Annotated in this window: 48 protein-coding genes, 1 rRNA gene and 1 pseudogene (1 of these 50 running past the window's edge); 42 read left to right on the top strand and 8 right to left on the bottom strand. The window is 29.2% G+C overall.

Annotated features, from left to right (window positions below; genetic code table 11):
- Positions 1-126 precede the first annotated feature (126 nt).
- Positions 127-242: ribosomal RNA gene (rrf, locus tag VJI95_RS05535) — 5S ribosomal RNA — on the top strand.
- A 147-nt stretch (positions 243-389) separates the two neighbouring features.
- Here rrf and VJI95_RS05540 read toward each other — a convergent pair.
- On the bottom strand, positions 390-1,592 hold the full coding sequence (locus tag VJI95_RS05540) for an MFS transporter (protein WP_324010550.1): 1,203 nt from the start codon (positions 1,590-1,592) through the stop codon (positions 390-392).
- 322 nt (positions 1,593-1,914) lie between these two features.
- Here VJI95_RS05540 and VJI95_RS05545 point away from each other — a divergent pair, with 322 nt between their 5' ends.
- A complete protein-coding gene (locus VJI95_RS05545; protein WP_324010551.1) occupies positions 1,915-2,286 on the top strand; it encodes a nuclear transport factor 2 family protein in 372 nt (123 codons plus the stop codon).
- Complete coding sequence (locus tag VJI95_RS05550; protein WP_324010552.1) at positions 2,286-3,173, top strand: GNAT family N-acetyltransferase; 888 nt, start codon at positions 2,286-2,288, stop codon at positions 3,171-3,173. Before VJI95_RS05545 ends, VJI95_RS05550 begins: the two co-directional genes overlap by 1 nt.
- 54 nt (positions 3,174-3,227) lie before the next feature.
- Here the strand turns inward: VJI95_RS05550 and pcp are convergent, their stop codons facing one another.
- The 3 genes from pcp to VJI95_RS05565 are packed head-to-tail and all read right to left on the bottom strand — an operon-like array spanning position 3,228 to position 5,552.
- Positions 3,228-3,869: a pyroglutamyl-peptidase I gene (pcp, locus tag VJI95_RS05555; protein ID WP_324000072.1), complete on the bottom strand. Its 642-nt coding sequence runs from the start codon at positions 3,867-3,869 to the stop codon at positions 3,228-3,230.
- Positions 3,870-3,880: 11 nt separating this feature from the next.
- Positions 3,881-4,882 carry a DUF979 domain-containing protein gene (locus VJI95_RS05560; protein WP_324000073.1) on the bottom strand — a complete coding sequence of 334 codons (1,002 nt, stop codon included), beginning with the start codon at positions 4,880-4,882 and terminating at the stop codon, positions 3,881-3,883.
- Positions 4,863-5,552 (bottom strand): DUF969 domain-containing protein, encoded by a 690-nt coding sequence (locus tag VJI95_RS05565; protein ID WP_324010553.1) that lies wholly within the window; start codon positions 5,550-5,552, stop codon positions 4,863-4,865. The genes VJI95_RS05560 and VJI95_RS05565 overlap by 20 nt, the downstream gene beginning before the upstream one ends.
- 530 nt (positions 5,553-6,082) lie before the next feature.
- On the opposite strand from VJI95_RS05565, the gene VJI95_RS05570 reads away from it, so the two are divergent.
- The 13 genes from VJI95_RS05570 (at position 6,083) to VJI95_RS05630 (ending at position 18,270) form a co-directional block, all read left to right on the top strand.
- Complete coding sequence (locus VJI95_RS05570) at positions 6,083-7,225, top strand: aminotransferase class V-fold PLP-dependent enzyme (RefSeq protein ID WP_324010554.1); 1,143 nt, start codon at positions 6,083-6,085, stop codon at positions 7,223-7,225.
- Between the two features lie 4 nt (positions 7,226-7,229).
- Positions 7,230-8,333: a YedE family putative selenium transporter gene (yedE, locus tag VJI95_RS05575; RefSeq protein ID WP_324010555.1), complete on the top strand. Its 1,104-nt coding sequence runs from the start codon at positions 7,230-7,232 to the stop codon at positions 8,331-8,333.
- 17 nt (positions 8,334-8,350) lie between these two features.
- Positions 8,351-8,557, top strand: a complete 207-nt coding sequence (locus tag VJI95_RS05580; RefSeq protein ID WP_324010556.1) for a sulfurtransferase TusA family protein — start codon at positions 8,351-8,353, stop codon at positions 8,555-8,557.
- Complete coding sequence (locus VJI95_RS05585; protein ID WP_269754137.1) at positions 8,557-8,781, top strand: DUF3343 domain-containing protein; 225 nt, start codon at positions 8,557-8,559, stop codon at positions 8,779-8,781. The genes VJI95_RS05580 and VJI95_RS05585 overlap by 1 nt, the downstream gene beginning before the upstream one ends.
- Positions 8,782-8,955: 174 nt before the next feature.
- Positions 8,956-10,029 (top strand): acyltransferase family protein, encoded by a 1,074-nt coding sequence (locus VJI95_RS05590; protein WP_324010557.1) that lies wholly within the window; start codon positions 8,956-8,958, stop codon positions 10,027-10,029.
- 83 nt (positions 10,030-10,112) lie between these two features.
- A complete protein-coding gene (locus VJI95_RS05595; protein WP_324010558.1) occupies positions 10,113-10,901 on the top strand; it encodes an MBL fold metallo-hydrolase in 789 nt (262 codons plus the stop codon).
- Position 10,902: 1 nt separating this feature from the next.
- A complete protein-coding gene (gene rlmH / locus VJI95_RS05600; RefSeq protein ID WP_150263820.1) occupies positions 10,903-11,385 on the top strand; it encodes a 23S rRNA (pseudouridine(1915)-N(3))-methyltransferase RlmH in 483 nt (160 codons plus the stop codon).
- 7 nt (positions 11,386-11,392) lie between these two features.
- Positions 11,393-12,310, top strand: a complete 918-nt coding sequence (locus VJI95_RS05605; RefSeq protein ID WP_004831958.1) for a tRNA 2-thiocytidine biosynthesis TtcA family protein — start codon at positions 11,393-11,395, stop codon at positions 12,308-12,310.
- A 28-nt stretch (positions 12,311-12,338) separates the two neighbouring features.
- The gene (locus VJI95_RS05610) at positions 12,339-13,166 is read left to right on the top strand and encodes a polysaccharide biosynthesis protein (protein WP_324010559.1); all 828 of its coding nucleotides are present in this window, start codon (positions 12,339-12,341) and stop codon (positions 13,164-13,166) included.
- Between the two features lie 1,293 nt (positions 13,167-14,459).
- The gene (locus VJI95_RS05615; RefSeq protein WP_313961579.1) at positions 14,460-14,771 is read left to right on the top strand and encodes a PadR family transcriptional regulator; all 312 of its coding nucleotides are present in this window, start codon (positions 14,460-14,462) and stop codon (positions 14,769-14,771) included.
- Positions 14,764-16,026 (top strand): DUF4097 family beta strand repeat-containing protein, encoded by a 1,263-nt coding sequence (locus VJI95_RS05620; RefSeq protein ID WP_324010560.1) that lies wholly within the window; start codon positions 14,764-14,766, stop codon positions 16,024-16,026. The genes VJI95_RS05615 and VJI95_RS05620 overlap by 8 nt, the downstream gene beginning before the upstream one ends.
- 71 nt (positions 16,027-16,097) lie before the next feature.
- Complete coding sequence (locus VJI95_RS05625) at positions 16,098-17,471, top strand: aminopeptidase (RefSeq protein WP_324010561.1); 1,374 nt, start codon at positions 16,098-16,100, stop codon at positions 17,469-17,471.
- Between the two features lie 259 nt (positions 17,472-17,730).
- Positions 17,731-18,270: a DUF1307 domain-containing protein gene (locus VJI95_RS05630; protein WP_324010562.1), complete on the top strand. Its 540-nt coding sequence runs from the start codon at positions 17,731-17,733 to the stop codon at positions 18,268-18,270.
- A 138-nt stretch (positions 18,271-18,408) separates the two neighbouring features.
- On the opposite strand, the gene VJI95_RS05635 is transcribed toward VJI95_RS05630, so the two are convergent.
- Positions 18,409-19,281, bottom strand: coding sequence for a 5'-nucleotidase, lipoprotein e(P4) family (locus tag VJI95_RS05635; RefSeq protein ID WP_324000085.1), 873 nt, complete (start codon positions 19,279-19,281; stop codon positions 18,409-18,411).
- Between the two features lie 631 nt (positions 19,282-19,912).
- Between VJI95_RS05635 and adhP the strand changes: the two genes are divergently transcribed.
- From adhP to VJI95_RS05665, 6 genes are all read left to right on the top strand, one after another.
- On the top strand, positions 19,913-20,926 hold the full coding sequence (gene adhP, locus VJI95_RS05640; protein WP_324000087.1) for an alcohol dehydrogenase AdhP: 1,014 nt from the start codon (positions 19,913-19,915) through the stop codon (positions 20,924-20,926).
- A 399-nt stretch (positions 20,927-21,325) separates the two neighbouring features.
- A complete protein-coding gene (gene pflB, locus VJI95_RS05645; RefSeq protein WP_324000089.1) occupies positions 21,326-23,572 on the top strand; it encodes a formate C-acetyltransferase in 2,247 nt (748 codons plus the stop codon).
- An 88-nt stretch (positions 23,573-23,660) separates the two neighbouring features.
- Complete coding sequence (gene pflA / locus VJI95_RS05650; RefSeq protein WP_324000090.1) at positions 23,661-24,389, top strand: pyruvate formate-lyase-activating protein; 729 nt, start codon at positions 23,661-23,663, stop codon at positions 24,387-24,389.
- A gap of 135 nt (positions 24,390-24,524) precedes the next feature.
- Entirely contained in the window at positions 24,525-25,205 is a 681-nt protein-coding gene (locus VJI95_RS05655; RefSeq protein ID WP_324010563.1) for a response regulator transcription factor, read from the top strand.
- Positions 25,195-26,409, top strand: a complete 1,215-nt coding sequence (locus tag VJI95_RS05660) for a sensor histidine kinase (protein WP_324010564.1) — start codon at positions 25,195-25,197, stop codon at positions 26,407-26,409. The genes VJI95_RS05655 and VJI95_RS05660 overlap by 11 nt, the downstream gene beginning before the upstream one ends.
- Positions 26,410-26,891: 482 nt before the next feature.
- Positions 26,892-28,319, top strand: coding sequence for a carbohydrate-binding domain-containing protein (locus VJI95_RS05665; RefSeq protein WP_324010565.1), 1,428 nt, complete (start codon positions 26,892-26,894; stop codon positions 28,317-28,319).
- A gap of 79 nt (positions 28,320-28,398) precedes the next feature.
- Here the strand turns inward: VJI95_RS05665 and VJI95_RS05670 are convergent, their stop codons facing one another.
- Complete coding sequence (locus VJI95_RS05670; protein WP_324010566.1) at positions 28,399-28,803, bottom strand: GNAT family N-acetyltransferase; 405 nt, start codon at positions 28,801-28,803, stop codon at positions 28,399-28,401.
- Positions 28,804-28,811: 8 nt separating this feature from the next.
- Positions 28,812-30,134, bottom strand: coding sequence for a MocR-like pyridoxine biosynthesis transcription factor PdxR (gene pdxR / locus VJI95_RS05675; RefSeq protein WP_324010567.1), 1,323 nt, complete (start codon positions 30,132-30,134; stop codon positions 28,812-28,814).
- Between the two features lie 95 nt (positions 30,135-30,229).
- Between pdxR and VJI95_RS05680 the strand changes: the two genes are divergently transcribed.
- The 7 genes and pseudogenes from VJI95_RS05680 to VJI95_RS05710 all read left to right on the top strand — a co-directional run bounded on the left by VJI95_RS05680 (position 30,230) and on the right by VJI95_RS05710 (position 40,895).
- Complete coding sequence (locus tag VJI95_RS05680) at positions 30,230-30,781, top strand: ECF transporter S component (protein ID WP_324010568.1); 552 nt, start codon at positions 30,230-30,232, stop codon at positions 30,779-30,781.
- A complete protein-coding gene (locus VJI95_RS05685; RefSeq protein WP_324010569.1) occupies positions 30,782-31,567 on the top strand; it encodes a bifunctional hydroxymethylpyrimidine kinase/phosphomethylpyrimidine kinase in 786 nt (261 codons plus the stop codon). It begins immediately after the preceding gene.
- A 461-nt stretch (positions 31,568-32,028) separates the two neighbouring features.
- Complete coding sequence (locus VJI95_RS05690; RefSeq protein WP_324010570.1) at positions 32,029-32,304, top strand: hypothetical protein; 276 nt, start codon at positions 32,029-32,031, stop codon at positions 32,302-32,304.
- 18 nt (positions 32,305-32,322) lie between these two features.
- A pseudogene (locus VJI95_RS05695) lies at positions 32,323-32,622 on the top strand (thioredoxin family protein); the annotation flags it as partial.
- The gene (locus VJI95_RS05700) at positions 32,612-33,304 is read left to right on the top strand and encodes a cytochrome c biogenesis CcdA family protein (RefSeq protein WP_324000106.1); all 693 of its coding nucleotides are present in this window, start codon (positions 32,612-32,614) and stop codon (positions 33,302-33,304) included. The pseudogene VJI95_RS05695 and the gene VJI95_RS05700, both read left to right, overlap by 11 nt.
- A gap of 284 nt (positions 33,305-33,588) precedes the next feature.
- Positions 33,589-40,245 carry a GbpC/Spa domain-containing protein gene (locus tag VJI95_RS05705; RefSeq protein ID WP_324010571.1) on the top strand — a complete coding sequence of 2,219 codons (6,657 nt, stop codon included), beginning with the start codon at positions 33,589-33,591 and terminating at the stop codon, positions 40,243-40,245.
- A 359-nt stretch (positions 40,246-40,604) separates the two neighbouring features.
- Positions 40,605-40,895 carry a CD1845 family protein gene (locus tag VJI95_RS05710; protein ID WP_442953987.1) on the top strand — a complete coding sequence of 97 codons (291 nt, stop codon included), beginning with the start codon at positions 40,605-40,607 and terminating at the stop codon, positions 40,893-40,895.
- 240 nt (positions 40,896-41,135) lie between these two features.
- Here the strand turns inward: VJI95_RS05710 and VJI95_RS05715 are convergent, their stop codons facing one another.
- Positions 41,136-45,854, bottom strand: a complete 4,719-nt coding sequence (locus VJI95_RS05715; RefSeq protein WP_324010572.1) for a Cna B-type domain-containing protein — start codon at positions 45,852-45,854, stop codon at positions 41,136-41,138.
- Between the two features lie 406 nt (positions 45,855-46,260).
- Here VJI95_RS05715 and VJI95_RS05720 point away from each other — a divergent pair, with 406 nt between their 5' ends.
- The 13 genes from VJI95_RS05720 to VJI95_RS05780 form a co-directional block, all read left to right on the top strand.
- Complete coding sequence (locus tag VJI95_RS05720) at positions 46,261-48,621, top strand: Sgo0707 family adhesin (RefSeq protein WP_324010573.1); 2,361 nt, start codon at positions 46,261-46,263, stop codon at positions 48,619-48,621.
- 303 nt (positions 48,622-48,924) lie between these two features.
- Positions 48,925-49,794, top strand: a complete 870-nt coding sequence (locus tag VJI95_RS05725) for a CPBP family intramembrane glutamic endopeptidase (RefSeq protein WP_324010574.1) — start codon at positions 48,925-48,927, stop codon at positions 49,792-49,794.
- A 221-nt stretch (positions 49,795-50,015) separates the two neighbouring features.
- The gene (locus VJI95_RS05730; protein ID WP_324010575.1) at positions 50,016-50,822 is read left to right on the top strand and encodes a class I SAM-dependent methyltransferase; all 807 of its coding nucleotides are present in this window, start codon (positions 50,016-50,018) and stop codon (positions 50,820-50,822) included.
- A 51-nt stretch (positions 50,823-50,873) separates the two neighbouring features.
- Positions 50,874-51,473 (top strand): hypothetical protein, encoded by a 600-nt coding sequence (locus VJI95_RS05735; protein ID WP_324010576.1) that lies wholly within the window; start codon positions 50,874-50,876, stop codon positions 51,471-51,473.
- 13 nt (positions 51,474-51,486) lie between these two features.
- Positions 51,487-51,954, top strand: coding sequence for a hypothetical protein (locus VJI95_RS05740; RefSeq protein WP_324010577.1), 468 nt, complete (start codon positions 51,487-51,489; stop codon positions 51,952-51,954).
- Positions 51,955-52,063: 109 nt separating this feature from the next.
- On the top strand, positions 52,064-52,297 hold the full coding sequence (locus VJI95_RS05745; protein ID WP_324010578.1) for a helix-turn-helix transcriptional regulator: 234 nt from the start codon (positions 52,064-52,066) through the stop codon (positions 52,295-52,297).
- 69 nt (positions 52,298-52,366) lie between these two features.
- Positions 52,367-52,960: a WYL domain-containing protein gene (locus VJI95_RS05750; protein ID WP_324010579.1), complete on the top strand. Its 594-nt coding sequence runs from the start codon at positions 52,367-52,369 to the stop codon at positions 52,958-52,960.
- A gap of 59 nt (positions 52,961-53,019) precedes the next feature.
- Entirely contained in the window at positions 53,020-53,628 is a 609-nt protein-coding gene (locus VJI95_RS05755) for a GyrI-like domain-containing protein (RefSeq protein ID WP_324010580.1), read from the top strand.
- 11 nt (positions 53,629-53,639) lie between these two features.
- Positions 53,640-54,188 (top strand): ClbS/DfsB family four-helix bundle protein, encoded by a 549-nt coding sequence (locus VJI95_RS05760; RefSeq protein WP_324010581.1) that lies wholly within the window; start codon positions 53,640-53,642, stop codon positions 54,186-54,188.
- Between the two features lie 13 nt (positions 54,189-54,201).
- A complete protein-coding gene (locus VJI95_RS05765) occupies positions 54,202-55,077 on the top strand; it encodes an SPL family radical SAM protein (RefSeq protein WP_324010582.1) in 876 nt (291 codons plus the stop codon).
- Between the two features lie 352 nt (positions 55,078-55,429).
- Positions 55,430-56,227 carry a protein-ADP-ribose hydrolase gene (locus VJI95_RS05770; protein WP_324010583.1) on the top strand — a complete coding sequence of 266 codons (798 nt, stop codon included), beginning with the start codon at positions 55,430-55,432 and terminating at the stop codon, positions 56,225-56,227.
- A gap of 30 nt (positions 56,228-56,257) precedes the next feature.
- Positions 56,258-57,043, top strand: coding sequence for a hypothetical protein (locus VJI95_RS05775; protein WP_324010584.1), 786 nt, complete (start codon positions 56,258-56,260; stop codon positions 57,041-57,043).
- 7 nt (positions 57,044-57,050) lie between these two features.
- A protein-coding gene (locus VJI95_RS05780; protein ID WP_324010585.1) for an SIR2 family NAD-dependent protein deacylase crosses the window boundary here: on the top strand, positions 57,051-57,671 show its 5' portion. It continues 369 nt past the right edge of the window; the window shows 621 of its 990 coding nt (coding positions 1-621); it begins with the start codon at positions 57,051-57,053; its stop codon lies off the right edge, out of view.

Genomic DNA, 57,671 nt, shown 5'->3' on the forward strand with positions numbered 1-57,671 from the left:
AAGGTGGCAACATCAAAGCTAACTGATACTAATAAATCGAAAGCTTGACCAGAAATATATACTCTTTAGTTGTAGGGTTTTAAACAGAAATATATGAAAAGAAAAGAAAAAAAGCAAAGAAACAAGTATGGCTGTGATAGCTAGGAGGATACACCTGTTCCCATATCGAACACAGAAGTTAAGCTCTTAAACGTCGAAGGTACTAGTACATCTCGTACTGGGAGAATAGAAAACAGCCAAACAAAAAAATCATCCCAATGAATGGATGATTTTTTTGTTTTAACAACTAAAATTGAAGAGTAAAAACTCTTCGACTTTTTTTATAAAAGTCGAAATATAAAACTGATGGAAACAGTTTTTAAATTTTTTTATTCTCAGTTGTCAAATATTTAAGCAGGTTTCTTTTCAAAAAGTGTTTCTTTCGGATTGCCTGTTTTATAAAATAATACAATCAAAAATATTACTGTTATAGAAATGAAAGCAAAACAATAACTTCTGCTAATTCCGAATTCCTTTATTATAAATGTAACTAACGGATCACTTAGTATAAATGCAATTTGTACAATTACATTTTTTATTGATAATATTGTAGATTTGTAGTGTAAATCAGTTTTTGAATTTATATACATTGAAAACAGTAAGTAAAAGTAGCCTGTTATAAATCTATATATTGCATAAAAAAACATGGAAACAAAAAAATTTTTCGAAATCCACATCACAAATGTAGAAATCATTAAAAATAAAAAACAGTATTTAAGTTTTACCATGGGATTATATTTTTTTAAATAAATTTGATGAAATTTTGTTCCGAACATACTAATTATATTTGCAATCATATACATAATTCCGATATATTTTGAATTTATTTTGAAAAAGTCCAGATACTCGGGAAAATAAATTGCAACTTGCGGTATGGAAATATATGAAAGTAATAATATTAGAAATATGAAAATTTGTTTTTTAAAAATAAAAAAAGCAGTTTTAAAATTTACATTTTCTATTTGAACTTTTTCTTTTTCAGTATTTATATGTTTCTCAGATATCGATAGATACAAAAATAAATTCAATATTGATAAAACCATCGAAATTAAAAATGGAAGTCGTATATTGATATTGTATATAAAGCCTATTATGAGTCCACCGAGAATGTTTGAAATTCCACTTGATATTGATGAAATTTCAAACACTTCTTCTTCTCTTTCAAGTAAGTTCATTAACAAAACACTATTTGCTCCAGACATTCCGGCATCTCCAACAGCCATAAAAATTGCACATATTAAAAATTGGAAAAAACTCGTACTGAAAAATAATCCGACTAGAGAGAGAGTTATCATAACAGAACCGATGCATACACTTAATTTCGGAGATTTTTTATCTGCAAACAGTCCAAAAGGAATTTCAAAAATTATATTACTTATACTGGTTACTGAAAAAATAATACCTATTTTGAATATGTCTATTCCAAAATTTTTATAAAATAAAAAAATTATTGGAGAATAGAATAAAATAAAATTAGAAATGAAAGTAATTAAATAAACTTTAAATTTATTAGTATTATTTATTTTAAGAAATTTATATTCTAAAACTGACATCTATCATCTCTCCTGTTTTCTATATTCAACGTTTTTTGCTGTTTTATTCTTTCAGCAGGACATCCTCCATTACAAATCTATAAGATATGTTTTATAATACTAGCATTGTATTTTAAGTATATAGTATCATAATTCGAATAAAAAATCAAAATTATTTATAATATATTTCAAATAATTTTTTGTACAAAATATTAAACTAAAATATAAATTTAATTTATAAAAAGAACTATATTCAAACTAATTTGAATTTTCATTTTATTTTAAGTATAATATACATTATATATAAATTTAATAAAATTATTATAGAAAAAAAGGAGTAAATATGTTCGATGTTTATAAATTTTTTGATATGGTTTTAAGTCAAAATGCTTTGGAGATTAAAAAATTTTTTAATGAAGATGCTTATATTGATTGGCATAATACTAATGAAAGATTTACTGTTGATGAGTTTATTGAAGTTAATTGCACTTATCCTGATAAATGGGGTGGAGAAGTTGAAAGGGTTGAACAAATCGGAAATTTAATTATTGCAGTTGCAAAAGTAATAAATGTTTTTGATAAATCTTCATTTTATGCTAATTCCTTTATACTACTAGAAAATGGGAAAATTTCAAAACTTGATGAATATTGGGGAGATAATGGGAAAATTCCTCAATGGAGAATTATAAAAAATATAGGAGTTAAAATAAAGTAATGAATTCATTTTACAAAAATAAGAGTATAACAGATTATGTTAAATTAATTCTTTTAGTCATTATGTTTTTATTTGGGTTTGTGTTTAAAGCCTCTACTGGAGATTATATTTTACTTATTGTTTTAGTATTAGTTGAATTTGCTTTTAAGATAGGATTTAATTATATTAATTCTATAAGTTATACAATTTCAAATAAATTTCACAAAAATATTTTAAAAATGTTGAATATTATAAATCTTGAATTTGATTTCTTATATGGATATATGTTTTTTGATTCGATTTTTGAGTTTAATATTAAATTCTTTATTGGAATTATATTTTGTATTTTAGTTATTAGTATTCTTGTTTTTTCTTTTTTTATTTCTTTAAATTTAAAGTACGAAGTTTTGATATTTAGAATGGCTAATGAGTCAGATAGAGAAAGTATTTTAGAAATATATCTTGAGGGGTCAAATTCCTTAAAAAATGACGGAGTAGATCAATGGCAGGGTCAATATGTTCCAAGTTTTAAAGATATTGATGAACATTTGGGAATAGACCTTTATGTTTTGGAGTATCATAAAAGAGTTGTATCTACTGCTTGTTTGGTAGAAGGAATTGATGAAGATTATGAAAATATAGATGGCAAATGGAATACTTCTATTCCTTATATTAGTATTCATAAGGTAGCAACTTCAAATGAATACAAAAAGCAAAGTTTTGCAAAAAAGATGATGTATTATGTTGAAAATTTTGCAAAAAGAAAGAGAATGGATTTAAGAATTGATACTCATAAAGACAATAAAAAGATGAGAAATTTTATTTTATCCTGTGGTTATAAATATACTGGAGAAGTAGTATTGCAAGGAGAACTTGAAAGACTTGGTTACGATAAAAAGGTTATTTAAATAAAATATGAAAAAAGGTTAGAGTTTTCAGTTCTCTAACCTTTTTGTTATATACTAATGTGTTGCTCCGCCTTCTACTTTAATGTCTTCTTTGTTTTCAACGATAGCTTCGATTGCATATTCCAATCCTTTAGCAATCATTTCTAAAGGCATTGATGGCATATTTCTCTTATCTACAACTTGTTCTGGTAAAAATGGAATATGAATAAATCCTGTTCTCATATTCGGATATTTTGTATTTGCAAGATGTGCCATTCCATAGCAAACATGGTTACAAACAAATGTTCCAGCTGTGTTTGAAACAGATGCAGGAATTTTGTTTTCAATCATTTTTTGAACCATTGCTTTTATAGGAATAGTTACAAGATAAGCATCTGGACCATCTTCAGCAATTTTTTCATCAATTGGTTGATTTCCTTCATTATCTTTTATTCTAAAATCATCCATATTTATTCCAACTCTTTCAACTGATATATCAGTTCTGCCGCCTGCTTGTCCGATATTTATTACTACATCAGGTTTTTCAGCTTCAATAACTTCTTCAAGTTTTTTAAGACTTTTTCTTGCTACTGTTGGAATTTCTACTTTAATTATTTTTGCCCCTTTAATTTCGTCTGGTAATAATTTTACAGACTCAATTGCAGGATTAATTTTTTCTCCACCAAATGGGTCAAATCCACTAACTAAAATTTTCATTATATTACCTCCTAAAATGCTAATAATAACATAAGCACGATATTAACTAAAATCATAGCAAAAGCCATAGGTGCCTGTGTTTTTATAATCGTATATTTATCTTTGGTTTCTAAAATTGCACCTGGAACGATATTGAAGTTTGCAGCCATAGGAGTTAATAGTGTTCCACAGTAACCTGAAGTCATACCTAGAGCTCCTACTACAGCAGGATTTCCACCTTGAGCGATTACAAAAGGGATACCAACACCGATTGTGATTACAGTAAATGCAGCAAAAGCATTACCCATAATCATAGTAAAGATTAGCATACCTAAACAGTAAGCTACAACTCCGGCGACTCTTCCACCACCACCAACAACACTTCCTGCGACATCGCCAATTATGTTACCTACACCTGCTGCTGTAAACACGATTCCAAGTGCTCCTAAAAGTTGAGGTAATAAACTTGATGCTCCTACTTGCATTAAGAGTCTAGAAGTATCTTCTTTCATATCTTCAACTTTAGGTTTAGCAATTATAATAGCTAGAATTAAAGCAATTATTGCCGAAATTCCTAAAACTTGTGCAGTTGAAAAGCCGAAAATTAAATCTTTACCTTTAGCATCCGTTCCAATTACAATTTTAAAAGATTTAAATTGTGACATGAAAAATCCGAGTCCTGCCATAATCAATGCGGGAATAAAAATTTTCCAACCAATTTTATTTGCATTTTTTCTTCTTTCTTCTTCTGATGGTGGATTAAATTCTCCGATTTTAACTTGTTTTGTAAGAGTAAGCAATCCACAAGTTACAAGCATAGCACCAACAATAACTCCACCTTGTTTAGGAAGGTATTTAACTAAAAATCCTCCACATGCAAATATAATTCCAACTAAAAACCAAAATAAAAACGTACCAATTCTTGCTTCTTTATTCTTCAAAGCTCTAAAAGCTGTTAAGATTGAAATTAACCCACAAAGAATATAAATGAATTCATCGATAAAAAATGTATTACTACTTATCCACTTTAACATTTTTTTCACCTTCCTTTCTAAGTTTCATTTCAAATAAGAAACATTGAATAACTGATAAAATAATCATTGCAATACCTGCAAATAAAGAATAGTAAGCTATATCGGAGCCCTCTACAGCATATCCCTTATCTTTAAGTGTAGAAGCTATAAGTAAAACACCTGAAGCAACAGGAAACACATTTTGTCCAAAGAAGTTACCATAGTTTTCAACAGCACCAGCTAAACCCTTTAGATCTTCTAGTTTAGTTTCAGTAAGGTCAACTGTCTTAGTTGCAGCACCTTCTGCCATTGGTAAAATTAGAGGTCTTACAAATTGAACATGACCACCTAGACGCAAAGAGAATATTGCAGCAATCCAGCGAATAAATAAATATAACCAGATAACTAAACCTGCACTTGCACCTTTAATTTTTCGTATTCCGTCTGCAGCCTTTTCTTTAAGACCATTTCTTTCCATAATACCTATTACAATAAGTGTTGTAAAGAATAAACTCATATACCTATTTTCGACAAATCCTTTACCTATAATGTCTAAAATTTCAATAATACTTTTACCACCGGCAAGACCTGTTGCGAAACCTGCAATTAAAACTACAGAAATTACATCAAGTTTTAATACAAAACCCACAACAATGATTACAATACCAATTAAAACTAAATAGTTTTGCATAGTTCCCTCCTATAGAATTTATTATTACTTATTCTTAGAAAAACCATTTGCTTCAGCACTGCAATCAAACAGTTTTTTCTAATATATAAGTAACTAAGTATTAGTATATCATAATTTTTAATATTTTGAAATAGGATTTTAGCTATATTTAGACTATATTTTATGTTTTAATTGATAAATATTTTTAATAAAAAAGTTGAAATGCCTATATTTATTTTTTAATAAATATGTTATTTAAGATAAATTAATCACTTATATAATTTAAACGATAAAACTTATTAAAAAATATAATTAATTTAGATATTTTTGTTGAAATTTGAGCAAAATTTGACAATATCGCCATATTGATATATAATAGTAATAGATTTATGCCCTATGATAAAGCTATTACTATTTCATCAAAATAACAATATCAAAATCAAATTGAAGTTTTGATATAATTATAATATATTTACGCCTTGTGGTAAATATATCAGAAGATTGTTTCCATTATGATAAACCAAATAAAATTTTTCACGAAGGAGGATAATATGATTTATTTTGATAATGCAGCTACAACAAAAAATAAACCTGTAGAAGTTATTGATGCAGTTATAAATGCAATGAAAAACTTTGGGAACTCCTCTCGTGGAGTTTATGAGGAGAGTTTAAGTGCTGATAGAATAGTTTTTGAAACTAGAAGAAAAATAGCAAAGATGTTTAATGTTGGGAATTCTCGTCAGGTTGTTTTTACAAAAAATGCGACTGAAAGTTTAAATATTGCAATTAATGGTTTGTTTTCAGAAAATGACCATATAATCACTTCTGTCGCAGAACATAATTCTGTTTTAAGACCTATACATTGCTTAAAAGAAAAAGGGGCTGAAGTCAGTTACATAAATGTTTTAGAAAATGGAGTTTTGAATTTCGATGAAATTCCATCTTTGATAAAAGCAAATACTAAGGCAATAGTTTTAACACATGCATCCAATGTTACTGGAAATATTACTGACTTAAAAAAATATGGGGATTTTTGTAGAAATAATAATCTTCTTTTTGTCGTGGATGCTTCTCAAACAGCAGGTGCATTTGATATTGATATGAAAGAGATGAATATTGATGTGCTTTGTTTTACAGGGCACAAGTCAATGCTTGGACCACAGGGAACGGGTGCTTTATGTGTGAGAGAAGAAGTGTATATAAGACCTTTTATGGTTGGTGGAAGTGGAACTCATAGCTATGATGAATTTCAACCGGATAAGATGCCAACAAGACTTGAGGCTGGGACTTTAAATTCACATGGAATAGCTGGGCTTCATGCATCTATTGACTATCTTTTAAAAAATAAAATTGAAAATTTAACAAAAAGAGCTTTAGAACTTTCAAGGAAATTTTATGATGGGGTTAGTAAATTTCCTGAAGTTAAGGTTTATGGGGATTTTGAAACAGAGTTTAGAGCTCCAATTGTATCTTTAAATATCTCAGATATGGACTCTTCAGAAGTAAGCAGTATGTTATATGAAGAGTATAAAATTTCAACAAGACCGGGGGCTCATTGTGCACCACTTATTCATAAGGCACTTGGTACTGTTGAACAGGGTATGGTTAGATTTAGCTTTTCTCATTCGAATACTTTTGATGAGGTCGAGCTTGCTATAAACGCGATTAAAAAAATTATAGATGATAGGAGGTAATCAAATGCGTTTTTTTAACACAAAAAAAGGGTTGTTGACTTTGGGAATTATCGCTGGTCTTGGAGCAGCTTTACTTGCATATTTAGGCAATCCTAAAAATATGGCTTTTTGTATAGCTTGTTTTATTAGAGATACTGCTGGAGCTATGAAATTCCATAATGCAGAAGTAGTTCAATATTTTAGACCAGAAATTGTAGGAATTATTTTAGGTTCATTTTTAATTTCATTATTTACAAAAGAGTACAGATCTACGGCAGGTTCATCACCTGTTATTAGATTTTTCTTAGGGGTAATAATGATGGTTTGTGCATTAGTATTTTTAGGTTGTCCTTTAAGAATGATTTTAAGAATGTCAGCAGGAGATATAAGTTCTTATGTAGGACTTGTAGGATTTGCAGCGGGTATTGCAACAGGTGCATTCTTCTTGAGAAAAGGCTTTAGTTTAGGAAGATCATACACAATAAAAAAAGAAAATGGATATGTTTTACCAATAGTTGTAGCAGGATTATTTGCTTTAGTTATTGCCGTTCCATCTCTTTATGCTTTTAGCCAAAAAGGTCCTGGAAGTATGCATGCAGTATGGTATGCTTCATTAGGAGTAGGACTTATGTTTGGTGTGATTGCTCAAAGAAGTAGAATGTGTTTTGCGGGATCACTTAGAGATATAATTTTATTAAAGGATTTCAGATTATTCTCAGTAATAGGCGGAATTTTTATCGTTATGTTAGGTTATAATATAGCTACAGGAAACTTTAAATTTGTTGCTTTTGGGCCAATCGCACATGCTCAAACAATTTGGAATATATTATCTATGTATGCTGTTGGTTTCTGTGCAGTATTACTTGGAGGTTGTCCATTAAGACAATTAGTTCTTGCAGGAACAGGTTCTTCAGACTCAGTTATAACTGTATTGGGAATGTTTGTAGGAGCTGCCTTTGCTCATAACTTTAATTTAGCTGGAGGAGCTGCTGCAGTTGAAAATGTAGAAAAAGGAATCAAAGCAGCTGCAGGGGGACCTGGAACAAATGGACAAATATTTGTTATTGTTTCAATAGTTGTTCTATTTATTGTAGCTTTCTGTGGATTGAGAAAAGAAAAGAATAGATAAAATTTAAGGAGATTGATATGAAAGAATTAGACGTTAGAGGATTATCTTGTCCAGAACCAGTTTTAATTTTACAAGATGCCCTTAAAGAAAATAGAAATGAAACTTACAAAGTCTTAGCCAGTGAAGCACATGTTGTAAAAAATATCACTCATTTTGCAAACAGCCAAGGCAAGAAAACTTCTGTAAAAGAAGTTGGATTAGACTTTGAAATTATTGTAGAATAATGAAAGAGACTAAGCTGTATACAACATTCTATACGACTGCAGAGGCAATGGCAACTGAAAGTGTATGTAAAGAAAATAACCTTTCAGGAAAACTTGTCCCTGTACCAAGAGTTTTATCAGCTGGTTGTGGGATTGCGTGGGAATGTAGTCCCATTTTAAAGCCAAGTCTTTTAGAACTTTTGGAGAAAGAAGATATAGAATGGGAAGAATGTAAAGAAATTTAGATTTAAGGAGAATTTTCTGCTTTTTAAAATTTTCAGTTAAATATAATTATAAATAGTCATCTTAAATTTAAGATGACTATTTCATATTTTAAAAATTATAAATTAAAGTTTGACATTAGTATTTAATTACTATATACTAAAATTCGTATATTTATTTGTTGTGAGGTAGAAGTTTTGATAAAGAATTTGGAAATAAAAGAAAGAAATTATGGAATTGACTTACTTAGAATTGTTACAATGTTTATGATTGTAAATTTACATGTTTTTTGGTATGGTGGAATTTTAAGAAGTGAGAATCTATATTTCTTAAGTGCAAAATACAATATTGTATGGATTTTAGAGATAATTTGTTATGTGGCTGTGAACTGTTATGCCTTAATTTCAGGTTTTGTAGGAATAGAGTCCAAATTCAAATATTCTAATATAGTTTTATTATGGTTAAGAGTTGTTTTTTATTCTATTTCTATTTACTTGGTTGGTTGTATTTTTGGAATTGTTGATTTTAATTTTAATACCCTTATAACTTTTTGTTTTCCAGCTATAAATTCAAAATATTGGTATTTTACAGCTTATTTTTGTCTGTTCTTCTTTATGCCTATATTAAATTCTGCCTTACAAAATATGGACTATAAAGTTCTCAAGAACACAATTATCATGATTATAATTGTAAATTCTGTCTTACCTTTTATTTATGCAGGAGATATTTTCCTTACAAGGAATGGCTCAAGTTTTGTATGGCTAATGGTATTATACTTAATTGGTGGATTTATCAAAAAATACAATTTGCATAATAAGTTTTCTAATAGGTCTATGATGATTTTATTTATCTTTTGTATTATTTTGGAATTAGGAAGTGCATGTTTAACAAGTTATTTGGATTTAAAAGGTTTTAAAGATTTTAAATATACTTTAATTTCCTACACATCTCCTACCATGCTTTTATCAGGAATAGCCTTACTAATAATATTTTCAAAGTTGAAAGTTAAATCGTGGAGAAAAATAATAGCATTTCTTTCACCGCTTTGTTTTTCAGTTTATTTAATTCATGAACATGAAGTGATTAGCAAAAGATTTATTGCTGGAAGATCTGCAACATTTTTAAATTATTCAACTTTCAAAATGTTACTTTATATAATAATAACAGATATTGCAATATTTGTAGGATGTATATTTATTGATTATTTTAGAGAAAAATTATTTAAAAAATTAGAATTAAAAAAGAGATTAAGTTTTATTGATAAAAATTAGGTTAAAGCCTAATTTTTTTATGGGAAATTTTGGATTTTTTATTAAAAATATGATAAAATAAAGCTTGTATGAATGGAGGAAATATGGGCTTAAGATTTTGTCCGCTTTTTAGCGGGAGCGACGGTAATTGTTGCTTTTTAGAAGTTGATAATAAAAGATATTTAATAGATGCAGGTTTTAGTGGTAAAAAAATTGAATGTAATTTAAAACAATTGGGAGTTGATCCAAGTACGATTGATTTAATATTTTTAACTCATGAACATATTGATCATATAAGAGGTGCCGGAGTACTTTCCAGACGTTATGATATCAAGATTTGTTCTAATGTTGAAACATTAAAAGCCGGAGCATCTAAATTAGGTAAAATTAAAGATGAAAATATTGTTGTTATCGGCACCGAAAAGAAGCACAGATTTTCTCTTTTTGATTTATATACCTTGGAAATTTCTCACGACTGTGCGAGAGGAATGGGCTTTGTTTTTAATACAGATTATGGGAAAGTAAGTCTTTTAACTGATACGGGAATTATTACAAACCATATGAAAGAAAAAATTAAGGGTTCAAAGATTTTTTATTTTGAGGCAAATCACGACCTGGAAATGCTTAAAAAAGGACCTTATGATTATAATTTAAAACAGAGAATTTTGGGAGATTTCGGGCATATTTCAAATGTTACAAGTGGAAATGTACTATCCGAAGTTGTAACCGATAAATGCAAAAAGGTATATCTTGGACATTTAAGTGAAACAAATAATGAAGAAAAACTTGCTTATGACGAAGTTTTTGGAATTTTAGATAAAGAAAATGTAATTCAATATACGAATTTAGAAGTTGCAAGAAGATTTGACAACAGCAGTATAACGGAAGTGTAATATGAATATAAAAATTTTATGTGTAGGAAAGTTATCCGAAAAATTTTTTAAAGATGCTTGTGATGAATATAAAAAGAGAATTTCAGCCTTTTCAAAAATTGAAATCATAGAAATTCCAGAAGAAAAAATTTTGACACAAACACCTAGTAAATTGGAAATTGAAAATGTATTAAAAAAAGAAGAGGGAAGAATTTTAAATAAAATTTCAGACTCCGATTTTGTAATTACCCTTGAAATTCTAGGGAAATCAATAGATAGTGAAGACTTTTCAAAATTTTTAGAAGAAAAAATGAATGACGGAAATTCAAAATTTATATTCGTAATCGGTGGAAGTTTCGGACTTGGAGATGAAATAAAGAAAAGAAGTAATTTTAAACTTTCTTTTTCAAAATTTACACTCCCTCACCAACTATTTAGAGTTGTGTTATTGGAACAAATCTACAGAGCTTTTAAAATTATGAACAATCAAATATATCATAAATAGGAGAAATATGGAAAATAAGGAAATAAAAGATATAATGGAAAATAGAGAGAATAATTTACAGGCAACTTGTCCTGTTCTTTTTCCTGAAAACGAAAGAGCTGAGCTTAAAGATATTGAAAGGTCGCTGATAAAAAGATATAGAAAACATATTTGGTCAAAATTTGTAAAGGCGATTAAAGAATACAATTTAATAGAAGACGGAGATAAGATTGCAGTTGCGATTTCAGGTGGAAAAGACAGCTTAATTATGGCAAAGCTTTTTCAAGAACTTAAAAAGAATGGGAAAGATAATTTTGAACTTGAATTTATTGCAATGGATCCGGGTTATCATCCGTCAATAAAAGAGTTGCTTTTAGAAAATGCAAGTTATCTTGAAATTCCTCTTACATATTATCCTGCTGATATTTTTGCAGTTGCAGACAAAATTGCAGGTGATTATCCTTGCTATATGTGTGCAAGAATGAGAAGAGGCTCACTCTATGCGAAAGCTAAAGAGCTTGGTTGTAACAAATTGGCATTAGGTCATCATTTTAATGATGTTATTGAAACTACAATGCTTAACTTACTATGCGCAGGTAGTTTTAAGACAATGCCACCTAAACTAAAGGCGAAAAATTTTGAAGATATGGAAATAATAAGACCTCTATATCTTATAGAAGAAGAATATATAATAAGGTGGATGAAGTCAACAGGACTTATGCCTTTAAATTGTGCTTGTATGGTTGCAGCTAAAAAAATCGGAAACAAAAGATATCAAATAAAAGACTTAATCGAAAACTTGAAAAAAGACTTTAAAAATGTTGATAGTTCAATCTTTAGAGCAGCCGAAAATGTAAATATCAATTTACTATTGGGATATGAAATAAATGGACATAAAGTCGATTTCAATGAAAAATATGAAAATGACAATCCATTTTATGAATAGAATATTTATATCAATTATGGGAGAGAATATGGGAAATAAGGTTTATATTACTGGAGTTTGTGGAACTGTAGGATTAGAGTTGGCAAAATACTATATAGATAAAGGCTTTTATGTTATTGGAACAGATATTAATGAAAATGAGATAGTTGTTGTTGAGAAAAGTATAAAAAATGAAAAAGTAAAATTCATTCCTTTTGATGCTTATTCTGACGATGCTTTAAATTTAATGGATACTTTAAAACCTGATATTGTTATTCATTCTGCTGTTATAAAAAATACTAAATACAACGAAATTTATCGAGATTATTATCATAATGTTAATGTTGAAAACACTAAGAAATTGATTAATAAAGTGTTAAATTCTGAATACGTAAAAAGATTTATATTTTTATCAAGTGATGAGGCATATAATCCGGTCAATTTTTTCGGGAAAGATAAATTGGAAGTGGAAGAAGTTATCAGGACTGTTAACAGTAACGGTAAGATAGTACAAGCTGTTAGATTTCCATTTATACTAGAAAGTAAAGGCTCTGTTTTTCATATATTTAGAAATCAGGCAAAGAATGATTTACCCTTAACAGTTACACATAAAGATATAAAAAAGATAGCTACTGATATAAAAAGTTTTATTGATATTTGGGCTGAATTTGATGATAAAATACTTGAAAATGGTATTTTTAATTTTGAAATTGGAAGAGAAATTTCTATATATGAACTTGCTATGGATATAATAAAAGATATGAAATCAAGTAGCAATATAGTAATATCAGGATTAAGAGAAGGAGAAGTTTTAGATAGAAAAATTATTAAATCTAATGAAGAAAAAATCTATGATAGGATTTTTAAACTAAATTAAGTTCTAATTCATCAGATGTAAAAAACTTTTGACAATTAAAAAGTTTAAATGTAAAAGAAATTTGGTATAATTTACGTATTTTATAATAGAATTTTATAAAAAATAGTTATAACAGTGAATTTTTTATTCGCTGTTTTTTTGTTGGAATTTTAATGTATCTACGATACATTTTAGTTTTGCTTATTCATAAGCAAAACTATGAGATTTCCACAGTCGATTGTACTCAAATCAAAGATTTGAACAATCTTTGCGTCAGACCTACTTTTGTTTGCAAGCAAACAAAGTTAGGGCTAGATTCACTTCGCTATGCTACGTTTCGGTCGAAATGACGTATAAGGATAATGTCAATATTTAAGTGCTAGACGTTAGTAGTAAACAAACTTCATAAAACACTAAAAAAATATAAATATCAGTTAAAAAATAAAAATAATTTAATAAAACGGAAATTATTAATATGTTGTATAAAAAATAGTTCACGTCATGTTACTTTGCAAAGAAAAGCCCCTAATACGTCATCTTGAGCGAAGTGAAACGAAGTCGAAAGATCTCAATTATTGTTTGTTTACAAACAATAATATTTCTGAAAGAAATCTTAAAAGAATTAGAAATTAGTTTTTTATTAAATTTGAAAATCTAATCAATTACTATAAGATTTTTTGATTTCTGTAATCTATGTATCTACGATACATTTTAGTTTTGCTTATTCATAAGCAAAACTATGAGATTTCTCCGTTTCGCTATCGCTACAGTCGAAATGACGTATAAAGATAATGCCACTGTTTAAGTGCTAGACGTTAGTAGTAAACAAACTTCAGAAAACACTAAAAAAATATAAATATCAGTTAAAAAATAAAAATAATTTAATAAAACGGAAATTATTAATATGTTGTATAAAAAATAGTTCACGTCATGTTACTTTGGAAAGAAAAGCCCCTAACACGTCATCTTGAGCGAAGTGAAACGAAGTCGAAAGATCTCAACTATTGTTTGTTCACAAACAATAGTATTTCTGAAAGAAATCTAAAAAGAATTAGAAATTAGTTTTTTATTAAATTTGAAAATCTAATCAATTACTATAAGATTTTTTTATTTCTGTAATCTATGTATCTATGATACATTCACTTTTGTTTTCAACAAAAGTGTGAGATTTCCACAGTCGATTTTACTCAAATCAAAGATTTCAAAAAATTTTTAGAAACCGAAAAACAAAAAATCCCAAAAAATATATTGACTTTATATACTATACGTTATATAATATAAGTAAGTTAATAATGTTTTGAGAAAGGAGTGCTTATGTTTTCAATTCAGGGAGAAATTTTAGACTTTTGTGTTCTGGCGATAGTTAATCGAAGTGATACTTATGGTTATGAGATTACTCAAAAACTTATGGCTACTATTGAAATTTCAGAGTCAACTCTCTATCCGGTTTTGAGAAGACTTCTAAAAAATGGTCTTTTGGATAGTTATGACGTTGCTTTTGACGGTAGAAACAGAAGATATTATCGTATAACAGTAGCGGGACGAGATGTTTTAAATTTTAATAAGAAAAAATGGAATTTATATGTAGAGCAAGTAAATCAGATTGTTGGAGGTAATGATGAATAGAAGAACTTTTATGCGAAAGCTTATGTCTTATCTAAAAAATATTTCAAGTACAGAAAGACAGAATGTAGAGAATTTTTATAATGAAATGTTTGATGAGCAGGGAATTAGTCTTGATGATGAAGTTCCTGAAAGTTTTGGAAATCCAAGAAAAATCGCAATGGAAATTTTAGCAGAGGATATTGAAATTGAAGAAGAAAGAAATGAAAGACATGGAAAGAAAAGAGGAAGTTTTTGGAAAAAATTATCACTTGTTGCACTTGGGATTTTCTCATTTCCGTTATTAGTTCCGATTTTTGTAGTAGTTGTTATTTGTTTTGCGCTATGGATTGCATTTTCTGTTGTGAGTTTATTAATTTCTTTAGTTACTTTACCTTTTTCATTTATTTTTAACCCTGAATCAATTCTTACTTGGGGTTGGAGAGTAATTGGATTTATAATTTTAGTGTATATTTTTGCTTGGTTGATAAAGGGACTATACAAGATGCTAGTTAAGGATATTTCAAAAAATCCAGGCAAATATACTAAAAAATATGTTAGAGTTAAATATCAACCTAGTGATGATGAAGATTATGAAATTTATGATGAGGATGAAATGGACTATTCAAATGAAAATATGGATACTTTTTTTGAAGATATTGATGAAATAGAAATTGATTTAAATGCCTTAAGTGCGAAATTTGAAGTCAGTGATGATAAAACAGTAAGAGTGAAATCAAGAAATTTAAAAAGAACTAAATTATATTGTGAAAAATCCCAAAATAAATTGAAAATTTATAATAAGGGTTTAGTTGGGCGTCTTGATGATAAAGGAATTGTAATTGATGAAGATTTTATTAAAGATTCCTCTCTTACAATTTATGTTCCTGAAGATGTTTCAATTCGTGGAGAAATAAGTGCTTCAAGTATTAAAATGAAAGACTTAGAGCTTAGAGATTTTAAATTGGAAATAAATGCAGGAAATGTAAATTTAAAAAATCTTGAAGTTAAAAACTTTGATGTTGATGTCCATGCAGGAAATATCAAGGGAGATATTGAATATCAAGATATGTTCGAACTTGATGTACAAGCTGGAAATGCCACACTTGATGTTGATAAATTATATGGAGAAATAAAATATGAATACAGTGTTGAAATGGGCAGTGTAAAAATTTTCGGAGAATCTTTTGCAGGTTTTGATAAACGCGGAATAAAAAATGGTAGTTCTGAAGTTAATATGAAAATAGAATGTGAAGCTGGAAAAGTTACCATAAATTAAGTTAATAATTTACTTGTAAACTTAATTATGTTATAATTATTTTGTAAAAAATTTATATTAGGAGGAAGGTTATGACTAACAAGAGTGCATGGTTACAAATTGAAGATGCAGAAAAAGATTTAGTTTTTAGTTTTTGTGAAGATTACAAAAAGTTTTTATCAGTATCAAAAACAGAAAGACTTGCTTGTGCAGAAATTATTCGTCAAGCAAAAGAAAAGGGATTTAGAGATTTAGAAGAACTTTACAAATCCGGTAAAAAATTTAAAGCAGGAGATAAATTTTATCTAAATCATAAGAATAAGTCAGTTGCTCTTTTTGTGATGGGAACTGAACCTTTAGAAAATGGATTGAATATCGTTGGGGCACATATTGACAGTCCACGTTTAGATGTTAAACAAAATCCTTTGTATGAAGCGAATAATTTAACAAAATTAAAAACTCATTACTATGGTGGAGTTAAATTATATCAATACGCAACAATTCCTTTAGCAATTCATGGGGTTGTTTACAATTCAGCTGGAGAAAAAATTGATATACATATTGGAGAAGATAAGGACGATCCTGTATTTTGTGTAACAGATTTATTGATTCACTTATCTAAAAATCAATTGGCTAAAACAGCTCGTGAAGCATTAGTTGGAGAACAAATGAATATTCTAATGGGCAATATGCCTTTAAAGGATACTGAAAAAGACGCTGTTAAAGAAAATGTTTTAAAATTGATAAAAGAAAAATATAATTTTGAAGAAGAAGATTTCAAAATTGCAGAATTAGAAATTGTACCTGCTGGAGTTGCAAGAGATTTAGGTCTTGACAGATCAATGGTTTTAGGATATGGTCAAGATGATAGAGTATGTGCTTTTACAACAATGCGTGCTATTTTTGAAATTGAAAATCCGAAGAGAACTGCTTGTGGATTATTTATGGATAAAGAAGAAATAGGCTCAATGGGTAATACAGGTATGGCATCATATTTCTGGGAAAACACAATGACTGAACTTGTAAATCTAGAAGGAGAATTTTGCCAATTAAAAGTTAATCGTTCATTAAAGAATTCAAAAGTTTTATCTGCAGATGTTGCAGCAGGATTTGATCCTGACTTTCCTGATGTTTGTGAACAAATGAACTCTGCATTTATCGGTTCAGGTATTTCAATTTGTAAATATACTGGAAGTGGTGGAAAATTCGGTTCAAGTGATGCAAATGCTGAATTTTTAGCAGAAGTTAGAAAAGTATTTAAAGAAAATAATGTTGTATGGCAAACTGCAGAACTTGGTAAAGTTGACCAAGGTGGCGGGGGAACAATAGCATTACTTCTTGCAAAATATGGTGCAGAAGTTTTAGATGCTGGCCCTGCTACATTGAGTATGCACTCACCATATGAAGTTACAAGTAAAATAGATGTGTATATGAGTTACAAAGCATATAAGGCATTTATGTTATAATAAAAAGAGAAGGGTGTTAAGTTTAACTTAGCACCTTTTTTATATTAATAAAAAATAAATTTTATACTTTCTAAATATTATTTATTTTTTATCAAAGCAATTAAATATCTAATATGGACTTTATGTTTTTAAAATGTTATTAAAAATTGTGCAATTATAAATTATATGGTATAATGAGTTTGAACTTATTTAATTATAAGTGTAAAGTATTTTATCGTGATTTTGATAAAATAAAATATATTTTTTTAGGAGGAAAAATATGAAAAGATTAAAAAAAATATTGACTATCCTTATGCTTTTAACTATTTCAATGGGAATTGTTGCTTGCTCTGGAGGAAATAAAAAAGTTCTTAAAGTGGCAAATCAGGAAGATACAAAAAAAGAAATAGAAGAAAATAATAAAAAAACAGCCGAAAAAGAGAAAAGTGTTAAAACTTTTTCAAAAGATAATAACACTAAAGAATTTGTAGTAGAATATAAAAATGACGAAGTTAAAAAGATTACAATGAAGAGTGTTATAAGTTTTGAAAAACTTAAAATTAAAAATGATCAAGATGCTAATGCAGTAATAGATAAGCAAAAACAGGTTTTTGCTACTTTAGGAGATTCTGTTAAAAGTGAAGTTAAAATAGAGAATAAAAATGTTGTGATGACTATTGTTGTAGATGTTGCTAAAATGGATGTAGATAAATTTAATAAGAGTGGAATTCTTGGAGGGACATTAAATGCTAATAATTTTAAGAGTCTTAAAGCTTTTGAAATTAATCTTATACAAAATGGATACAGAGAAAATAAATAGAATCATAAATAACAAAAAAGCATTTATCTTTTTGGATAGATGCTTTTTGTTTACAGATTTTTATTTAAAAAAGCTGTTAAATGATTTTTCACTTAACAGCTTAATTTTTATTTCATTGTAAAATTGTAATTTTTTTATCTATTTATGCTCTTCAACCGTATTCTTTTCAACATTAAATACTTTTAGAGCTGATTTTCTAAGTTTATCTTTTTCTTCATCAGACTTTTTAAAATTATTATTATATAAAGTCCCTTCCCAGCTTCCATACATTGGATTTGGTAACATTATATATTTATCTCCCCAGTCTTTTGCATGATCCTTGACGAATTTATCTCTTCCTTTTAATGATCCATCTTCAGGAGTTGCGAAGTCATGTAAATTATCTCCAACTAACATAACAATCTTATGAGTTTCTTCGATTTTTTTACGTCTTTCGTCCTTGCCTTTTTCTCCTTTGGCTCTTAACATCAAGTTTGCATCTGATTGTAGAGGAAGTCCTTTTTCCAAAAGATTTTTCTTAGTAGCTTCAAATTCAGTTTCAGCATTTCTATCAGTTACATAATAAATTCCAACACCATTTTTATGTGCAAAGTCTAAAAATTCTTTTGCTCCATAAACAACTTCTGCTTTAGCATACATAACCCATTCATGCCATCCTTCTGGATAGGATTTTCCATTTATTGCATAATAAGCTTGAATAGGTGAGTTGTCAAGGACAGTTTCATCTAAATCCAAAACAACAGCTAATTTTTCGCCTTTAGCTTTATTTTTAATTTTTTCTTCTAATGACTTCTTAGCTGCATTATATCCTTGAGTGTAAAGTGCTTTGGCTTCAGCAGAAGTTTGATACCAAGTAACTGCCATTAAACCCTGATTAGGCAGATTAACATTATCTTTCTTATCTTGAGTTTCAGTTTGCTGTTTAGGTGTTTCTTCTTTCTTAGCAGGTGCTGAACAAGCACTTAATAATAACAGCATAGCTAGTAATAAACTAGATTTTTTCTTAAACATATTATCCTCCTAAATTTATTACAATCTTACAAAAATAATCTTATCTTGTTGTGAAACAACAAGGTTCCCAGATATCCACCCGATATGAAGTACAGATGAAAGGTAGTTTTTTTTCTTATATTAGTTTACCATTTTAAAAAATAAATTTCAAGATTTTTTACAATAATTAAATTTAACATACAGAAGTAAATTTTTATTATATTTTATATTTAATAATTAATATATTTATCAAGCCAAAAATAAAAACGTTTTTCTTGCAACAAAAAAATATTTTAAAAAATTAGCATTTTATATAAAAAATTTTAAAAATATTTCTTTGTGAATAAGTTAATTATAAGGCTTTAAATCATTCGCTATAATTGGGAATAAGTGTAGTTTGCAATATGATTTAAGAGCAAAAGAGTTTGAATAAAAATTAGAAATATATTTTTATATAAGAATAATATTTGTTAAAAATATAAACAACATCATAAATCACAAAATTTTTAAAATATTTTGTTAAAAATTGTTGACATCGTTTGCTGTTAGAGTTATAATAAAAATGTAATGAAAAATAATTTCAAAGAATATTTAAAATTTATTTATTATTTTTGAGATTGTTGGAAACAGTTTTAAGTTAAGGAGGTTTTTTATGAAAGCTGTAGTTGTTAATAAAGAAGGAACTTGGGTTGAATTGGTTGAAAGAGATATAAGAAAACCGGGTTACGGAGAAGCATTGATAGATGTTGAGTACTGTGGAGTTTGTCATACTGATTTACATGTTGCAAAGGGAGATTTTGGAAAAGTTCCAGGCCGTGTTCTAGGACATGAAGGTGTTGGTATTGTAAAGGAACTTGGAGAAGGTGTTAAATCTTTAAAAATTGGAGACAGAGTAAGTGTTGCATGGTTCTATGAAGGCTGTGGTTGCTGTGAATATTGTAATACAGGAAAAGAAACTCTTTGTAGAACTGTAAAAAATGCTGGATATTCAGTTGATGGTGCAATGGCAACACAATGTATCGTAACAGCTGATTATGCTGTTAAGGTACCTGATGGATTAGATCCAGCTCAAGCAAGTAGTATTACTTGTGCAGGTGTTACTTGCTATGCTGCAATAAAAGCTGCAAATTTAAAACCAGGTCAATGGATTGCTTTATATGGAGCAGGTGGACTTGGAAACCTAGCTGTTCAATATGCAAAGAAAGTTTTTAATGCTCATGTTGTAGCTGTTGATATAAACGATGATAAACTTGCTCTTGCAAAAGAATGTGGTGCAGATATTGTTATAAATGGACTTAAAGAAAATCCTGTTGAAGTAATTAAAGAAAAAACAGGTGGTTGTCATTCAGCTGTTGTTACAGCTGTTTCAAAAGTTGCTTTTAACCAAGCTATTGATTCAGTAAGAGCAGCAGGAATAGTTGTAGCTGTTGGATTACCTTCAGAAACTATGGATGTATCTATAGTTAAAACTGTTCTTGACGGAATTGAAATTATAGGTTCATTAGTAGGAACAAGAAAAGACTTAGAAGAAGCATTCCAATTCGGCGCAGAAGGAATGGTTGTTCCAGTTGTTAAAAAACGTCCAATAGAAGATGCCCCTGCTATTTTCAAAGAAATGGAAGATGGAGTTATCACAGGCCGTATGGTTATAGATATGAAAATGTAAAATAAATTTACTTTCAAAAAGGGGCGTTGAGCCCCTTTTTGTTGTAAAATAAAATTTTGGAAATTTTAATTTAGTCAAATACTCAAATGATAGAGTAGATGTTTTTAAGTTATTTTTATTTAACTACTATATAATGGTACTTAAATTTGTTAAAAATATAAATATGTTGTTGTGTATAATGAAAACGATTCAGAAAAATTGATAAATTATATTGTATAGTATGTATAGGAATTCAAATATGTTTTTATAAAGTATAATTTTTTTTGAAAATTTTATGAAAATGTTTGAAAATATACTATTTTTGTGATTGTAATCACTGACTAAAGCTTTTGTTGGGTATATACTATAAATATAGTAAATAAGTTTACGTAATTAATATAAATTTTAGGAGATGATATTATGGACGCATGGAGAGGTTTTAAAAAAGGTAATTGGAGTGAAAATATTGATACTAGAGATTTCATTCAATTGAACTACACACCTTATGAAGGAGATGAAAGTTTCTTAGCTGAACCAACAGAAAGAACTAAGAACTTATGGAAAAAAGCCGAAGACTTAATCTTAGAAGAAGTTAGATCAAAAACTGTTAAAGTTGATACTACAAGAGTTTCAGGAATTAATAATTTTCCTGCGGGTTATTTGGATAAAGAAAATGAATTGATTGTAGGTTTCCAAACTGACGAACCGATGAAGAGAATCGTAAATCCTTATGGTGGATATAGAATGGTTACAAATTCTTTAGATGCTTATGGATTAAAGATGGATCCAACAATTGAAAAATATTTCAATCAATTCAGAAAAACTCACAATCAAGGAGTATTTGATGCTTATACTTCTCAAATGAGAAAAGCTAGAACTGTTGGTCTTTTAACAGGACTTCCTGATGCTTATGGACGTGGAAGAATTATCGGAGATTATAGAAGAGTTGCTCTTTATGGAATTGACAGATTAAGAGCTGACAAATTAAATGAATATAAAAAATTGGAAAGTGAATTAGCTTCAGAAGATATAATAAGACTTAGAGAAGAACTTTCTGAACAATACAGAGCTTTAGACGAAATGAAGAAAATGGCTATGGAATATGGATATGATATTTCTGTTCCAGCTACAAATGCTAAAGAAGCTATTCAATGGTTATACTTTGCTTATTTAGCAGCTGTTAAGGAAAATAACGGTGCTGCAATGAGTCTTGGTAGAAATGGTGGTTTCTTAGACATCTACATCAAGAGAGATATTGAAGAAGGAACTTTAACAGAAAGTGAAGCTCAAGAATTAATTGACCAATTCGTTATGAAACTTAGAATGATGAGACATTTAAGAACTCCTGAATATGATGATTTATTCGCAGGAGATCCTACTTGGGTTACTGAATCTCTAGGTGGTATGGGTCTTGATGGAAGAACATTAGTTACTAAGACAGCTTTTAGAATTTTACACACTTTAACTAATTTAGATTCTTCACCAGAACCAAATATGACAGTTCTTTGGAGTTTAGATTTACCAGAAGGTTGGAAAAATTATTGTTCAAAGATGAGTATCCAAACAGGTTCATTACAATATGAAAATGATGATGCAATGAGACCAGTTCATGGTGATGACTATGCAATAGCTTGTTGTGTATCTTCAATGGTAATCGGAAAACAAATGCAATTCTTTGGAGCTAGAGCAAATCTTGCAAAATCACTTCTTTACGCTATTAACGGTGGTGTTGATGAAATGAAGAGAGCAAAAGATGGCTCTTTAATCAAAGTTTTAGATGGTATTGAACCAATTAAAGATGAAGTTTTAGATTTTGACAAAGTTTATGCTAATTACAAATTAGTTTTAGAAAAAGTTGCAAAACTTTATGTAAATACAATGAATACAATTCACTACATGCATGATAAATATGCTTATGAAGCTGGACAAATGGCTCTACATGATACTTTTGTTCACAGATATATGGCATTTGGTGTAGCTGGCATTTCAATCGTAGCTGACTCATTAAGTGCAATTAAATATGCAAAAGTTAAACCAATCAGAGATGAAAATGGATTAGCTATTGACTTTGAAATTGAAGGAGATTTCCCAACTTACGGAAACGATGATGACAGAGTTGACTCAATAGGAGTAGAAGTTATCGAAGGATTTATGGAAGAACTTAGAAAAACTCCTACTTATAGAAATTCTGAACATACACTTTCAATCTTAACTATAACTTCAAATGTAGTTTATGGTAAGAAGACAGGAACAACTCCTGACGGAAGAAAGAAAGGCGAACCATTCGCACCAGGAGCTAACCCAATGCATGGAAGAGATAAGACAGGTGCAATCGCATCACTTAACTCAGTTGCAAAAATTCCTTTTGCAGGATGTTGTCAAGATGGTATTTCAAATACATTCTCAATAGTTCCAACAGCTTTAGGAAAGAGTGAAGATGAAAGAAAAGTTAATTTAACAAACTTAATGGACGGTTATTTTGAACAATTAGCATTCCATTTAAATGTTAATGTACTTGATAGAGCAACTTTAATGGATGCTTATGATCATCCAGAAAAATATCCAAACTTAACAATTCGTGTTTCTGGATATGCAGTTAGATTTAACAGACTTACAAAAGAACAACAAATGGAAGTAATTCACAGAACTTTCCATGAAAGTCGTTAAGAAGTTGCAAAGTAAATGATAAATTAAACAAAGCAGGTTGTCCTGCTTTGTTTTTTCTACATTTTTTTAATAATTAAAAGGTGATTTTATGGTAATAGGCAGGTTACATTCAATTGAAACAATGGGGCTTGTTGACGGACCAGGCATAAGAACAATTTTCTTTTTACAAGGTTGTCCTCTTAGATGCCTTTACTGTCATAACCCAGATACTCAAGCATTGCAAGGCGGTACGGAGATAACGCCTGATTTTGTGCTGTCTAAAGCCAAAAGATATAAGACCTATTATAGAGATAATGGTGGAATAACTTTTTCTGGTGGAGAGCCTCTTTTACAAGGAGAATTTCTTGCTGAAACTCTAAAATTGTTAAAAGAAAATGGTTATAATACTTGCGTGGATACAAGTGGTTATGGAAATGAAAAATATTTTAAAGAAATTTTAGAAAATACTGATACAATTCTTTTAGATGTAAAAAGTTTTTCAAACCAAGGTTATATAGAAATGGTAAAACAAAAAATGGATGGTTTTTATAAATTTTTAGAATATATAGATAAATATTTTAAAGGGAAAATTTGGTTTAGACATGTTATGGTTCCCGGTTTTACGGACAATAAGGAATCAATGGATAAGCTTATTGAAATAATCAAACCGTATAGAGATAAAATTGAAAGAGTTGAAATTTTACCATATCATATAATGGGAGTTGAAAAGTATAAAGAACTTGGAAAAGATTACAAACTAAAAGGTGTACCAGCAATGAATAAAGAGAAAGCTTCTATGCTGGAAAATTATGTAAGAAGTAAATTAAATTTTAAATAAGGAAAATTTGAGAAAAAGATACTTAGATTTTAATTTTATATTTATAATCACTCGATTGAGTGATTTTTTAGTACTTGATTTTAAGTTGTTTTAAGGTTATACTGTTATAGTATAGAAAAAATACGGGGTGATTTTATGAGAATTTTAATTTGTGAAGATGAGATTGATTTAGCAGACGGACTTTGTGCTATCCTTAAAGGGAATAAGTATTCTGTTGATGTTGTATATGACGGAGAGGAAGCTCTTACTTATTTGGAAGCAGAAAATTATGATGCTGTTGTTTTAGATATTATGATGCCAAAAGTTGATGGTATTACTGTTTTAAAAACTATAAGAGAAAATGGAAATAGTATTCCGGTTATTATGCTTACTGCAAAGTCTGAACTTGAAGATAAAGTTGTAGGACTTGATTGTGGAGCTGATGATTATCTAACTAAGCCTTTTGAAGTTAAGGAACTTCTTGCAAGACTTAGAGCGATAACTAGAAGAAAAGAAAATGTTACAGATAATGTTTTAACATTTGGAAATATTACTTTAAATAGGACGACTTTTGAATTGTCATCTGAAATGGGAAACTACAAACTTACAAATAAGGAATTCCAAATGCTTGAAATGCTTATGTCAACACCTTCAAATATTATTTCAGCAGATACTTTTATGGATAAAATATGGGGTTATGATACAGATTCTGATATAAGTGTTGTTTGGGTTTATATTTCATATCTTAGAAAGAAACTTGTAAAACTAGAGGCAGATGTTGAAATAAAAGTAACTAGAAATGTTGGCTACTCTTTGGAGGCTATAAATGGAAAGTAAACTTAGAAAAAAGTTTATATATTTTTCAGTTGGAATTATATCCACTGTTGTTTTGGCAATAATGGCTTTTGTTAATTTTGCAAATTTTTATAATATTAGCCATAGTTCTGATGAATTATTAAAAACATTGGTGGAAAATAATGGAGTTATGCCAAGTTTTGCAGTAGTTAATGAAAATGCTGATGAAAAAAAGACACTCTATCTTAAAAACTTTTCAAACAGATTTTTTACAGTTAGAACGGACAATCAAAAAAATGTTGTAACAGTTAATACAGATGATGTTTTTTTTACCAGTGCGTCTGAGGCTGTAGAATATGCAAAAACTGTTTTGGCAAAAGGAAAACATAGTGGTTATTACAAGGGTTTTAAATATATAGTTGAAAATACGGACAAGGGGAAGTTGATTGCCTTTGTCGATGTTGTAAAAGATTATAATGTATTTTATTCAAACCTTGGGAATAGTGTTATTATCAGTCTTTTAGTATTGGGATTTGTTACACTTTTTTCATTTATTTTATCTAAAAAGGCTGTTGCACCAATGGTTCAAGCCTATGAAAAGCAAAATGCTTTTATTACAGATGCAAGCCATGAATTAAAAACTCCACTAGCCATAATAAACACAAGTGCAGATGTTCTTGAAATGGAAAATGGAGAAAGTAAGTGGACAGGAAATATTCATAAACAGATAAATAGATTAAATGGTCTTATCGGAAATTTGATTTCACTTACAAAACTTGAAGAATCTGATGACTTGGAAAAACTGGATTTTTCTTTTTCAGATGTGCTTAATGATTGTGTTATGGACGTCAAAGACTATGCTACAAGTTTAGATAAAAATATAGTAACAGATATTGAAGATGGAATTTCTTTTAAAGGAAATGAAAAATTAATTAGACAAGTTATTGGTATTTTGTTCGACAATGCTATTAAATATGCAAGAGAAAAAAGTGATATAAATGTACAACTAAAAAAACAAAACAAAAAAATAGTATTTACTGTAGAAAACGAAGCGGATAATTTAGAAATTAAAAATTATAATATTCTATTCGAAAGATTTTACAGAGCAGATAGTTCAAGAAATAGTAAAACTGGAGGATACGGAATCGGGCTTTCTATCGCTCAATCAATTGTTTTAAAACATAAGGGAAAAATTTCTGCTGATAGTGTTGATGGAGAAAGAATTGTTTTTACAGTTAAATTATAAAAATTGAATAATATAGATTAGAGCTGTTATTAAGTTAATAGCTCTTTTTTGTGTTTTCTTTAATATGTAATTTTAAATAATTTTTAAATTTTTTCGAACTTTTTAATACTTTTTGAATATAATTTACCATTCACGTTCAGCTCTTAATCGAAGATTTCTCCAAATACGTCATTTCGACCGAAACGAAGTATAGCTGAGTGAAGCGGAGAAATCTCATTTGATTGTTTACTTGTAAACAATCAACAGTAGGTCTGATGCAAAGATTGTCCAAATCTTTGAATTGGCTACAATCGACTGCGAAAATCTCATAAATGTATTGTAGATACATTGGTTATGTAAATCTCTTTATACATCATTTTTTTGTTCAAAATATTTTTAAAACAAAAATATATTTAAGGTTAATCAAAGGTTGCTTTTGTAAAATGTAATTACAAAATATGTATGATGATTTAATTGTATTGAAATAGTATTAAGGAGGACATATGAAGGCTAACAAATTGGTAGTTGAATTATTCAGTTTGGCTATATTGTCTGGTTGTTTGGTAGCTTGTAGTAAACCTACAAAAGAAACCAATACACATTCGATGCAAAATATGAAGGTAAATAGAACTAATTCAAATGCTAAGTCAAATATTTTTGCCGATGATGATTATGATGCAATGGTCGATGAAAAAAATAGTACAGTTTTGAATTTAAGTGATATTTCTAAAATAAAAGGAAAAAATATAAGTGTTTCTGGAAATGTTATAACTATTTCAGCTGGAGGAACTTATATTTTAACCGGCAAACTTGATGATGGTCAAATTGTAGTTAATGCAAAAAGTAACGATAAAGTAAAACTTGTTTTAAAGGGGGTTGATCTTTCTTCATCTAAGGGAAGTCCAATTTTAGTTGAAAATGCTAAAAAGACTATTATTACTCTAGCATCAGATACTAATAACAAATTGGAACTAAAAGGAGAATATAATAAAGAGGAAAATAAGGATTCAGTTATTTTTTCAAAGAGTGATTTAAGTTTTAACGGTACAGGAATTTTAAATCTTTTCTCATCTTATGGTAGAGGAATTGTATCTCAAGATAAGGTAGTCTTTGTGGATGGTAAGTATGCAATGGACACTGCTGGAAATACTGTAAGTGCTAAAAATTCTGTAGCAATAGCCGATGGGAAATATGATATCAAGTCTGGCGAAAAAGGTACGGGATTAAAGGCTTCTGGAAGTGACAATAAAGGTAGTGTGTATATTGCAAATGGAAATTTTAATATTTCCGCCGGAAAAGACGGAATAAATTCAAATTCGAAAGTTACAATAAACAATGGAAATCTAAAGATAAAAAGTGGAGACAATGGTATCGAAAGTGAAAATATAGACATAAGAGGCGGAAACACACAGGTTGTTTCGAAAGATGATGGTATATTTGCAAATAGTAAAAAAGATACTGAGTCAGATTCTCTACATATACAAATAAGTGGGGGAAAAGTTAATGTTTATTCCGAAAAGAATGGATTAAATTCTAAGGGTGATATTTCCGTAACTGGAGGAGAGACAGTTGTTGAAAGTTCAAATGATGCTGACAATTCGGTGCTGAATTATGAAGACTCTGCTAAAATAAGCGGTGGAACTTTTGTAGGTACTGGAAACTCTTCAATGGTTAAAGGTTTTGGAGATTCTTCAACTCAAGGAAGTATGCTGATGAAATTTGATAAAAAAACTAAAGACAATTTGAAAGTTTTGGACGAATCAGGAAAAACCTTAACGGAATATAAGCCAAAATCGGAATATCAAACTGTTATAGTTAGTACAAAAGGGATAAAAGAAAATAATAAATATACTTTAGTGGCAGGAAATCAGACTTTAGACGTTTTCTTAGATAAGATAAATTATGGATCTGCCGAACTTGTTGAAAAATAATTGAAATAGATAGAAAAAGTAACTGATGATTATAAAAAGCTGTGAAAAAAATTCACAGCTTTTTTAATGGAATTAAAAACTATCTAATATATGAAATCATATCTTTTTCTTCAATCCTAACCATTTTCATAGACTTGTAAAATTCATTATCTCTAATATCATGAATATCTGTAAAAAGGCAAAAAGATCTAACATCTTTATATTTTTTTGAAACTGACTTAAATAGTTTTGTTCCGATTCCCTGTCTATAGTAATCAGAATCAACAATCAAATCCTGAATAAGAAGTATATGTTCACTATCTCCAACACAACGAATAAAAGCTATTAATTTATCATTATCAAAAGCTCCTAAAAGACAAAGTGAATTTTCAAAAGCTCTTTTTAGTTTTTCATCGTCTTTTAGATATGCAGACCAATTTGCGGATTTAAATATTTTCTTTATATCTTCAAAATATTGATTATAATCAAATTCCTTAAATTCCATAAAACCTCCTATATTTCAAGAAATAATTTTATTCCCTCTTTTAGCTTTTCATCACTAAGTGTTGCAAAACCTAGTAAAATTGAAGGTATTTCTCTTTTTGTTCCATAAGAGCCGAGTCCATAAACTTTTATCTTTTTTTCTTTTGCTTTTTTTACGATATATTCCTCGGAGTAGCTTTTTGGATATTCTAAAACTACGTGAAGACCTGCATCTGCACCTCTTATTGTTATGTCTTTTCTTTCACTTAACATATCAATTAATAATTGTCTTTTTTTAGAATAAATTTTTCTCATTCTGTTCAAATGTTTTTCAAACTCGCCAGTTTCTATAAAAGTTGTAAGCATCTTTTGTACCATAATCGAAACGGGGCAGATAAAAAATTTGAAAATAGTATTGTATTTTTCAACCAAATCAAAAGGGAGAACCATAAAACTTACTCTAAAACTTGGAGAAATCGACTTCGAAAAAGAACCAATATAAATTACCTTATCATTTACATCGATTGATTTTAACGCAGGAACAGGTCTTTTTGAATACTTAAATTCACTGTCATAGTCATCCTCAATTATATATTTTATTTTTTTCATATTCAAAAGTTCAACACGTCTTTGCATATTCATTATAACACCGGTTGGAAACTGATGAGCTGGAGTTATAACACAAAAATCTGATTTTGATTTTTTTAATTTTTTTAAATCCATTCCATTTTTGTCTACTGGAATAAATTCGTAATTTATATCATTTGTATCCATTATATTAGAAAGCATACTGTAACCTGGGTCTTCAATTCCAAATTTTCCGGGAATCAATTTAAAAATAATTTGGAAAAGATATTCTGAACCACTTGAAATTACAATTTGTGAAGGGTCTGCTTTAAAGCCTCTCGACTTATCTAAATATTCAGCTATTTGAGTTCTAAGCGGAAGATATCCTTGATAATCAACTTTCTCTAAAATATCTTTGTTATCAAAAATATTTGAAGATATTTTTTTGAATATCTTGTAAGGAAATTCTTCGCTAACTCCACTGTATGAGAAGTCATATTCAATATTTTCTTCTTCCTTTGTTATGTAGATTGGCTTACTATCTAGGACATAAAGCTCTCCAACATCAGAAACGAAAAAGCCTTGTCTTTCCTTTGAGTAAACAAAGCCTTCTTCCAAGAGTTTTGAATAGGCATTATCTACCGTATTCAAAGAAATATTATACTCTTTTGCAAGATTTCTCTTGCTCGGAAGTTTTTTATTAGCTTTGTAATTTCCTTTTATTATTTCGTTTTTAAAATACTCATATATTTGCATATAGAGTACGCCGTTTTTTAATATTAACATTCTGACACCATAAAAAAATATTATTTTGATACTACAAACAGTATCAATATCTATATTATACTATATTTGATTAAATTTAACAAAGGAGCATTTACATGGAAAATAAATTAAACATAAAAAAAATAACATTGATAGGAGTAATGGCAGCGGTTGTATTTGTAGCATCACAAATTCAAATCCGAATACCACTTGGAGCAAGTGAAACTAGAGTACATATCGGAAATGGATTTTGTTTATTATGTGGACTTTTATTAGGACCTTTTGCAGGTGGTCTTGCTTCTGGCATGGGCTCAGCAATTTTTGATATAATAAATCCTATTTATTTACCTTCTGCACCATTTACATTTATATTCAAATTTTTAATGGCTTTTATCTGTGGAAAAATTGCATATTCAAACGCTTCAAAAGCAGAGGACTTTACGAAAAATTTAACAGGCTCAATCACAGGGGCGGTTACTTATGTAATTTTATATCTATCCAAAAGCTATATATCTGATATTTATGTTAAAGGATTACCTCAAGCAGGAGCAATTGCAAAGGGATTACAAAGACTTGGTGCTTCAACAACTAATGCAATTGTAGGTGTAATAATTGCAGTATTATTAGCAAAAACATTACAACCAATATTAAAAAAGGCTATAAGATAGATGAAAATTTTAGTTTTTAATGACTACTGTGTTGTTGGAAATATGGCATTAAAGGCAAATATTTCTATATTATCGCAAAATGGATATGAGGTTTTTGGGGTTCCGACAAAAATTTTTTCGTCGAATATGAGTTACAAGGATTATATTAGTTTTTATATGCCAAATTTTTCAGAAATAGTTCAAAAAACATTGGAAATTAAGGAAGTTGATGCAATATATATCGGATTTATTGATAATGAAGAAGTTTTTGTAATTATAAGAGAAATTCTAAAGAATTTTAAGGGGAAAGTTATTTTAGATCCGATACTTGGAGATAATGGAGTAAAATACTCCGGAACGACAGCCAAACAAATAGATTTTTATAGAGAACTTTTGAAGTTTGCTGATGTAGTAACTCCAAATCTTACAGAGGCCATTTTATTAACAGAATATAATAAAACTTTTTCTGAAATAAAAAGAGAAGATATAGAAAAAATTGCAAAAAAACTAAGCGAAATGGGTACAAAGCAAATTATAATCAAAAGTTTTGAAAAAAATAATAAACTTAACACATTGTATTCTTGCAAAAACTCAATAAAATGGTTTGAAAATAAAAAAATTGATATAAAAATTTGTGGAACAGGAGATGTTTTTTCTTCGCTTGTAGCAAGTGAGTTGACAAAAGGAGAGAAATTAGAAAATTCTATTGATAAAATTCAAAAACTCTTGGCTGAAAATATAAAAAAACAAGAAAAACAAGACGGATTAAATGAAATACAATTAGAAAACTTTAGAATAGGCGAATAGCCTATTTTTTATTGTGAAAAAACGAAATGACGTATAAGGCAAATATCTTTGTTTAAGAGCAAGACGTTAAAAGTAAATATACTTAAATTTTTAAAAGAAATATTTCAAAAAATATAAAAGGTATCAAAAAAAGTATTGAAAATTTTATATAAAAATAAAATAATTCACGTCATAGTATTTAGCAAAGAAAAGCCCCTAACACGTCATCTCGAGCGTAGTCGAGAGATCTCCTAAGGCTCTGTGCTAGCAAATAAAAGTAGGGCTGACGGAGTCATTGTGTACAATGACTCTGGGGTTCTCCTAAAGCTCTATGCTTGCATGTAATCAAATAAAATTTCCACAGTCATTTGTGCTAAATTTAAAGAAAATAGAAATTTTTTTATCATACTTCTTTTTGATTATGATTATTTGTTTTTATTGTAGGGTATATTTCTATCAAAATCTATTAAGGAGAGATAACTATGAAAAAGAAAATTTTAACATTAGGGTCAGTGTTCGTTTTAGTTTTTGGAATTTTCATTTTTAAAAACTTTTATATGAGTGATAAAAATAGTAAAAATGAAAATTCCGGAAATAACACTGTCACTGAAGAAAAATCTGGAAACAGTGATTCAAAAAAAGATTCAAATTCAAAAGAATCTGATTCAAAAGACTCAAATTCAGATGAGAAGCTTACTTTAGAAAAGATAAAAAGTCAAAAAAAAGTAACGATTTTAGACTTTAGTAAAAATGGATGACATGCTTGTGCTGTTCAGCACCCAGTTTTGGAAAAACTGAAAAAAGAATATAAAGATAAAGTAATCATAAAAACTGTTGATGTTAGAAAACAACAAGCATTTGCATCACAATTTCCTATAAGGGTAACACCTACTTTATTTTACTTTAATGCAGATGGAACACCTTATAAAGCATCAGATGAGTTGGCAAAAAAAATAAGTTATGTTGCCTACGAAGATAAAAAATCAGGTGAATTAAAATTTGGCGGTTCAGAAGGTGTTGTTAAATATGAAGAATTAAAGCAAGTTATTGAGGAGATGTTGAAGAATGTTAAGTAACTTAGAGAGTATTATCGGAGAAGGCTTGAAATCATTTAGTCTTTTTGCCCCAATTCTGGCATTACTTGGAGGAATACTAACTTCAATTTCGCCTTGCTCACTTGCATCAATTCCTTTAATTATTGGGTTTATGACCGGAACTAAAGAAGATAACACAAAGAGAGCATTTAAAATTTCTGTTGTATTTGCTATAGGAATGGCAATAACTTACACAACACTTGGTGTTTTAGCTGCACTACTTAGTAAAATTTTTAATCAATCCGGACCGATTTGGAATATATTTTTAGGAATTGTTATGATTTTGATGGCATTACAGACTTGGGAGATAATAAATGTAGTTCCTAGTAAAATTTTGACTAATAAAAGCAAAAAGACTGGATATATAGGAGCTTTGTTAGTTGGAATAATGGCAGGATTATTTTCAAGTCCTTGTTCAACACCGATTTTAGTTGCATTACTTGCAATTGTTGCTTCAAAAGGAAGTTTACTTTGGGGAGTATTACTATTCTTGCTTTATTCAATAGGTAACAGTATTTTAGTCGTTGTTGCAGGAACAAGTGCAGGATTTGTTGGTAGAGTAATGTCAAATAAATCTTATGGAAAAATTTCAGATATTGTAAAAATTGTTTTTGGAATAATTATTTTACTGATAGGAGTATATTTCCTATATCTTGGATTTTAAAATTAAATTTTTATAAAAATAAAAACATAAAAAGAACTTAGTAGCAAAAAAACTAAGTTCTTTTTATGTTTTTAAAAAATTATTAAGAAATGCTTATAATTTCAAACATTTGTTGTTGAAAATGCTAGACATTAACCGTGAATTATGTTAAAATATAGTGAGAAGACCCTTTTTTAAAAAAGATTTAATAATTTTAGAAATTATTTGGGGATTTTTTATATTATGAAATTAAAATATTTTTTATTTAAAGATTTAAAATTGCTTATGGAAAGGAGAAATTTACATTGAAGAAAAGGGAAATTATTAATAAAATTGTATCGATGTTGACTGTAATAACATTGCTTATGCCGATAACATCACAAGTTTTTGCAGCAGATCCTGTTAAGGGGATACAAGTTAATGCAAATCGTACTGAATTGGATCAAGCTGTAAAAGATGGGAAAGCTTCAGGGCTTAATATTACAGAAGGTCCAACTCAAGACAAAGGTACTGTAAACTCAAATGCTGAGGCTAATACTAAGTTGGATGAGGTTAATGCCGATTATAAAGCTCAGATACAAAAAATAAAAGAAGCAAAAGCCAAAATGGACGAGTATAATGCTAAAAAGGCAGAATACGATAAAAAAAAGGAAAAATATGATAAAGAGTTAGAAAAATATAACAAGGAATATGAACAATATTTAAAAGATTATGCAGCTTTTGAAAAACAATATGAAAAAGAGAAAAAAGAGCTTGACAAAGCTATAAAAGATTACGAAAAAAATAAAGATAAGCCTGGATATCTTTCCAAACCTTATCCGAAGACTCTTATTTATGATTCAGAACCTGATGCGGAACTAACTTTATCAAATAATGAAGGAAAGTATATGTCTAAAAATGCAGTAGATACTGCTTTTAGTAAGACAGGAAACTACTCTAAGAAATTGTTACAATTGGACGATATGAGTGTTAAAGATTTGGAAGCTGCTGGTAATCCTACTAATAAAATGGAATTATACGGTAATTTCGGAGACAAATCTTCATGGACAACTAATGTTAGTAACAATGGAACAGTAAAGTGGGCAACAGTACTTTTAGAAAAAGGGCAAAGTGTAACTGCAACTTATACAAATCTTAAAAATTCATATTACAATGGTAAAAAGATTTCAAAAATAGTTTTTAAATATACTTTAACTTCAGATTCAGCTTTTAAAAATGGAAAAGCTTGGGTTGGTATATTTACAGATCCAACACTTGGAATATTTGCTTCTGCATATACAGGGGCAGTTGAAAAAGATACTTCTATTTATGTTAAAAATGAATTTACTTTCTATGATCAAGATGGAAAAGAAATTGAATTTAAAGATGCTTTGATGTCAGTTGCATCTCTTAACCGTGAACACAATTCCATAGAACTTGTGAAGAATTATGCAGCAGGACAATTTATAAAGATTTCTGGATCTACAATAGATGAAGATCATGCTCGTAATCTGATTTATGCTGTAAATAGTTTGAACTTTAAGAAAGGTGAAGGTGGATGTGAACATACTATGTATCCACGTCCTAGTGAACCTGGATCAGGTTGGGATACAGCAGATGCACCTAATTCTTGGTATGGGGCAGGTGTAATCAAATTACAAGGGAAAAACAACCAATTAACAATAGGGGCAGCTTCAGCAACAACTATTTTACCTGCACCTTATGGTCCAAAAGTTAATGGAAAAGATAATACTGATGGTAAAAAACCTAATATTTGGTATTCATTAAATGGAAAGGTTCGTGCAGTTGGTCTTCCTGAAATAAAGGCAAAAGAACCACAAAAGCCAGTTAAACCTACAGCACCAGAAGAACCACAAAAACCAGAAACAAATATTACTTTCCATTATGATGTATTTTATGTAAAATCACAAGTAGATAAGAAAGTAGTTAATGAAAACAATCAAGATATAAATAATAGTGTAGTAAAAACAGGATCAGTTGTAAACTTTGAATTAAACACTTCTGATTTGCCAAAGGGACATGAAAAAATAGACTCTTTAGTTTTCACTGATACATTACCTGAAGGTTATGAACTTGATTTGGCAGGAACAAAAGCAAAGAATGCTGATTATGAAGTAGAATATACTAAGGAAACTAGAGTTCTTAAATTTACTGCAAAGGCAAGTTTATTAGAAAAAATAAATAAAGACCTTACTAAAGAGGCCAAAATTCCAGCACCTAAGATTACAGGTAAAGTAACTAAGGACGGAACAAAATATGAAAATAAATTCTCAATAGGTATAAATAATGTCTATAATGTAGAATCACAACCAGTTAAAGTTTTTACACCGAAAAAACCAGTAAAAGATGTTTATAATAGTCAAGATACAAATACAAGCATTGATGGTAAGGAAGTAAAAGCAAAAGATGAATTACTTTACAAAGTTACTTATCAAAATACAACTGGTAAAACACAAAAAGTTGTAATAAAGGATAAAATACCTGCACATACGACATATGTAGATGGCTCTGCAAGTGAAAATGGAGCTTATGCTAATGGAGAAATCACTTGGATTAAAGAAAATGTAGCAGATGGAGAAAAATTCGAAGTTACATTTAAAGTAAAAGTTGATGATAATGTAAATGGTGAAACAATCAAAAATAAATCAACAGTGCTAGAGGGAAATAATAGTTACGATACAAACGAAACAACAAACCCAACAGCAACAAAACCAGTTAAGAATGTATTTAATAGTCAAGATACAACAAAGAGCATTGATGGTAAAGAGGTAAAAGCAAAAGATGAATTGCTTTATAAGATAACTTACAAAAATACAACTGGTCAAGAACAAAAAGTTGTAATAAAGGATAGAATACCTGAACATACAACATATGTAGAAGGTTCCGCAAATAATAACGGTGCTTATGCAAATGGAGAAATCACTTGGACTAAAGAAAATGTAGCAAATGGAGAAACATTCGAAGTTACATTCAAAGTGAAAGTAGATGAAAATGTAAATGGCGAAACAATCAAAAATAAATCAACAGTGCTAGAGGGAAATAATAGTTATGATACAAACGAAACAATAAACCCAACAGCAACAAAACCAGTTAAGGGCGTATTTAATAGTCAAGATACAAATACAAGTATAGACGGTAAGGAAGTAAAGGCAAAAGATGAACTACTTTACAGGATAACTTACAAAAATACAACTGGTCAAGTTCAAAAAGTTGTAATAAAGGATAAAATACCTGCACATACAACTTATGTAAATGGATCTGCTGATAATAATGGAGTTTTCGCTAATGGAGAAATCACTTGGACTAAGACAAATGTAGCAAATGGAGAAACAGTAGTTGTAACATTTAAAGTAAAAGTAGATGATAATGTAAATGGTAAAAAAATTCTTAATAAAGCTAATGTAGCTGATGGGAATAATAAGTACGATACAAATGAAACAACAAATCCAACAGCAACAAAACCTGTTAAGTCTGTATTTAATAGTCAAGATACAAATACAAGTATAGATGGTAAGGAAGTAAAGGCAAAAGATGAACTACTTTACAAGATAACTTACAAGAATACTACAGGAAAGATACAAAAAGTTGTAATAAAGGATAAAATACCTGCACATACAACTTATGTGGAAAATTCTGCAGACAATGACGGTGTCTTTGACAATGGAGAAATCACTTGGATAAAAGAAAATGTAGCAGATGGAGAAACAGTAGTTGTTACTTTCAAGGTAAAAGTAGATGCTAATGTAAATGGAGAAGAAATCAAAAACAAGGCAAATGTAGTAGATGGAAGTAATGAATTTGATACAAATGAAACAACAAATCCAACAGCAACAAAGCCAGTAAAAGATGTTTTTGATAGTAAAGATACAAATACAAGTATAGACGGTAAGGAAGTAAAGGCAAAAGATGAACTACTTTACAAGATAACTTACAAGAATACTACAGGACAAGTACAAAAGGTTGTAATAAAGGATAAAATACCTGCACATACAACTTTTGTAAAGGGTTCAGCAACAAATAATGGAGTCTTCAAAGACGGAGAAATCACTTGGACAAAAGAAAATGTAGCAGATGGAGAAACAGTAGTTGTTACATTTAAAGTAAAAGTAGATGACAATGTAAATGGAGATAAGATTGTAAATAAAGCAAATGTAGCTGATGGAAATAATAATTTCGATACAAATGAAACAACAAATCCAACAGCGACAAAACCTGTTAAGTCTGTATTTAATAGCCAAGATACAAATACAAGTATAGATGGTAAGGAAGTAAAAGCAAAAGATGAATTACTTTACAAGATAACTTACAAGAATACAACTGGTCAAGTTCAAAAAGTTGTAATAAAGGATAAGATTCCAGCTCATACAACTTATGTAGAAAATTCTGCAGATAATGGTGGAACTTTTGCAAATGGAGAAATCACTTGGACAAAAGAAAATGTAGCAGATGGAGAAACAGTAGAAGTTACATTTAAGGTAAAAGTAGATGAAAATGTAAATGGACAAAAGATTCTAAATAAGGCAAATGTAGTAGATGGAAGTAATAATTTTGATACAAATGAAACAACAAATCCAACAGCAACAAAACCGGTTAAGGATGTCTTTAGTCCAAAGGATAGTAAAACAAGTATAGATGGTAAAGAAGCAAAAGCAAAAGATGAGCTACTTTACAAGATAACTTATAAGAATACTACAGGAAAAGAACAAAAGGTTGTAATAAAGGATAAAATCCCAGAACATACAACTTTTGTAAAGGGTTCAGCAACAAATAATGGAGTCTTCAAAGACGGAGAAATCACTTGGACAAAGGAAAATGTAGCAAATGGAGAAACAGTAGTTGTAACATTTAAAGTAAAAGTAGATGATAATGTAGATGGAGATAAGATTGTAAATAAGGCAAATGTAGTAGATGGAAGTAATACATTTGATACAAATGAAACAACAAATCCAACAGCAACAAAACCTGTAAAAGATGTCTTTGATAGTAAAGATGATAAGACAAGTATAGATAGTAATGAAGTAAAAGCAGGCCAAGAACTACTTTACAAGATAACTTACAAGAATACTACAGGAAAGGTACAAAAGGTTGTAATAAAGGATAAGATTCCAGCTCATACAAGTTATGTAGAAAATTCTGCAGATAATGATGGAACTTTTGCAAATGGAGAAATTACTTGGACAAAAGAAAATGTAGCAGACGGAGAAACATTCGAAGTTACTTTCAAGGTAAAAGTAGATGAGAATGTAAATGGAGAAAAGATCTTAAATAAAGCAAAAGTGGCTGATGGAAGTAATAAATTTGATACAAATGAAACAACAAATCCAACAGCGACAAAACCTGTTAAGTCTGTATTTAATAGTCAAGATACTACAAAGAGTATAGATGGTAAGGAAGTAAAGGCAAAAGATGAACTACTTTACAAAATAACTTACAAGAATACTACAGGAAAAGTACAAAGGGTTGTAATAAAGGATAAGATTCCAGCTCATACAAGTTATGTAGAAAATTCTGCAGACAATGACGGTGTTTTTGACAATGGAGAAATCACTTGGACAAAAGAAAATGTAGCAGATGGAGAAACATTCGAGGTTACTTTCAAGGTAAAAGTAGATGAAAATGTAAATGGAGATAAAATCTTAAATAAAGCAAATGTAGTAGATGGAAATAACAATTTCGATACAAATGAAACAACAAATCCAACAGCGACAAAACCTGTAAAAGATGTCTTTGATAGTAAAGATGATAAGACAAGTATAGATAGTAATGAAGTAAAAGCAGGCCAAGAACTGCTTTACAAAATAACTTACAAAAATACAACAGGAAAAGAACAAAAAGTTGTAATAAAGGATAAGATTCCAGCTCATACAACATATGTAAAAGATTCTGCAGATAATGGTGGCCTTTACAAAGATGGAGAAATTACTTGGAAGAAAGATAAGGTAGCAGATGGAGAAACATTCGAAGTTACTTTCAAGGTAAAAGTAGATGAAAATGTAAATGGAGAAAAGATTTTAAATAAAGCAAATGTGGCTGATGGAAGTAATAAATTTGATACAAATGAAACAACAAATCCAACATCTACAAAACCATTAAAAGATGTTTTTGATAGTAAAGACGATAATACAAGTATAGATGGGAAAGAAGTAAAAGCAGGCCAAGAACTACTTTACAAAATAACTTACAAGAACACTACAGGAAAAGAACAAAAAGTTGTAATAAAGGATAAGATTCCAGCTCATACAACATATGTAAAAGATTCTGCTAATAATGAAGGAGTATACAAGGATGAAGAAATCACTTGGACAAAAGAAAAAGTAGCAGATGGAGAAACAGTAGTAGTAACATTTAAAGTAAAAGTAGATGAGAATGTAAGTGGAGAAAAGATAATAAATAAGGCAAATGTAGTTGATGGAAATAATAATTTCGATACAAACGAAACAACAAATCTAACAGCAACAAGACCAGTTAAGGATGTATTCAATAGTCAAGATGATAAGACAAGTATAGATGGTAAGGGAGTAAAAGCAAAAGATGAATTACTTTACAAGATAACTTACAAGAATACAACTGGTAAGGAACAAAAAGTTGTAATAAAGGATATGATACCAAAACATACAACATATGTAGAAGGATCAGCAGATAATGGTGGAGTTTACAAAGATGGAGAAATTATTTGGACAAAAGAAAAGGTAGCGGATGGAGAAACAGTAGAAGTTACTTTCAAGGTAAAAGTAAATGCAAATGTAAATGGAGAAAAGATATTAAATAAGGCAAATGTAGCGGATGGAAGTAATACATCTGATACAAATGAAACAACAAATCTAACGCCATTAAGACCGAAACCAGCAATACCAAAAACAGGATATGGAGTAAACACAGCATTGTATACAGTATTATTGGGATTATCAACAGGAGCACTAGGTGCGACGGAAATCAGATATAGAAGAAAGAAAAACAGATAGTTTTTTTAGAAAAGTAAATATTTGATAGAGAAGAGATTGGGAATAAAGTCCCAATCTTTTTTTGTGTCTTGGTATCAAATTTGTTAGAATATGTATTCAATACTTTACAAAAATCTTTTTTTAGGTTATAATCATAAAGAACATTTGATTTCTATTATATAGTGTTAACAAAATATTCAATGTAATCTGTTGTGATAAATCTCGTATATCTAAAAAAGCAAAATCAATATTGAATATAAATGGGATAGGTAGAGTATGAGATATAGTATAAAAATATAAAATTTAGAAAAGAATATTTTTGAAATCTACAACTATAAATCGTGTAAAAAAGACATAGGTATAAAGAATAGAGGAGGGGAATGGAACATATGAGATGGATAATAAAAATGATCTTATTTCCTATTAGCTTGATATTAAGTGTTCTTGCTGAATTCTTAACATTTTTGTTTGGTGTAGGGACTGTTATATTTTATTTACTAATGATTTTAAGTGTAATTGTATCCATAAGTTATTTTCTTCAAGGAAATACTACAATTGGGATAATAACAATGGTGTTGGGATTTTTACTTAGCCCTCGTGGAATACCACGCGTTGGAGCTGTAATCGTAGGTTTTATAAAGGGAATCAATGATACTATAAAATCAATATAAAAATATTCAAAATTTAAAGTTGGAAGTTAAAATCTTTCCAACTTTTTTTATTTTGAAATGATGAGGTATTATTATGAGATATTAAAAACTTTAAATGTAATAAAATGTACAGATTTTAAAATATCATATTTTTTAGAATTAAAAGAGGACACCTTTTAAGATGTCCTCGATTAACAGTAGAAAAATGTTCTACTGTATAGATATTCAGTTATTTTCTTTTGTTATCTAAAAGATTTTATATTAGAAGTTTTCTTCTTTTCTCTTTCTTCTAAATGTTGAGAATAAAACTGTTCCTGATAAGCCTAATAGAGCTGTATATAGTAGTGCAGAACTTCCTAATCCTGTTTTTGGTACTCTTGGTTTCAACACATTTGGAGTTCTTACATTTGTTACTACATAACCTTCTTTTACATTTCCTGTAATAACTGACTTATATCCATTTCCGACTTCTACTTCCTTGATTGTATATTCAATTTTCTTTCCATCTTTATATTCATCAAGGTCTTTAAAAGTATCTGTCCACTTATTATCTTTTGATAATTTAAGTGTCTTTCCTGTTTCTTTTCCGTCAGCAAGTAATTTGATTGTTACACTATCAGGTCTCTTCTTATCTTGGTCATTCTTATCGTCCCAAGCTTTTGTTACTTGTACAGATGTCTTTCCTGGTGTATATGAATTCTTAACATCGTATCCTTTTACTTCTGTAGTATATCCTTCCACCTTTTCTTCTGAAATAGTGTAGTTGATTTCTTTTCCGTTTTCATACTTGTCAAGATTTTCAAATTTCCATTTCCAACCTTCTGCTTCTGTAACTTTCTTAGTATCTACTTTCTTTCCATTTCTTAATAGATTGATTGTTATTTCTGTTGGTCTCTTTCCATCTTGGTTGTCTTTGTCATCCCAAGTCTTTGAACCTTCAACAGAAACTTTTTCAGTTTCTCTTGTATTTGTTACTGTGAGGCCTTTTTCTACAGTTCCTGTAACAACACTTACATATCCATCTTTAAGAGATTCTTCCTTGATTGTATATTCGATTTTCTTTCCAGCTTTATATTCATCAAGGTCTTTAAAAGTATCTGTCCACTTATTGTCTTCTGATAATTTAAGTGTCTTTCCTGTTTCTTTTCCGTCAGCAAGTAATTGTACAGTTACGCTTTCAGGTCTCTTTCCATCTTGGTTGTCTTTATCTGCCCAAGCTTTTGTTACTTGTACAGATGTCTTTCCTGGTGTATATGAGTTCTTAACATCGTATCCTTTTACTTCTGTAGTATATCCTTCTATCTTTTCTTCTGAAATAGAGTAGTTGATTTCTTTTCCGTTTTCATACTTGTCAAGATTTTCAAATTTCCATTTCCAACCTTCTGCTTCTGTAACTTTCTTTGTATCTACTACATTACCATTCTTTAATAGATTAATTGTTATTTCTTTTGGTCTCTTTCCATCTTGGTTATCTTTATCATCCCAAGTCTTTGAACCTTCAATAGATACTTTTTCAGTTTCTCTCTTATTTGTTACTTTATAGCCTTTTTCTGCATCGCCAGTAATTTCAGTAACATATCCGTTTCCTACTTCTTCTTCCTTGATTGTATATTCGATTTTCTTTCCAGATTTATATTCATCAAGGTCTTTAAAAGTATCTGTCCACTTATTTGCTTCTGTTAATGTTACTGTCTTATCTGTTTCTTTTCCATCAGCAAGTAACTTAATTGTTACACTATTAGGTCTCTTTCCGTCTTGGTTGTCTTTATCATCCCAAGCCTTTGTTACTTGTACAGATGTCTTTCCTGGTGTATATGAATTCTTAACATCATATCCATTTACTTCTGTAGTATATCCATCTACCTTTTCTTCTGAAATAGAGTAGTTGATTTCTTTTCCGTTTTCATACTTGTCAAGATTTTCAAATTTCCACTTCCAACCTTCTGCTTCTGTAACTTTCTTTGTATCTACTACATTACCATTCTTCAACAGATTGATTGTTATTTCTTTTGGTCTCTTTCCGTCTTGGTTGTCTTTATCATCCCAAGTCTTTTTACCTTCAATAGAAACTTTTTCAGTTTGTCTAGTATTTATTACTTTAAAGCCTTTTTCTGCATCTCCTATAATGTCAGTTATATATCCATTATCAACTTTTTCTTCTTTTATTGTATAAACAACTTTCTTTCCATCTTTGTATTTATAAAGGTCTTTAAAGCTGTCTGTCCAGTTATTTGCTTTTGTTAAAGTAATTGTCTTACCAGTATCTTTTCCATCAGCAAACAACTTAACCGTTACAGTATCAGGTCTCTTTCCGTCTTGGTTATCTTTATCTTCCCAAACTTTTGTTACATTTACAGAGGTTTTTTCAACATTTGTATTTGTTATTGTGAAACCTGTCTTTGCATCTCCAGTTACTTTAGCTTCATAACCTTCAACATTTTCTTCTTCTACAGTATATTTAATTGCTCCACCATTAACATTAAGCTTATCAAGGTCTTTAAAGGTATCTGTCCAATTGTTTCCTTTATTCAAAGTTACTTCTTTTCCTGTAGGTTTCCCGTCAGCAAGTAATTTTACTTTTACTGATTCTTTTTCAGGTCCTATCCATGTCTTAGTAACTTTAATATCAATTTTTTCAGCCTTTGGTTCGTTATACATTACTATAACTTTCCCTGCTCCTTGATTATTTAATTGAATAACCTTTGAATTTGCAGATCTTGGATTTTTAGTTGAATTTGGATTATCTTTATCCTCTTTTACATCTTCATATCCTGCAGCATGTGCTTTTTCAAAGAAGCGATATTTCTTTCCACTTTTTAGGTTCTTTATTTCTATTACTCCTTTATCATCAGGTGTTAAAGTTTTATCTGCATTTAACGTTCCTTTTACTAGCATATCTTTTGTTACTTCGACTGCTTTCCATGTTTTTCCATTATCATCTGTTGTCTGTAATTCAAACTTAAAGTCTTTTGATAGATTTGCTCCCGTCTTTACATCTGCCTTTATTAGCTTTATTGATAATGGATCTGCCGGTGCATCCGCTATCCCTGCTGGAGGAGTTAAAACACCAACTGATGAATAATCTTTTTCACCTGTTTGTTTTGTGCTTATCTTAGCTGTATTTGGAACTTCTGTTCTTTCCTTTGCAGCTTTATATTTAGCTTGAATTTTAAATTGTACATTTTGTACTGATTTTCCCTTAAATATCTCATTAATTTTAGTTATTGTTTCTGGCTTTAATTCTCCATATATTGATGCATACTTTTTCTTTAAAAAATTACCTACACCACCTGCAGAGTTAATGTCAGGGATTTTATCATAAGTAAATCCATTAGAATCATTCATATCCCACCATCTCATCATGAAAGTATATGACCCATCTGGGTTTTTAAACATACAATATTCCCCACTCTTTAATGATGCCTTAACTTGTTCTTTTGTACGTGTCCCTTGATCTATTTTATTAAATAAATTTTTAGGTATTGTTGCTCCAAAAGTACCAGAAATAGCTTTGCCATCATCATTAATCCCTGAAACACCAGACCAACCTAATAATAAATCTGGTTCTTCAATTACATCATACAAAGTATCCTCTACATATATATCTGTATATCCACCTGGCTTATACTGCCCATTGTTTAAAGCTAAGTATGGTGTATAAAAATATTTTACTTTTTTAGTTATTTCATCAAGCTTTTCTCCAATATCAAAATGAAGTCCTATTCCCCACATAACAGATTTATCAGATTGTTGTTCATTAAATTTATATATAGTTTGCTTATAATCTACTGGTTTAATTGCCGCAATATATTCTTTTTCACGTGCAACAATCAAATCATTTTTTCCGAGTTTACCTTTACTAATTCTCCAATCTTTAGGGGTAAAAGACTTCCCTCCTTGCGGAAGTAAATTTAACATTTCACCAGTTTCAAATTTTGCTTTGAAACTTTTAACTTGGTTATTTTTTATATATTCTCCAGAAAAATGTATTTCAACATTACCATTTTTATATTGCCAAGTTCCGATTTGATGTCCTCCTCCATATAACGGTTGAGAATTAAAATTTTTCAAGGTTCCGCCATAATTTGCAGGAATTGTAAGAGTATCTCCTTCTTTTATAGCTTGATCACCCTTATATGAAACTTCTAATTTCAATTTAAGATTAACATCTTTTTGATCTTGACAAATTGCATTAGTAAATTGACTTGGATCATTATTTAACTTATCATAATCAGGCTTATCACTTGTTCTATAGTCAATCTTCCTATTTCCATTAGTTACATCAATTATATCAAAAGAATCAATAGTAACATTATCAAGGCTAAGAGGTCCCGGCTTTGTTGGATCTGATTTTTTCTTCTTTTCATATCCTACAATTATTTGTTTATCGCCAAGTTTTCCATAAACAGGAGTTTTTTCAATATCATCTCCCTCTCCGTAAAGTGTGTTTGAAACTGTTCTTTTAGGAGTTGAAAGATTTAATGAAACTTCTTTTTTGTTTTTGATATGGTCTCCTGAAAATGTAATTACAAATTTTCCGTTACGGTACTCATATGTTCCAATTGGATTTCCTTGATTATCCGTAAGTTGCTGAGCAGAATACGTTGCTTCATCAAATGGTTTTATATACGCAGGAACTTCAAGAGTATCTCCCTCTTTAATCGGTTCTGTACCCTTATATGTCATCTCAAGTTTAAGTGATAAGTTTGATTTTTTTTGATTTTGACAAACAACAGTCTTAAACTTGGAAGGGTCTTTTAGATAATCATCATATCCTTCATCTCCCTGCTTTTTGTATTCTATTTTTTGTTCGCCATTTGCGCTATCAATAATATCGAAAGATTTAATGGTTACATTTTTAAGATCAAGTTTACTATTTGCAAAAATTTGCATACCCGGCAAGATAGCCCCAACTACCATCAAGCATGACAACAATATTGCAAACAGTCTTTTGCTCTTATCTTTGAGATAAATTCTCATAAATTTCCTCCTTTTTGATTTAATTTTATTTACTAAAAATTTTCGTCCACAAAAAAATGCAAATACATTCAGATTTTTATTTTAAACAAACACTTTACAAGCACTAAATGCTTCTATATTAAAAATCTCTAAATTTACATTTACAGACAAATTTTCACATTTATTATATCATATATAATCTATAAAATCTACATTTAAGAAGTTTTATAAATTGTATTAACAACAATACGATGATAGGTCCCTAAAATGAGATTGACTATACATATCTAGATATGATATAATATCATATGATAGAAGTTCGTTAATTTCAATAAAAAATATTTGAACGCATTTATGTGATTTTAATAGATTTACTGTAAGAAGTGAAAATAGATTAATTATAGAATGTAAAGGAGGTATAAGGAGTATGAAGTCAAGAAAGAAAACCATTTCTTTGGTTATGTCATTGTTGATATTGGTAGGTACAATAGTTTCGCCTATGAGAGTGATGACTGAAGAAAGAGAAGATTCATTGGCAAAAGAGCAGGTTGATAGCACAAAATCAAAAACAACTGATAATGCCGAAGAAGAAAAACAAAGGGATAAGAATATATCCAAAAAAGCCAATGATTTTAACGGAGATAGTATTAAAGAAGACAAGACAGAATGGAACTTATTTAATGAAAATTATTCTAATTTAACATTTAATTCAATGCCATTCTCGAAAAAAAATAATTATTTACCAGATCAGACACATGATAAATCAAATAAGTTGATTATGAAGAGAACTGATTTGGATTTTTCAAAGTTGAAATTAAACCAATTTAGGTTGCATAAGGACAATATGAAGATTCTTTCAAAATCAAATAGCGTTGAGCAAAGACATTTTCATAAAGATTTTTCAGAGGGAGCTAACTATGATTGGACTGCTTTTTTCTTTAAGATTCCTAATAGATCTTACAAGGGAGAATATAGATTTGATAATCCATTGAAGTTGTCATTTGAGAAGGCAGGGAAAATAAATGGTAGATATGTTGATGTAGTAATTGATGTAACACAGGTTAAGTTAAGACGTCCTAAGTTTGGTAAAAATGGTGAATTTGGCTATCTGGGGGACAAAGAAATTGAAAGCCCTAATAAATATCTACAGACATTTTTTATAGTTGGAGAAAACAATGGAAAGGGGCTTATTGGAGTACAAGATTATTTAAGTCTTGGTGGTTATAAACAAGTTCCTCAAGCATTTGTTGGTGCTTATGCATTGGAAGCCTATCTTCATGCAGAATATGTTTGGAGTGATAATAAAACAAAATGTGATTATAAAATGGTAATGACGCCTTCTGATATAGATATAAATCGAAGTGAGGGTAAAACTCAGTTTAATGAAACATTTTGGATGAAAAATATTGAAAAACAAGCAGATAAGGTAATGTTAAATCATGCTAATCGTTTGAATATAGAAACACGTAAAGATGGTTGGACTAAATGGGAAGCTACAGGTAGAACTGAAGGTGCTTGGGAAGAATGTAATAAATCCGGATTTGTAATTCGTTCAAAGAATGGCTCATTTGATTTTTGCTATGAAACTGTTGGAGGCTGTGGAACTTTATATGGTTTTTATACAGAAACAGGAGATAGTGCTATTAGAGAAGATGTTGAACCAAAGGATATGCAGGTTGGAGTAGGAAAATCTATTACCTATAAGGTTGACTTTAAAATACCGCGCGTAGGAATAGATACTATTGATGATATTAGTGTATTGAAAGTGGAAAGTAGTTTTGACCGCAGGGTTGATTACAAGAGCTTGACAGTTAAATCCAGTTCAGGATATGTTTTGAAAGAAAATGTTGATTATAAGGTTAGCTGTAAGGATGAGAATAATCCTTGGTGGAAAAAAACAGGGATAAGGGGTAGCATAATAACAGTTAAAATAATAAATGAAAAATTACTCAGTCATCCTGAACAATCCAAATTTACTAATTACACAATTACTTACAATATGAAAACCAATGATAAGATTGTGGATAATGCAAAAGATATTCTTAGCTCATCAACCTTAGTACTTAATGATTCATCTTTGAAGTCTAATATTGTAAAAACAACTTTGTGGGATATATTGGAGATTAAGAAAGAATGGAAAAGTAAAAATCCTAATATTGATGTTAATGTAACTTTAAAAAGAAAAGTTGGAAATGATGTTGATAAGTCTTTCTCCCAACGAATTACACTTAAAGCTAAGAATAATTGGAAATATACTACAGGACGTTTAGATATTCAAAATAGTGCTGAGAGAAAATATACTTACTATATTGAAGAAGAAGTTCCAGATGGATATGAACTTGTAGGATATAGACCAAAAGAAACTATGATAGGACTTGGACAAGTTCGAAGTTTAACTGCAATAAATCAGAAATCAAAAGCAAAGTCAGGCTTAACAATAGAAAAATTGTGGCAAGATGAGGATGGAAGCCCATTAAATCAAAATGGATTTGTTACAGGAACTTTAAAGAGAAGAGTAAAAGTTGGAAATAGATATCAAGAAGATACTACATTCAGTAGAAAGGTAAAAATTGAAAAAGCAAATAACTGGAAGACAGTAGTAAATGGTTTAGATGTAAAAGACAAGGCTGGAAGAAACTATCTATACAGAATAGAAGAAGATGTTCCAAAGGGATTCTTTATAGCGGGATATAAACCGAGAGAAATAGAATTGACAAATACTGTGGATAAGAATTTACTACAAGTGATAAATAGGAAGGGAAATCCAGGAGGCTCACAAAACGAATAACTGAATAAATTGAATAAACTTTAGAGAGGAGTGATGAAAATCACTTCTCTTTTTAATTGTGAAACAACAATTCATACTTACCAATTGATGTAGGGTATCATCGACTAGTATTATTTTGGAATTAAAAATTTATACTGTTAATTGGAGGACATCTAAAAATATGATGTTTACTATCTGTTTTTATGAATGAATTGAGACAAAGGAAATCTCATAGTAGAAAAAATCCTTTAAAAATGGTATAATGTTATAGAATATTTATAGTGAAAATTAGAATATGAGGAATTTGATTTATAGGAGTACAAAATGAAAAAAACTAACAAAACTATCGTAATCTATTTGACATTAGTGATTGGTATATGCTATTTGTTTGGTTTATTGGAACTACTAACAAAATCGGGTTTAATTTATAAAATATTTAGTGTCATATTCACGTTTATTCCAGTAATTTCAGCATTAATCACGAAAGCGATTACAAAAGAAAAATCAAAATATCCGTTATCAATTCGTGTTTGGAAAAATCCAAAAACATGGATAGTTTCTGCGTTGTTGCCAGGTGTTATGACTTCAATCGGTGCTACATTATACTTTCTTGTATTTTCAAATAAATACAGTGGTGTATTTAAATATGGTATGATGACGGGAACTAATGATGAAATTCTCATAAAATCACCATTTACTTTTGCTGTGGTTTGTATTGTTATATCAGCATTGATGATTCCAATACATCTTTTGGAATTGGGAGAAGAGATTGGCTGGAGAGGATATCTACTTGGATTTCAGGTCGAAAAATACGGTGAAAGGAAAGCTGTTATCATCAACGGAATAGAGTGGGGACTTGTTCATCTTCCTTTAATTTATTTCGGTTTTAACTATGAGCGTGATAATTGGGGAGCACCTTGGACAAATATGTTGGTAATGCTTATTAGCTGTATTGTAATTGGTATCATTTTATCATTTGTTACAATTAAAACAAAAAATTGTATGTATGCGGCAATAATGCACGGGGCTTTCAATATTATAGGTGAAGTTCCTGTATATTTAAGTAATGATGTAAAACGTGGATTGTTGGGACCTAACCCATCAGGATTACTTACAATAGCTCCGCTTATAATTCTATCAATTATGCTATTAATAGTTATTGAAAAGTCTAACAAAGGAACTGTTAAGGAATAATCAACTTTTATATCTAATTCAAATAATTAAATAATAATATATAAAATAGCAATCATAAGAACAGTAAATCAAAGGTTTACTGTTTTTTTATGGTAAACAATAAGATTTATGATTATTGCCTCTCGAATCATAACATATAAAGGATTGTAAAAATATACTTGAAAGACAATATCAAATTGTAGTAAAATATAATAAAGTATAATAATTTGAAAGGAGAAAATATGAATAAGGAAAATTTATTAAGTGGGGTTGAAGGGACATTATATATTCCTCTTGTTTCAAGAATATATGTATCTGAGAGATTTCCAAAATTTTTTTATGATGAAAAAGCATTATCTTTAAAACATTATATACCAATGAATAGTATAGAAAAGAATACTATTGAATATGTTCATATTGCTGTTGTTTGCAGACAAAATGTAATAGATAAAAAAATCATAAAGTTTCTTGAAGAAAATGAGCAAAGTAATGTGGTATTTTTAGGTACTGGTTTAGAAACATCTTATAATCGTATTAATAATAAGACAGCTAATTTTTATCAAGTAGATTTACCTGATGTTATAGATATTAGAAAAAGGGTGCTTGGAAATTCAGAAAATGAAAAACTGATATCGGGTGATATGTTTACTTTTGAATGGATAAAAGAAATAGATACTCAACTACCAACAATGATTGCTGTTTCAGGAGTATATCAATATTTTGATAAAGATAAAATTGTAGATATGATAAAAAAAATGAAGTCTATTTTTCCTAAAGGAGAATTAGTTTTTGATGCAACAAATTCTAAGGGATTGGAAGTTGCAAATAAATATGTTAGGAAAACCGGCAATGTCAATGCTCAAATGTATTTTAGTATAGATAATCCTAATGAATTTGTAAAACTTACAGATACAAGACTTGTAGATGTTAAAGGATTTTTTAATGGAGTATTAAAAAATTGTCCGGGATTAAAGCTAAAAACAAAAATGTATATGTATTTTGCAGACAAGTTCCATAGGACATTTGTTGTTCATTTGAAATTAAATTAGCATTAACTTTTTATTTTGATAATGAGAATGTAACAAGATTAGGAGGATGATATGAAATATTATGTTTATGGTATGAATTTTCGAGATTTTTTTCGGAAAATCCTTTTGCCTTGGATATTAAGCTGTAGTATTGTTTTCTTTTTTGAAACTTTGTTGCTTTTTCGTTTTTTTGAATATTTTAAATCAAAGCAGCTTATTATTGGAATTTCTTTTTGGGTTATTGCACTACTGTTCGGAGTTTTTTTGACTTTAGAAGGAATAGCAATTTTATCTTTTTTTCAGTATTTTAATAGATATAGAATTAAATTATTTTGCTTAGGAGTATTTGAAAAAAAGATTGTAATTGAGAGTGATGGTGTAAAACAGGATATTTTATTTGATGATATTTTAGAGGTTAAATATCATTCAGGTAGATATGCAGAAGTACGAGGACTAAGAATAAAAGCTAATGAAATTAATACTGGAATTTCATGTTTTGGAGATAGACTCAATCTAAGTGAAAAAGAAGATGATGTTGAACAATTTGACCAATTTTTTAATGCTTTTGAAGAGAAAACTGAACTTTTTCTTGAAGAGAAAGGAAGTATATATGGTAGAAATAATGAGTGCATTCGCTTAAAAAAATTAAAAAATAAAACAAATAGATTGTAATTATGGAGATAATATGAACAAAATTTTATTCTTAGGAATATTAATTTTACTCGGATTAGTATTTTTATATATTATGTTTAATCCACCTAAAAGAAAAAAATATAATTTAAAAAGTATAAACTTAAGTTATGAAAACAACTTAAATTCTGAAACTTTTGGGAAAGAACTATTTGTTGTAAAAAGTAGTAGAAAATTTATATTACCGACAGAATTTGACTTGTGGACTGAGATTGTTCTTTTCGAAAACGGTATTGCATTTAAAAGAAATAATAAGGAAATGAAGTTGTTTTTTTCTGAAATATATGAGATAGAGCCAATGCTGATAAACTCACTTTTTGTAAAGGGTAAATATTTTGGTTACATTTTTAAATGTAATGATAATAGTAATGTTATTGTAAAAAGTAATGATATAGAAGATTTAGAGTTATTTATGGAAAAACTTTTTGATCTTTTTCCAAAAGAAATGGTAAGAGAAATTTAGAACAAAAAAGTCGATGTGGTTTTTAAACTGCATCGACTTTTTTATAAAATTTTATAATATGACATTTTATGTCACGTTGTGATATAATAGTTCTAGGAGATGTTAAGAAATGAGAGATAGTAGATTATTTAGAATTTTATATTATATTTTGGAAAAAGGAAAAGTTACAGCAAATGAACTTTCTGAAAAATTTGAAGTATCAGTAAGGACAATATATCGAGATATTGATGTGATTAGCTCTGCTGGAATTCCAATTTATGCCACACAGGGAAAAGGTGGAGGAATAGAGATAGCAGATGATTTTGTATTAAAAAAATCTTTGCTTTCTGAAAAAGAACAGTAACAGATTTTAGTTGCATTAAAAGGTTTAGAGGGAATAAATAAACAATATGAAAATGAGCTATTAACAAAATTGTCTGCCATTTTCAAAATTAAAAATACGAATTGGATTGAGGTTGATTTTACTAATTGGCAAAGAAGTAAAGAATATGACGAGTTGTTTAATGATATAAAATCAGCAATTATAGATAAAAATATTATTAGCTTTAATTATTTTTCAAGTAATGAAAAAGAGACAAGCAGAGAAGTAAAACCAATTAGACTATTATTTAAGGGTTGGGATTGGTATGTCTATGCTTTTTGTTTACTTCGAAAAGAATTTCGATATTTTAAATTATCAAGGATTAGGGATTTAAAAATTCTTGATGAAAATTTTGAAGATAGTTATGAAGATGTTGTGCTAATAAAAGAAATGGAGTATAAGGATACTGTCCGTGTTAAGTTAAAATTTGACAGGAAAGTAGCTTTTAGAGTTTATGATGAAATGGGAGATATTAAAGAAGATGAAAATGGTAATTTATATGCAGAAATAGAGCTACCAAATGATTATAATCTTTATAATTATATTTTCTCTTTTGGAGAATCCGTAGAAGTTTTAGCTCCTATAGAAATTAGAAATAAAATTAGAGATAAGATAAATAAAATGTCCAAAAAATATATAATATGACAAAGGGTGTCAGGTAATCTTTTGTATAATTAATATATAAGATACAAAGGAGGTTTACTATGAAATACGAATGGAAGAAAAATGAAAAAGATTTATATGGTGTTAAACAAAAACCAGAATTTATTGAAGTTCCTACTGCATATTATATTATGATTAAGGGAGAGGGAAATCCAAACGAGATCGACTTTTCCAATAGGGTTTCTGCTTTGTACTCTCTAGCATATGGAATAAAGATGTTATTTAAAAATATGGATAACAAGAAAAACGAATACTCTGATTTTGCCGTATTCCCACTTGAGGGGATTTGGGAGAAATCAGATGATGAAGAATTTGATAAGAGCAAACTAAAATATACAATTATGATTAAACAGCCTAATTTTATTACAAAGGAAATTTTTGACTTAGCTTTTGAAAAAGTGAAAAAGAAAAAGCCAAACGAATTATATGATGAAATAAGTTTTGATTGTATTGAGAGTAAAAAGGCAATTCAGATTTTGCATATTGGTACTTTTGATACAGAGATAGAGTCCTTTGAAAAACTGGATAATTTTGCAAGCGAAATGAAATTAGAGAGAAGTGAAAATCTTCATACAGAAATATACTTAAATAATAAAAATCGAACTGCGGAAGATAAACTGAAAACAATATTAAGATATACTGTGAAATAAGGAGGTTTATTATGGCTAGATCAACTACTAAAGAAGATTTGCTTATTAGTGCAAAAGAAAATTATGGAAAGTTAAATGAATGGATTTCTAAATTGTCAGAAAAAGAGCTGAATACTCCTTTTGACTTTTCGGCTGATGTAAAAAAGAAAGAGGCACATTGGAAAAGAGATAAGAATTTAAGGGATATTTTAATTCATCTTTATGAATGGCATATGTTAATTTTAAATTGGGTAAATTCCAATCAAAATGGGGAAGAAAAGCCCTTTATACCAAAACCTTATAATTGGAAAACTTATGGAGATATGAATGTAGAATTTTGGAAAAAACATCAAAATACTCCTTTGGAAAAGGCAAAGGAAATGCTGAATAAATCTCATAAGGATGTTTTAGTTTTAGCTGAAAAGTTTTCAAATGAGGAATTGTTTTCTAAAAATGTTTTTAAATGGGTTGGAGGGAGTACATTAGGTTCATATTTTGTAAGTGCTACTTCAAGTCATTATGATTGGGCGATTAAGAAGCTTAAAGCACATCAAAAAATTGTAAAAAATAATTCTAAATAGAAAAGGGATTAGGATGCATTTTGTAAAAGTAAAGGGAATATTATCTTCTAAAAAGGGAATGAATTTATTTCGAGGTTGCACACATGGTTGTATTTATTGCGATTCAAGAAGTAAATGTTATCAGATGAATCATAGTTTTGAAGATATTGAAGTAAAAGAAAATTCAATAGAGCTTTTGGAAGATAGACTTAAAAGAAAAAGAAAAAAATGTACGATAGGTATGGGGTCAATGACTGACCCTTACATTAATGAGGAACTTAAACTTAATTATACAAGAAAAGCATTAGAAATAATAAATAAATATGGTTTTGGACTTACACTTATCACAAAGTCATCAAATATAATTAGGGATTTGGATTTGTTAAAAGAAATTAACTCCAAGACAAAATGTGTTGTTCAAATGACACTAACAACCTATGATGAAAGACTATGTAGGATAATTGAACCCAATGTTTCCACTACAAAGGAAAGATTTGAAACCTTGATTAAATTAAGAGAAGCAGGAATACCTACAGTCGTGTGGATGACTCCGATTTTACCTTATATTAATGATACAGAAGAAAATATTAGAGGTATTTTAAATTATTGTAAAGAGGCAAAAGTAAAAGGAATTCTCTGTTTTGGAATGGGACTGACATTACGAGAAGGGAATAGGGAATATTTTTACTCTAAACTGGATAAATACTTTCCACATCTTAAAGCTAGATATATTAGAGAATTTGGTAATTCTTATGTTGTGAACAGTAAAAATAATTATAGATTGATGAAAATTTTTCGAGACTTCTGTGAAAGTGAACAAATAATGTATGATTATAACAAAATTTTTAGCTATTTAAATACATTTGAAGAAAAAGAAATATCAAAACAACTCAGTATTTTTGATTTGTAATAATAAATAATTCGATAGATTTTATGAAAGAATATTCTTTTTTAGAGTATTCTTTTTTTGTTGAAATAAGAAGTAAAACTATTTGTAATATGAATATAAATGTAATAATTCACGTCATAGCATAATGCAGAGAAATTATCCCAACACGTCATTTCGAGCTTAGACAATCTTGCCCTAACTTTGTTTACCTGTAAACAAAAGTAGGTCTGACGGAGTTATTGTATCTTTGATACAATGACTCTGAAGATCTCCTAAAGCCCCTTAACTATTTAAATTTACTATATCTAGTTTAGGATGTAAAAATACAATTATATATTTCATTTGGGTAATATAGTAAAAGGAGGGTGATTATATGAATAAAAACAAAGAACAAATGTTGGATTTTTTAGTAAAAGCATTTATAGCTGATTCGGATAATTATAAACATATTCCAATTCCTGAAGATGAAACTCAAAAAAAGGTAGTTTTACGTTCTCTTATGAATATACGTATGCCAAGAAAAATGAATGATGAAGTTTTAAAAGTTCAGGATGAATATTTAAAACTTTGTGCAGAAGAAAAGGGAATTGTAGAGCTTAAGGATATTCCAATTATTAAAGATGTTTTTTCTATTTGGCAGGGAGATATCACTAGACTTAAAGTTGACGCTATAGTTAATGCAGCGAATTCAATAATGCTTGGATGTTGGGCTCCAATGCATATATGCATTGACAATCAAATACATACTTTTGCAGGAATACAACTAAGGGCAGAATGTAACGAAAAGATGCAGGAACTTAAGAAAAAATATGGGCAAGATTATGAACAACCTACAGCTGTTCCTATGCTTACAGATGCCTATAATCTGCCTTCAAAAAAAGTAATTCATATAGTTGGACCAATAGTTTATGGAGAGCTTACGAAAGAATTAGAAAAAGAATTAGCTGATTGTTATGAAAAAACTTTGGATATGTGTTTGGAAAATGGTCTTAAAACTGTAGCATTTTGTTGTATATCAACAGGGGAATTTAGATTTCCAAAGGAAAGAGCGGCAGAGATTGCATTTGAAACAACTAAAAAATGGGCTTTAGAACATCCTTTTGCTATGGATAGAATTATTTTTAATGTTTTCAAAGATGAAGATAAAAAATATTATGAAAAAATGATATAATATTATTATAAATAACAAAAGGAGATAGTTATGAGTTTTGATTTATTTGTCTTTGAAAAAAGAGAAGAGATAAAAACTTCTTTGGATGTATTTGCTTATCTTGAGGAGTTCACAGAATATAAAGAAAATAAAGATTATGAATCTTTAGAGGGATGTTCTCGTGTAATTGCCTGTTGGGCTAAAAAAATGTTTGAAAAATTTCCACCAATAAGTGGGGAGTATGCTTTGCCTGATGAGATTGCCTATGCAACAGAGGATTCGGAAAATTATTTAACTGATTATAGCTTAGGAAAGAATGGTGTATATTGTGCATTCTCATACAATGTTGAAGATGAGGCTTTGGAATTTGTAAAAAGTATTGCTGATGAATATGGTGTAGGAATTTATAATCCTCAAAGTAGTGATGCGATTTTCTGCAAAGGGATTGATATATTAAAATGTAGAACAGAAAGTACAGACGACTTCGAATGTGATTGGGAAAATATTGAAAATTTTATTGAAAAATTTAATGATATTGACCGAGTAAATGAAAATGGAGGACTAACATTTATTACTATTTGGTATGAAACTGATGGAAAACAAGGTAATTTTATTCAATGTACTCCATGTTATAAAAATAAGGGATTTTTTTCATCATTATTTAGTAAGAAAATTTCAAATGAAATAGATTCCTATATTTTTGAAATAGAAAAAAATGGTGGGGTATATCAAACATTTATAGAAGATAAAGCTGAACTTACAAAAGTTATAAAAGCATGGTGTATAGATAGAAAAGAACCAGATATAAGAGAATATAAAAGGATTTTAGATTTGTAGGTAAAAAATGAAAGAAATTAATAATACAACAGATGGATATAGAGAAAATATTCAAATGGGAATTAAGGGATTAAAGAATGTTGGGAAAAGTATCTCTTCTGAAAGTGAATTAAATAAGGAAAAGATTGAATTTTTAAAAAATGAAATAGAAAATGCAGAGGCTATTGTAATAGGTGCTGGAGCGGGACTTTCAACTTCTGCAGGACTTACTTATAGTGGAGAAAGATTTGAAAAATATTTCTTTGATTTTTCAAAAAAATTTGGAATAGGCGATATGTATTCAGGTGGATTTTATCCTTTTCCGAATAGAGAAACACTTTGGGCTTGGTGGGCAAGGCATATATATTTTAATAGATATATCGATCCACCAAAACCTGTTTACAGGAATTTATTTTCTATTATAAAGGATAAGGAATATTTTGTTATCACAACAAATGTAGATCATCAATTTCAGAGGTCTGGATTTGATAAAAAACGTCTATTTTATACTCAAGGAGATTATGGACTATTTCAAAGTGTAAATCCACAAAACCAAAAGACCTATGATAATGAAGAATGGGTTATGAGAACAATAGAAGTTCAAGGATTTAAGAAAAATGAAGAAGGTATTTTTGATATACCGGAAAAC

The sequence above is a fragment of the Parvimonas sp. C2 genome (genome assembly GCF_035282405.1).
In the GTDB taxonomy this organism is placed as follows: domain Bacteria; phylum Bacillota; class Clostridia; order Tissierellales; family Peptoniphilaceae; genus Parvimonas.

What these genes read in the sequence shown, in the direction of transcription:
- VJI95_RS05730 (WP_324010575.1), top strand. Translation starts at nt 50,016, where the DNA reads ATGAATAAGGAAAATTTATTAAGTGGGGTTGAAGGGACATTATATATT.
- VJI95_RS05560 (WP_324000073.1), bottom strand. Translation starts at nt 4,882, where the DNA reads ATGTTAAAGTGGATAAGTAGTAATACATTTTTTATCGATGAATTCATT.
- VJI95_RS05775 (WP_324010584.1), top strand. Translation starts at nt 56,258, where the DNA reads ATGAGTTTTGATTTATTTGTCTTTGAAAAAAGAGAAGAGATAAAAACT.
- pcp (WP_324000072.1), bottom strand. Translation starts at nt 3,869, where the DNA reads ATGAAAATTTTAGTTAGTGGATTTGACCCATTTGGTGGAGAAAAAATT.
- VJI95_RS05670 (WP_324010566.1), bottom strand. Translation starts at nt 28,803, where the DNA reads ATGGAATTTAAGGAATTTGATTATAATCAATATTTTGAAGATATAAAG.
- VJI95_RS05720 (WP_324010573.1), top strand. Translation starts at nt 46,261, where the DNA reads ATGAAGTCAAGAAAGAAAACCATTTCTTTGGTTATGTCATTGTTGATA.
- VJI95_RS05570 (WP_324010554.1), top strand. Translation starts at nt 6,083, where the DNA reads ATGATTTATTTTGATAATGCAGCTACAACAAAAAATAAACCTGTAGAA.
- VJI95_RS05710 (WP_442953987.1), top strand. Translation starts at nt 40,605, where the DNA reads ATGGAACATATGAGATGGATAATAAAAATGATCTTATTTCCTATTAGC.
- VJI95_RS05585 (WP_269754137.1), top strand. Translation starts at nt 8,557, where the DNA reads ATGAAAGAGACTAAGCTGTATACAACATTCTATACGACTGCAGAGGCA.
- pflA (WP_324000090.1), top strand. Translation starts at nt 23,661, where the DNA reads ATGGTAATAGGCAGGTTACATTCAATTGAAACAATGGGGCTTGTTGAC.
- VJI95_RS05615 (WP_313961579.1), top strand. Translation starts at nt 14,460, where the DNA reads ATGTTTTCAATTCAGGGAGAAATTTTAGACTTTTGTGTTCTGGCGATA.
- pdxR (WP_324010567.1), bottom strand. Translation starts at nt 30,134, where the DNA reads ATGTTAATATTAAAAAACGGCGTACTCTATATGCAAATATATGAGTAT.
- VJI95_RS05580 (WP_324010556.1), top strand. Translation starts at nt 8,351, where the DNA reads ATGAAAGAATTAGACGTTAGAGGATTATCTTGTCCAGAACCAGTTTTA.
- VJI95_RS05680 (WP_324010568.1), top strand. Translation starts at nt 30,230, where the DNA reads ATGGAAAATAAATTAAACATAAAAAAAATAACATTGATAGGAGTAATG.
- VJI95_RS05715 (WP_324010572.1), bottom strand. Translation starts at nt 45,854, where the DNA reads ATGAGAATTTATCTCAAAGATAAGAGCAAAAGACTGTTTGCAATATTG.
- VJI95_RS05735 (WP_324010576.1), top strand. Translation starts at nt 50,874, where the DNA reads ATGAAATATTATGTTTATGGTATGAATTTTCGAGATTTTTTTCGGAAA.
- VJI95_RS05630 (WP_324010562.1), top strand. Translation starts at nt 17,731, where the DNA reads ATGAAAAGATTAAAAAAAATATTGACTATCCTTATGCTTTTAACTATT.
- VJI95_RS05540 (WP_324010550.1), bottom strand. Translation starts at nt 1,592, where the DNA reads ATGTCAGTTTTAGAATATAAATTTCTTAAAATAAATAATACTAATAAA.
- yedE (WP_324010555.1), top strand. Translation starts at nt 7,230, where the DNA reads ATGCGTTTTTTTAACACAAAAAAAGGGTTGTTGACTTTGGGAATTATC.
- VJI95_RS05605 (WP_004831958.1), top strand. Translation starts at nt 11,393, where the DNA reads ATGGAAAATAAGGAAATAAAAGATATAATGGAAAATAGAGAGAATAAT.
- VJI95_RS05660 (WP_324010564.1), top strand. Translation starts at nt 25,195, where the DNA reads ATGGAAAGTAAACTTAGAAAAAAGTTTATATATTTTTCAGTTGGAATT.
- VJI95_RS05620 (WP_324010560.1), top strand. Translation starts at nt 14,764, where the DNA reads ATGAATAGAAGAACTTTTATGCGAAAGCTTATGTCTTATCTAAAAAAT.
- VJI95_RS05745 (WP_324010578.1), top strand. Translation starts at nt 52,064, where the DNA reads ATGAGAGATAGTAGATTATTTAGAATTTTATATTATATTTTGGAAAAA.
- adhP (WP_324000087.1), top strand. Translation starts at nt 19,913, where the DNA reads ATGAAAGCTGTAGTTGTTAATAAAGAAGGAACTTGGGTTGAATTGGTT.
- rlmH (WP_150263820.1), top strand. Translation starts at nt 10,903, where the DNA reads ATGAATATAAAAATTTTATGTGTAGGAAAGTTATCCGAAAAATTTTTT.
- VJI95_RS05665 (WP_324010565.1), top strand. Translation starts at nt 26,892, where the DNA reads ATGAAGGCTAACAAATTGGTAGTTGAATTATTCAGTTTGGCTATATTG.
- VJI95_RS05725 (WP_324010574.1), top strand. Translation starts at nt 48,925, where the DNA reads ATGAAAAAAACTAACAAAACTATCGTAATCTATTTGACATTAGTGATT.
- VJI95_RS05550 (WP_324010552.1), top strand. Translation starts at nt 2,286, where the DNA reads ATGAATTCATTTTACAAAAATAAGAGTATAACAGATTATGTTAAATTA.
- VJI95_RS05740 (WP_324010577.1), top strand. Translation starts at nt 51,487, where the DNA reads ATGAACAAAATTTTATTCTTAGGAATATTAATTTTACTCGGATTAGTA.
- VJI95_RS05625 (WP_324010561.1), top strand. Translation starts at nt 16,098, where the DNA reads ATGACTAACAAGAGTGCATGGTTACAAATTGAAGATGCAGAAAAAGAT.
- VJI95_RS05755 (WP_324010580.1), top strand. Translation starts at nt 53,020, where the DNA reads ATGAAATACGAATGGAAGAAAAATGAAAAAGATTTATATGGTGTTAAA.
- VJI95_RS05685 (WP_324010569.1), top strand. Translation starts at nt 30,782, where the DNA reads ATGAAAATTTTAGTTTTTAATGACTACTGTGTTGTTGGAAATATGGCA.
- VJI95_RS05545 (WP_324010551.1), top strand. Translation starts at nt 1,915, where the DNA reads ATGTTCGATGTTTATAAATTTTTTGATATGGTTTTAAGTCAAAATGCT.
- VJI95_RS05655 (WP_324010563.1), top strand. Translation starts at nt 24,525, where the DNA reads ATGAGAATTTTAATTTGTGAAGATGAGATTGATTTAGCAGACGGACTT.
- VJI95_RS05565 (WP_324010553.1), bottom strand. Translation starts at nt 5,552, where the DNA reads ATGCAAAACTATTTAGTTTTAATTGGTATTGTAATCATTGTTGTGGGT.
- VJI95_RS05765 (WP_324010582.1), top strand. Translation starts at nt 54,202, where the DNA reads ATGCATTTTGTAAAAGTAAAGGGAATATTATCTTCTAAAAAGGGAATG.
- VJI95_RS05610 (WP_324010559.1), top strand. Translation starts at nt 12,339, where the DNA reads ATGGGAAATAAGGTTTATATTACTGGAGTTTGTGGAACTGTAGGATTA.
- VJI95_RS05635 (WP_324000085.1), bottom strand. Translation starts at nt 19,281, where the DNA reads ATGTTTAAGAAAAAATCTAGTTTATTACTAGCTATGCTGTTATTATTA.
- VJI95_RS05770 (WP_324010583.1), top strand. Translation starts at nt 55,430, where the DNA reads ATGAATAAAAACAAAGAACAAATGTTGGATTTTTTAGTAAAAGCATTT.
- VJI95_RS05595 (WP_324010558.1), top strand. Translation starts at nt 10,113, where the DNA reads ATGGGCTTAAGATTTTGTCCGCTTTTTAGCGGGAGCGACGGTAATTGT.
- VJI95_RS05690 (WP_324010570.1), top strand. Translation starts at nt 32,029, where the DNA reads ATGAAAAAGAAAATTTTAACATTAGGGTCAGTGTTCGTTTTAGTTTTT.
- VJI95_RS05760 (WP_324010581.1), top strand. Translation starts at nt 53,640, where the DNA reads ATGGCTAGATCAACTACTAAAGAAGATTTGCTTATTAGTGCAAAAGAA.
- pflB (WP_324000089.1), top strand. Translation starts at nt 21,326, where the DNA reads ATGGACGCATGGAGAGGTTTTAAAAAAGGTAATTGGAGTGAAAATATT.
- VJI95_RS05700 (WP_324000106.1), top strand. Translation starts at nt 32,612, where the DNA reads ATGTTAAGTAACTTAGAGAGTATTATCGGAGAAGGCTTGAAATCATTT.